The 57,671-nt window shown below is 47.8% G+C and carries 45 protein-coding genes and 1 other RNA gene (2 of these 46 cut by a window edge); 11 read left to right on the forward strand and 35 right to left on the reverse strand.

Annotated features, from left to right (window positions below; translation table 11 throughout):
• The 9 genes from gltB (VRK_RS11475) to VRK_RS11515 all read left to right on the forward strand — a co-directional run.
• Positions 1 to 237, forward strand: the 3' portion of a protein-coding gene (gene gltB / locus VRK_RS11475; protein ID WP_059121496.1) for a glutamate synthase large subunit. 4,296 nt of this gene lie to the left of the window's left edge; only the last 237 of its 4,533 coding nucleotides appear in the window; its start codon lies beyond the left edge, outside the window; its stop codon occupies positions 235 to 237.
• A complete protein-coding gene (locus tag VRK_RS11480; protein WP_059121497.1) occupies positions 237 to 1,706 on the forward strand; it encodes a glutamate synthase subunit beta in 1,470 nt (489 codons plus the stop codon). Before gltB (VRK_RS11475) ends, VRK_RS11480 begins: the two co-directional genes overlap by 1 nt.
• 344 nt (positions 1,707 to 2,050) lie before the next feature.
• Complete coding sequence (gene gltB / locus VRK_RS11485; protein WP_059121498.1) at positions 2,051 to 6,514, forward strand: glutamate synthase large subunit; 4,464 nt, start codon at positions 2,051 to 2,053, stop codon at positions 6,512 to 6,514.
• A gap of 20 nt (positions 6,515 to 6,534) precedes the next feature.
• Positions 6,535 to 7,947 (forward strand): FAD-dependent oxidoreductase, encoded by a 1,413-nt coding sequence (locus VRK_RS11490; RefSeq protein ID WP_059121499.1) that lies wholly within the window; start codon positions 6,535 to 6,537, stop codon positions 7,945 to 7,947.
• A 173-nt stretch (positions 7,948 to 8,120) separates the two neighbouring features.
• Entirely contained in the window at positions 8,121 to 8,822 is a 702-nt protein-coding gene (gene mtnN, locus VRK_RS11495) for a 5'-methylthioadenosine/S-adenosylhomocysteine nucleosidase (RefSeq protein WP_059121500.1), read from the forward strand.
• A gap of 20 nt (positions 8,823 to 8,842) precedes the next feature.
• Entirely contained in the window at positions 8,843 to 9,796 is a 954-nt protein-coding gene (locus VRK_RS11500) for a cobalamin biosynthesis family protein (RefSeq protein ID WP_059121501.1), read from the forward strand.
• 63 nt (positions 9,797 to 9,859) lie between these two features.
• On the forward strand, positions 9,860 to 10,732 hold the full coding sequence (btuF, locus tag VRK_RS11505; protein ID WP_059122747.1) for a vitamin B12 ABC transporter substrate-binding protein BtuF: 873 nt from the start codon (positions 9,860 to 9,862) through the stop codon (positions 10,730 to 10,732).
• Positions 10,733 to 10,838: 106 nt separating this feature from the next.
• Positions 10,839 to 11,450, forward strand: a complete 612-nt coding sequence (locus VRK_RS11510) for a TRIC cation channel family protein (protein ID WP_059121502.1) — start codon at positions 10,839 to 10,841, stop codon at positions 11,448 to 11,450.
• A 119-nt stretch (positions 11,451 to 11,569) separates the two neighbouring features.
• Positions 11,570 to 12,442, forward strand: a complete 873-nt coding sequence (locus VRK_RS11515; RefSeq protein ID WP_059121503.1) for a LysR family transcriptional regulator — start codon at positions 11,570 to 11,572, stop codon at positions 12,440 to 12,442.
• Here the strand turns inward: VRK_RS11515 and VRK_RS11520 are convergent.
• The 6 genes from VRK_RS11520 to secA form a co-directional block, all read right to left on the reverse strand.
• Positions 12,366 to 13,148, reverse strand: a complete 783-nt coding sequence (locus VRK_RS11520) for a TSUP family transporter (protein WP_059121504.1) — start codon at positions 13,146 to 13,148, stop codon at positions 12,366 to 12,368. The two genes, VRK_RS11515 and VRK_RS11520, sit on opposite strands and share 77 nt — an antisense overlap.
• Before the next feature lie 188 nt (positions 13,149 to 13,336).
• A complete protein-coding gene (gene carB, locus VRK_RS11525) occupies positions 13,337 to 16,564 on the reverse strand; it encodes a carbamoyl-phosphate synthase large subunit (protein WP_059121505.1) in 3,228 nt (1,075 codons plus the stop codon).
• 17 nt (positions 16,565 to 16,581) lie between these two features.
• Positions 16,582 to 17,721, reverse strand: a complete 1,140-nt coding sequence (gene carA, locus VRK_RS11530) for a glutamine-hydrolyzing carbamoyl-phosphate synthase small subunit (protein WP_059121506.1) — start codon at positions 17,719 to 17,721, stop codon at positions 16,582 to 16,584.
• Positions 17,722 to 18,204: 483 nt separating this feature from the next.
• Positions 18,205 to 19,014 (reverse strand): 4-hydroxy-tetrahydrodipicolinate reductase, encoded by an 810-nt coding sequence (gene dapB, locus VRK_RS11535; protein WP_059121507.1) that lies wholly within the window; start codon positions 19,012 to 19,014, stop codon positions 18,205 to 18,207.
• A gap of 154 nt (positions 19,015 to 19,168) precedes the next feature.
• A complete protein-coding gene (mutT, locus tag VRK_RS11540; RefSeq protein ID WP_059121508.1) occupies positions 19,169 to 19,570 on the reverse strand; it encodes an 8-oxo-dGTP diphosphatase MutT in 402 nt (133 codons plus the stop codon).
• Positions 19,571 to 19,667: 97 nt separating this feature from the next.
• On the reverse strand, positions 19,668 to 22,388 hold the full coding sequence (gene secA / locus VRK_RS11545; RefSeq protein ID WP_059121509.1) for a preprotein translocase subunit SecA: 2,721 nt from the start codon (positions 22,386 to 22,388) through the stop codon (positions 19,668 to 19,670).
• A gap of 322 nt (positions 22,389 to 22,710) precedes the next feature.
• On the opposite strand from secA, the gene VRK_RS11550 reads away from it, so the two are divergent.
• Positions 22,711 to 23,175, forward strand: a complete 465-nt coding sequence (locus tag VRK_RS11550) for a DUF721 domain-containing protein (RefSeq protein ID WP_059121510.1) — start codon at positions 22,711 to 22,713, stop codon at positions 23,173 to 23,175.
• An 85-nt stretch (positions 23,176 to 23,260) separates the two neighbouring features.
• Here VRK_RS11550 and lpxC read toward each other — a convergent pair whose 3' ends face one another.
• From lpxC to VRK_RS11630, 16 genes are all read right to left on the reverse strand, one after another.
• Positions 23,261 to 24,178: a UDP-3-O-acyl-N-acetylglucosamine deacetylase gene (gene lpxC / locus VRK_RS11555; RefSeq protein ID WP_059121511.1), complete on the reverse strand. Its 918-nt coding sequence runs from the start codon at positions 24,176 to 24,178 to the stop codon at positions 23,261 to 23,263.
• Positions 24,179 to 24,273: 95 nt separating this feature from the next.
• Entirely contained in the window at positions 24,274 to 25,497 is a 1,224-nt protein-coding gene (gene ftsZ / locus VRK_RS11560; protein WP_059121512.1) for a cell division protein FtsZ, read from the reverse strand.
• A 30-nt stretch (positions 25,498 to 25,527) separates the two neighbouring features.
• Entirely contained in the window at positions 25,528 to 26,790 is a 1,263-nt protein-coding gene (gene ftsA / locus VRK_RS11565; protein WP_059121513.1) for a cell division protein FtsA, read from the reverse strand.
• Complete coding sequence (locus VRK_RS11570; protein ID WP_059121514.1) at positions 26,771 to 27,565, reverse strand: cell division protein FtsQ/DivIB; 795 nt, start codon at positions 27,563 to 27,565, stop codon at positions 26,771 to 26,773. Before VRK_RS11570 ends, ftsA begins: the two co-directional genes overlap by 20 nt.
• Positions 27,566 to 27,748: 183 nt before the next feature.
• Positions 27,749 to 29,212, reverse strand: coding sequence for a UDP-N-acetylmuramate--L-alanine ligase (gene murC / locus VRK_RS11575; protein ID WP_059121515.1), 1,464 nt, complete (start codon positions 29,210 to 29,212; stop codon positions 27,749 to 27,751).
• Positions 29,213 to 29,223: 11 nt separating this feature from the next.
• Positions 29,224 to 30,288 (reverse strand): undecaprenyldiphospho-muramoylpentapeptide beta-N-acetylglucosaminyltransferase, encoded by a 1,065-nt coding sequence (gene murG / locus VRK_RS11580; RefSeq protein WP_059121516.1) that lies wholly within the window; start codon positions 30,286 to 30,288, stop codon positions 29,224 to 29,226.
• A complete protein-coding gene (ftsW, locus tag VRK_RS11585) occupies positions 30,275 to 31,444 on the reverse strand; it encodes a cell division protein FtsW (RefSeq protein ID WP_059121517.1) in 1,170 nt (389 codons plus the stop codon). Before ftsW ends, murG begins: the two co-directional genes overlap by 14 nt.
• A gap of 43 nt (positions 31,445 to 31,487) precedes the next feature.
• On the reverse strand, positions 31,488 to 32,807 hold the full coding sequence (gene murD / locus VRK_RS11590) for a UDP-N-acetylmuramoyl-L-alanine--D-glutamate ligase (RefSeq protein WP_059121518.1): 1,320 nt from the start codon (positions 32,805 to 32,807) through the stop codon (positions 31,488 to 31,490).
• Positions 32,808 to 32,928: 121 nt separating this feature from the next.
• Complete coding sequence (mraY, locus tag VRK_RS11595; protein WP_059121519.1) at positions 32,929 to 34,011, reverse strand: phospho-N-acetylmuramoyl-pentapeptide-transferase; 1,083 nt, start codon at positions 34,009 to 34,011, stop codon at positions 32,929 to 32,931.
• A complete protein-coding gene (murF, locus tag VRK_RS11600; RefSeq protein ID WP_059121520.1) occupies positions 34,008 to 35,369 on the reverse strand; it encodes a UDP-N-acetylmuramoyl-tripeptide--D-alanyl-D-alanine ligase in 1,362 nt (453 codons plus the stop codon). The genes mraY and murF overlap by 4 nt, the downstream gene beginning before the upstream one ends.
• Positions 35,366 to 36,859 (reverse strand): UDP-N-acetylmuramoyl-L-alanyl-D-glutamate--2,6-diaminopimelate ligase, encoded by a 1,494-nt coding sequence (gene murE, locus VRK_RS11605; RefSeq protein WP_059121521.1) that lies wholly within the window; start codon positions 36,857 to 36,859, stop codon positions 35,366 to 35,368. Before murE ends, murF begins: the two co-directional genes overlap by 4 nt.
• Before the next feature lie 9 nt (positions 36,860 to 36,868).
• Positions 36,869 to 38,590, reverse strand: coding sequence for a penicillin-binding transpeptidase domain-containing protein (locus tag VRK_RS11610; RefSeq protein WP_059121522.1), 1,722 nt, complete (start codon positions 38,588 to 38,590; stop codon positions 36,869 to 36,871).
• On the reverse strand, positions 38,587 to 38,919 hold the full coding sequence (ftsL, locus tag VRK_RS11615; RefSeq protein ID WP_059121523.1) for a cell division protein FtsL: 333 nt from the start codon (positions 38,917 to 38,919) through the stop codon (positions 38,587 to 38,589). The genes VRK_RS11610 and ftsL overlap by 4 nt, the downstream gene beginning before the upstream one ends.
• Complete coding sequence (gene rsmH, locus VRK_RS11620) at positions 38,916 to 39,872, reverse strand: 16S rRNA (cytosine(1402)-N(4))-methyltransferase RsmH (protein ID WP_059121524.1); 957 nt, start codon at positions 39,870 to 39,872, stop codon at positions 38,916 to 38,918. Before rsmH ends, ftsL begins: the two co-directional genes overlap by 4 nt.
• Positions 39,873 to 40,101: 229 nt before the next feature.
• Positions 40,102 to 40,493: RNase P RNA component class A (rnpB, locus tag VRK_RS11625), an RNA gene on the reverse strand.
• Between the two features lie 130 nt (positions 40,494 to 40,623).
• Entirely contained in the window at positions 40,624 to 41,994 is a 1,371-nt protein-coding gene (locus tag VRK_RS11630) for an MATE family efflux transporter (RefSeq protein ID WP_059121525.1), read from the reverse strand.
• Between the two features lie 168 nt (positions 41,995 to 42,162).
• On the opposite strand from VRK_RS11630, the gene VRK_RS11635 reads away from it, so the two are divergent.
• Positions 42,163 to 43,062: a LysR family transcriptional regulator gene (locus VRK_RS11635; protein WP_059121526.1), complete on the forward strand. Its 900-nt coding sequence runs from the start codon at positions 42,163 to 42,165 to the stop codon at positions 43,060 to 43,062.
• A gap of 103 nt (positions 43,063 to 43,165) precedes the next feature.
• Here VRK_RS11635 and VRK_RS11640 read toward each other — a convergent pair whose 3' ends face one another.
• The 13 genes from VRK_RS11640 to VRK_RS11700 all read right to left on the reverse strand — a co-directional run.
• On the reverse strand, positions 43,166 to 45,271 hold the full coding sequence (locus VRK_RS11640) for a methyl-accepting chemotaxis protein (RefSeq protein WP_059121527.1): 2,106 nt from the start codon (positions 45,269 to 45,271) through the stop codon (positions 43,166 to 43,168).
• A 312-nt stretch (positions 45,272 to 45,583) separates the two neighbouring features.
• The gene (locus VRK_RS11645; RefSeq protein WP_059121528.1) at positions 45,584 to 47,014 is read right to left on the reverse strand and encodes an aldehyde dehydrogenase family protein; all 1,431 of its coding nucleotides are present in this window, start codon (positions 47,012 to 47,014) and stop codon (positions 45,584 to 45,586) included.
• Between the two features lie 51 nt (positions 47,015 to 47,065).
• Positions 47,066 to 47,464, reverse strand: coding sequence for a carboxymuconolactone decarboxylase family protein (locus VRK_RS11650; RefSeq protein WP_059121529.1), 399 nt, complete (start codon positions 47,462 to 47,464; stop codon positions 47,066 to 47,068).
• Between the two features lie 15 nt (positions 47,465 to 47,479).
• The gene (locus VRK_RS11655) at positions 47,480 to 48,241 is read right to left on the reverse strand and encodes a 2-keto-4-pentenoate hydratase (protein ID WP_059121530.1); all 762 of its coding nucleotides are present in this window, start codon (positions 48,239 to 48,241) and stop codon (positions 47,480 to 47,482) included.
• 34 nt (positions 48,242 to 48,275) lie between these two features.
• Entirely contained in the window at positions 48,276 to 49,889 is a 1,614-nt protein-coding gene (locus VRK_RS11660; RefSeq protein WP_059121531.1) for a bifunctional 3-(3-hydroxy-phenyl)propionate/3-hydroxycinnamic acid hydroxylase, read from the reverse strand.
• Positions 49,890 to 49,901: 12 nt separating this feature from the next.
• On the reverse strand, positions 49,902 to 50,744 hold the full coding sequence (locus VRK_RS11665) for an alpha/beta fold hydrolase (RefSeq protein WP_197413095.1): 843 nt from the start codon (positions 50,742 to 50,744) through the stop codon (positions 49,902 to 49,904).
• Positions 50,745 to 50,771: 27 nt separating this feature from the next.
• Positions 50,772 to 51,374, reverse strand: coding sequence for an amino acid synthesis family protein (locus tag VRK_RS11670; protein ID WP_059121532.1), 603 nt, complete (start codon positions 51,372 to 51,374; stop codon positions 50,772 to 50,774).
• A 19-nt stretch (positions 51,375 to 51,393) separates the two neighbouring features.
• A complete protein-coding gene (locus VRK_RS11675; RefSeq protein WP_059121533.1) occupies positions 51,394 to 51,852 on the reverse strand; it encodes a VOC family protein in 459 nt (152 codons plus the stop codon).
• 53 nt (positions 51,853 to 51,905) lie between these two features.
• Positions 51,906 to 52,940, reverse strand: coding sequence for a VPS10 domain-containing protein (locus tag VRK_RS11680; RefSeq protein ID WP_059121534.1), 1,035 nt, complete (start codon positions 52,938 to 52,940; stop codon positions 51,906 to 51,908).
• A gap of 8 nt (positions 52,941 to 52,948) precedes the next feature.
• The gene (locus VRK_RS11685) at positions 52,949 to 53,743 is read right to left on the reverse strand and encodes an SDR family NAD(P)-dependent oxidoreductase (protein ID WP_059121535.1); all 795 of its coding nucleotides are present in this window, start codon (positions 53,741 to 53,743) and stop codon (positions 52,949 to 52,951) included.
• A gap of 13 nt (positions 53,744 to 53,756) precedes the next feature.
• Complete coding sequence (locus VRK_RS11690) at positions 53,757 to 55,250, reverse strand: aldehyde dehydrogenase family protein (RefSeq protein ID WP_059121536.1); 1,494 nt, start codon at positions 55,248 to 55,250, stop codon at positions 53,757 to 53,759.
• Positions 55,251 to 55,258: 8 nt separating this feature from the next.
• Entirely contained in the window at positions 55,259 to 56,800 is a 1,542-nt protein-coding gene (locus tag VRK_RS11695; RefSeq protein WP_059121537.1) for an acetolactate synthase large subunit, read from the reverse strand.
• A gap of 261 nt (positions 56,801 to 57,061) precedes the next feature.
• Positions 57,062 to 57,671, reverse strand: partial view of an aldehyde dehydrogenase family protein gene (locus VRK_RS11700; protein WP_059121538.1) — the 3' portion only. The gene runs 803 nt beyond the window's last position; only the last 610 of its 1,413 coding nucleotides appear in the window; its start codon lies off the right edge, out of view; the stop codon is at positions 57,062 to 57,064.

Here is a 57,671-nt window from a genome sequence, read left to right on the forward strand (position 1 = left end):
CTCAATCCGGAACTGGTTGACCTTGATCCACTGGATAGCAAGGACATCGACTTGCTGGAGACCATGCTCAATAACCATATCCGTTTCACTGGCAGTGAAGTGGCACAGCGATTTATGGACAACTTTGAGCAGAATCTGCAATCGCTGGTAAAAGTCATGCCGAGAGATTACAAAGCCGTCTTGCAAAAACGACAGGCTGCCCAACAAGTACCAACAACGGAAGCGGAGGCCGTGTAATGGGAAAACCAACTGGATTTTTAGAACATGGCCGGGAACTGCCCGCCAAAGTGGCACCGGAAGTCAGAATTCAGCACAACAAAGAGTTTGTGCTCAATGACGAATTCGGTGACAAAATCAATACGCAGGCTTCCCGTTGTATGGATTGTGGGGTGCCGTTCTGTCACAGTGGCTGCCCGATCGGCAATATCATTCCTGAATTTAACGATGCGGTGTACCGTAACAGTTGGCAAGAAGCATGGCAGATCCTCAGCTCGACCAATAACTTCCCGGAATTTACCGGTCGCGTCTGCCCTGCCCCCTGTGAAAGTGCCTGTGTACTGGGAATCAATCAGGATCCGATTACCATCTGTAATATTGAGAAAACGATTGTCGAAACCGCTTATCGCGAAGGGTACGCCCAGCCGAAAACCCCGCGTAGCCGCACCGGAAAAACCATCGCCATTATCGGCTCGGGTCCGTCAGGGTTATCCGCTGCCGAACAGCTCAATAGCGCCGGCCATACGGTGACAGTGTATGAGCGGGACGAAAAAGTCGGCGGACTGCTGCGCTTTGGTATCCCGGACTTTAAACTGGGGATGGATATCATTGACCGCAAAATTGAACTGATGCGTCAGGCCGGGATTAAGTTTGTTGTCGATGCCCATATCGGCGTCAACATCAATGCGCAGCAACTGCGTCAGGAATACGATGTGGTGCTCCTGACCGGCGGCTCGACCGTCCCTCGCGATCTGCCGATTCCGGGCCGGGAGTTGGATGGGGTTTACTTTGCCATGCAGTTTCTCGCTCAGAATAACCGTCGCGCCAACAATATGGATCTGAAAGGCGAAGCAATTCACGCCAAAGGGAAACATGTGGTGGTGATCGGTGGTGGTGATACCGGCTCCGACTGCGTGGGCACGTCAAACCGTCACGGGGCAGCAAGCATTACTCAGGTTGAGATCATGCCAATGCCACCGGAAAAACGCCCCGCCAATATGCCGTGGCCGCAATATCCGATGATTCTTCGTACCTCGACCTCTCATGAAGAAGGGTGTCAACGTCACTGGAATATTCTGACCAAAGCCTTTATCGGTAATGAACAAGGCCAAGTCACCGGTCTGAAGGTTGCTGACATTGTCTGGCAACCGGCCAAAGCCGGAGAACGTCCGACTTATGAGGAAGTGGCTGGCAGTGAACGGGTGATGCCGTGCGATATGGCATTTCTGGCCATGGGCTTTCTTCACCCGGAACCACATGGGGTGTTGGCTCAGTTGGATATTCAGCTCGACGAACGTGGCAATGTCGCGACAACCGATTACCAAACCAATCAGGCTGGCGTGTTCGCGGCCGGTGACATGCGCACCGGGCAATCACTGGTCGTCCGGTGTATCAATGAAGGTCGGGAATGTGCCCGCGCAATTGATACCTACCTGATGGGAGAGAGTAACCTCGAAGCCAGAGCCGACTCTCTGATGCGTTCGGCCTAAATCGTCTATATCGGCCTCTCTGTCTCCCCCACTCTGACAGAGAGGTCACCTCAATCAGCATCGCCTTCCCCCCGCCTATCAGACACATTTCCCTCTTAAATCTTAGACATATCAATCGCCTCATAATCGTTACTTATTCACCTGACCCATTTATTGCCGCTATTTTTTATGAATCACTTGATCTTTGGTTCCATAAAGGATAGCGTTTAAAGTCCGCATTAATTCGGGCGCCTAATTGAATGTATTTTTAACCCGATTTAATGCATAAAGATTCAAAAAAATAACAATAACATAGAATAGTTAGTCATTCACTGTCGAAGACAGAACGCAAAGGGAGACTTGCAATGGCTCTATATGATCCAAGTCTTGAGAGAGACAACTGTGGGTTTGGCCTGATCGCGCACATGGAAGGTCAGGCAAGTCACAAACTGGTTCGTACCGCAATTTCAGCACTGGACCGTATGACACATCGTGGCGGTATCGCTGCCGACGGAAAAACGGGGGATGGCTGTGGTTTACTTCTGCAAAAGCCAGATTCTTATCTCAGACACATTGCACAAGAGCAAAACTGGAAGCTGAGTAAACAATATGCCGTCGGGATGATTTTCCTGAGCCGCGATCCGGTCAAAGCCCAATCAGCCTGTGACATTATCAATCAAGAGCTTGCCCAAGAAACACTTTCGGTAAGCGGATGGCGTCATGTGCCAACCAACCCGGATGTACTCGGGCCTATCGCAGCCCAGTCATTACCGGACATTCAGCAAGTCTTTATTTCTGCGCCAGCCGGATGGGGACAGCAGGATATTGAACGACGCCTGTATATCGCCCGACGTCGTATCGAGAAAAAAATTACCGATGATGCTGATTTCTACATCTGCTCACTGTCTACTCAGGTCATCGTCTATAAAGGGCTGTGTATGCCCGCAGACTTACCCCGCTTCTATCTGGATTTAGCCGATCTGCGCATGGAGTCTGCCATTTGTTTATTCCACCAACGCTTCTCGACCAATACGCAACCCCGATGGCCGCTGGCTCAGCCTTTCCGCTATCTGGCCCATAATGGTGAAATCAATACCATTGAAGGAAACCGTCAGTGGGCGAGAGCGAGAGCGTATAAATTCGCTTCGCCTTTATTACCGGACCTCCAGTCAGCGGCTCCGTTTGTCAACGAAACCGGCTCGGACTCGTCAAGTCTGGATAATATGTTGGATCTGTTCCTCGCAGGCGGGATGGATCTGTTCAGGGCGATGCGGATGCTGGTGCCGCCGGCATGGCAAAACCATCCGGATATGGATCCGGAGTTGCGCGCGTTCTACGATTTTAACTCCAAACACATGGAACCATGGGATGGGCCTGCGGGGATAGTTCTGTCTGACGGACGTCACGCAGCCTGTAACCTTGATCGCAATGGACTGCGACCAGCCCGTTATGTCATCACCAAAGATAAACTCATTACGCTGGCCTCTGAAGTCGGTATCTGGGATTACGCTCCGGATGAGGTCGCGACCAAAGGCCGGGTTGGCCCCGGTGAATTGCTGGTGATTGATACCAAGACCGGCAAACTGTGGCAATCATCAGAGATCGATAACGAGCTGAAGAGTCGTCACCCCTATCAGGAATGGATGAAGCATAACGTCTATCGCCTCAAGCCATTTGCAGAACTGGGCGACGATCAAATTGGGCAACGTGATTTTGATAACACCCAATTGAAGATCTATCAGAAACAGTTTGCCATGACCAATGAAGAGATGGATCAGGTACTGCGGGTGTTAGGCGACATGGGACAGGAAGCCGTCGGCTCAATGGGTGACGACACCCCAATGGCCGTGCTTTCTTCTAAAGAGCGTCTGATCAGTGACTACTTCCGGCAAAAATTTGCGCAGGTCACCAACCCACCGATCGATCCATTACGTGAAAAACATGTGATGTCGCTGGCAACCAGTATCGGTCAGGAGATGAATGTCTTCTGCGAAACGGATGGCCATGCTCACCGTGTGACCTTTGATTCACCGGTGCTGCTTTATTCCGACATGCAGCAGATCTTAAGTCTGGATGACAAACACTATAAAAACACCATCTTAGACATCAATTACGATCCACAGGAAAAAGATCTCAAACAAGCGATTCTCGACCTGTGTGACGCTGCCGAACAGGCAGTACGTGACGGCACGGTTCTGATCATTTTATCGGATCGCGCTATCACCAAACAGAAACTACCGATCCCTGCCGCAATGGTTGTCGGAGCTGTTCAGACTCGTCTGGTTAATACGCAATTGCGTTGTGATGCCAACATTATTGTCGAAACGGCAACCGCCCGGGATCCACACCAGTTTGCGGTTCTGCTTGGCTTTGGTGCGACAGCGATTTACCCCTACCTCGCTTACGAAGCGCTCAGCAAAATGCTGGATGAAGGGGTGCTCGACAAAAGTTACCGGGAAGTCATGCAAAACTACCGTTACGGGATCGATAAAGGCCTGTACAAAATCATGTCGAAAATGGGGATCTCAACCGTTGCTTCTTATCGCTGTTCCCAGCTTTTCGAAGCGGTCGGACTCCACCGGGAGCTGGTTGATCTCTGCTTCCGCGGCGTAGCGACCCGGATTCAGGGCGCTAACTTCGAGGACTTCCAACAGGATCTGTTTAACCTGTCACGCAAAGCATGGGCGAAACGCAAATCCATTGACCATGGCGGATTGCTGAAATTTGTCCACGGCGGTGAATACCACGCGTATAACCCGGACGTAGTCAATCATCTGCAAGCTGCGGTTCGCTCCGGTGATACGCAGGACTACCAACAATTTGCCGCCCAAGTCAATCAACGCCCTGTGGCGATGTTGCGTGACTTGATGACACTGAAGAAATCAGATACACCACTGCCACTGGAGAAAATTGAACCGGTGACCGGCCTGTTTAAGCGGTTCGATTCAGCGGCGATGTCAATCGGCGCTCTCAGTCCGGAAGCACACGAAGCGCTGGCAACGGCGATGAACCGTTTAGGCGGCTATTCCAACTCCGGAGAAGGCGGTGAAGATCCGCGCCGTTTCGGCACTGAACGTAACTCACGTATCAAGCAGGTCGCATCCGGTCGTTTTGGGGTGACTCCTCATTATCTGACCAATGCCGATGTATTGCAGATCAAAGTCGCGCAAGGTGCGAAACCCGGTGAAGGCGGTCAGTTGCCCGGCCATAAAGTCACGGCCGAAATTGCCCGACTGCGTCATTCCGTCCAAGGGGTGACCCTGATTTCGCCACCACCGCACCACGACATTTACTCGATTGAAGATTTAGCACAATTGATCTTCGATCTGAAGCAAGTCAACCCCAACGCACTGGTTTCGGTCAAACTAGTTTCCGAACCGGGAGTCGGCACCATTGCAACGGGTGTTGCCAAAGCTTATGCCGACTTGATTACGATCTCCGGTTATGACGGCGGGACGGCAGCAAGCCCGATTACTTCGGTCAAATATGCCGGTAGCCCGTGGGAGCTGGGTCTGGCAGAAACCCAACAAGCACTCGTCGCCAATGGTCTGCGGCATAAAATCCGTCTTCAGGTCGATGGCGGTCTGAAAACCGGGTTGGATGTGATTAAAGGAGCAATTCTGGGCGCGGAAAGCTTTGGATTCGGCACAGCCCCAATGATTGCCATGGGATGTAAATTCCTGAGAATCTGTCACCTGAATAACTGTGCTACGGGTGTGGCGACTCAAGATGAAACCCTGCGTCGGGACTATTTCAAAGGATTACCGGAGATGGTCATCAACTACTTCACCGGATTGGCCAATGAAGTCCGCGGCTATCTGGCTGAATTAGGCGTTGAGAAATTAACCGATCTGATCGGACGTACCGACTTGCTGGAAGTGGTTGCAGGCATGACGGCCAAACAGACCAAACTGGATCTGTCAGGCATTTTGGAGTCACCGGTTTCCCCGGCGGGTCATCCACTCTTCTGCACGGAACCCAATAAGCCATTTGATAAGGCGGCTCTCAACCAGAAAATTGTTGAAGATGCACTCAGTGCAATCGAGAACCAGCAATCTTTGAATCTGTACTACGACATCATCAACACCGATCGCTCCATCGGGGCACGGTTATCCGGAGAAATTGCCAAACGCTACGGCAACCAAGGACTGGCTGCATCGCCCATCCGTATCTACTTCGAAGGGACTGCCGGGCAGTCATTCGGCGTCTGGAATGCCGGCGGTTTGGAGCTTCATCTGACCGGTGATGCAAACGACTATGTCGGTAAAGGTATGGCTGGCGGCAAAATTGTCATCAAGCCCCATTTGGGAACGGCTTTCAAATGTAATGAAGCCACCATCATCGGTAATACCTGTTTATACGGTGCAACGGGCGGAAAACTGTTCGCTGCCGGCAAAGCGGGAGAACGTTTCGGAGTACGTAACTCCGGGACCATTGCGGTGATTGAAGGGGCTGGTGATAACGCCTGTGAATACATGACTGGCGGTGTTGTGGCAATACTGGGGGCAACCGGAGTCAACTTCGGTGCCGGGATGACCGGTGGATTTGCCTATGTACTCGATGAGAACGATGACTTCCAAGGCCGTGTGAATAATGAATCCGTTGAGACGATTTCGCTGCAAGATCTCTACATTCATCAGGAACATTTACGTGGTTTAATTGCAGAGCATCTGGAGCAAACCGGCTCCGTTCACGCTGAATCGATCTTAGCTAATTTCGATGCGTGGATTCCGAAGTTCTATCTCATTAAACCACAAGCGGCTGATCTGCAAACACTGCTCGGGCATCAAAGCCGCAGTGCAGCAGAGCTTCGCGTTCAAGCACAATAATTGGAAGGAGCCAGATTATAATGAGCCAGAACGTTTATCAGTTCATTGATGTCAATCGTGTCGATCCGGCCAAAAAGCCGCTGAATATACGCAAAATCGAATTTGTTGAAATTTATGAACCCTTTACCCGTCAACAGGCAACCGCTCAGGCAGATCGCTGTCTCGACTGCGGCAACCCCTATTGTGAATGGAAATGTCCGGTCCATAACTACATCCCGCAATGGCTGAAACTGGCCAATGAAGGCCGAATTATCGAAGCGGCGGAACTCTCTCATCAAACCAACAGTCTGCCGGAAGTGTGTGGCCGGGTTTGCCCGCAAGACCGTCTGTGTGAAGGGTCTTGTACACTGAATGACGATTTCGGTGCAGTCACCATCGGGAATATTGAAAAATATATTAACGATAAAGCCTTTGAAATGGGCTGGAAACCCGACCTGTCTCAAGTCGAGTGGACAGACAAAAAAGTCGCAGTTATCGGTGCCGGCCCCGCAGGTTTGGCGGCCGCTGATGTGTTGGTCAGAAACGGGGTCAAAGCAGTGGTCTTTGATCGCTATCCCGAAATCGGCGGGCTGCTCACTTTCGGAATCCCTTCGTTCAAGCTGGAAAAAGAAGTGATGCAAAACCGACGACGCATTTTTACCGAAATGGGCGTTGAATTCCGATTGAACACCGAAGTCGGAAAAGATGTCGAGCTACAATCACTGATCGATGAATATGACGCTGTATTTCTTGGCGTCGGCACATATAAAAACATGCGTGCCGGGCTGGAAAATGAAGATGCCACCGGGGTGTATGATGCACTGCCGTTTTTGGTGTCCAATACCTATCGAGTGATGGCGTTGGAAGATTCACAACCCTTCATTGATATGGCCGGAAAAAACGTGGTCGTGTTAGGCGGAGGAGATACAGCAATGGACTGTGTCCGCACTTCAATCCGCCAACAAGCATCACATGTTATCTGTGCCTATCGACGCGATGAAGAGAACATGCCGGGCTCACGCCGAGAAGTCAAAAACGCCAGAGAAGAAGGTGTAGAGTTCATGTTTAACCTGCAACCGCTCGGTATTGAAGTGGATGACCGTGGTCAGGTCACCGGTGTGAAAGTAGTCAAAACCGCACTGGGTGAACCGGATGAAGCCGGTCGGCGTCGCCCGGAGCCGGTCCCGGGCAGTGAACATGTGCTTGCTGCCGATGCCGTCATTATGGCATTTGGCTTCCAGCCTCATGCCATGCCATGGCTGGAACCCTTTGGGGTCGAGCTGGATCAATGGGGGCGTCTCAAAGCACCGGATGACGGTCAGTACCCTTATCAGACCACCAACGCAAAAATCTTCGCCGGTGGCGATGCGGTACGCGGTTCCGATCTGGTTGTCACCGCCATTGACGAAGGCCGCAAAGCTGCCGGTGGCATTCTGGATTATTTGGACGTTTAAATAACCGAGCACATTGCGGGCCATTCAAACTGTGTGTTTTTCACCGGCAATCATCTCCCAGTACCTCGGTGCTGGGATTTTTTTGCGCCGGATTCCGCTGCGGATAACTAGTTGAATCCCAAAAAATCATGCTAAACTCAGCGCTAATCTGAATAAAGAAAAAGAGACTTGATATGAAAATTGGCATCATTGGCGCAATGGAGCAAGAAGTTGCGATTCTCAAATCGTCAATCCAGAATCTGCAACAAGAAAAAAAAGGTGGATGCACCTATTATTCTGGTCAAATCAACGGTTTGGATGTAGTACTTCTCCAATCAGGTATCGGTAAAGTTGCCGCGGCAGTCGGCACGGCCTTGCTGTTAGAACTCTACAAACCGGATGTCGTCATCAATACGGGTTCGGCCGGTGGTTTTGATCCATCACTAACGATGGGTGACGTTGTCATTTCAACTGAAGTCAGACACCACGATGCCGATGTGACTGCGTTTGGTTATGAAATCGGTCAAATGGCAGGCCAGCCCGCAGCTTTCCAGGCCGATGAAAAATTAATTCAACTGGCAGAAGATGCGCTCTCACAATTGGCAGACAAACATGCGGTACACGGTCTGATTTGTACCGGCGATACTTTTGTCTGTCAGCCGGAACGACAAGCATTGATCCGCCAAAACTTCCCACAAGCAATTGCCGTCGAGATGGAAGCCTCAGCAATTGCGCAGACTTGCCATCAGTTCAACACGCCGTTTGTGGTTGTCCGGGCAATTTCTGACGTAGCAGATAAAGAATCACCGATGTCGTTTGATGAGTTCTTACCCCTTGCTGCTGCGAGTTCTTCGGAGATGGTTCTGAAGATGCTAGAACGTCTTCGTCAGGCATAATCTGACCGTTTCCGACGCTCATGAATCATGTTCAAGAAATCCTGCAAACACACAGTGCGCTCTTCATCATGTGGGGAGCGCTGCTGATTCACCTTGTGCTGCCTTTGCCAAGAGCAGCTCACCCAGCCCTGTTGTGGCATAAGTTTGCAGAGATTCTGGCTGAGAAGGTGAATACGCAGGGAAGCTATGCACAGCGAACCCTGTCCGGCACATTAGCCACATTGATGATGCTGATTCCGGCACTGATGGTTTTGGTCGCACTGGAACCGCTGGTCTGGCAACCTGAACTCTATCACCTGTTATTATTAATTCTGGCCCTCGACTGGCGAGGATTAACCTCGTTGAGTAAACCATTGTTTCAGGCACTGGCGGTAGAAGATAAACCCCAAGCCCGCCAGCTACTCGCAGAGCGACTCAATCGTCAGACGGATACCCTGTCCGTGGTTGGTTTGGGTAAGGCGAGTGCTGAGTTACTGATTGTCGGTCAAGCCCGTCAGGTCATTACTATCCTGTTCTGGTATGGCTTACTGGGTGGCATCGGTGCCTTCATGTACCGTCTGATTGTTGAGCTAAGCCGGGTTTGGTCACCGTCTGTTCCAGACAACTATCCTTTTGGTCTGGCAGCGAGTCGCCTCAACGCCGGGTGTGAATGGATTCCGGCCCGACTCTTTGCGCTGTTACTGATGGCCGGGCAAAGCCTGTCATCAATCTGGCCCCAAACTCGCCAGCAAAGTTGTTCCTGGCCATCCCGAACCGTCGGCTGGCTCCTGTGTTCGGTCGGTCATAAACTCAATCTTTCGCTCGGTGGGCCGGCAATTTATGCGGGGAAAAAAAGTGTCCGGGCCAAACTCGGTGGCAGGGTGATTCCCTCGGCCTTACATCTGTTCCAGATTCAGCGGCTGCTCAATCAACGCACTTATGTTTGGATCGGTGTCGAAAGTCTGCTGATCTTCATCGCTGCACAACTGTTCTAAATCATAAATAGCCCGGATCATAAACGACTCATGCGTAAGCTGTCTCAATCACAAGGTTACCAAATGTTGATTCACCGACTTCATTTATTCGCATTGCTGCTTTTTATCCCGAGTTTCACAACAGCAGCGACCTCGGTTCAACGCATTATTACGCTGGCGCCTCACGCAACAGAACTCGCCTATGCTGCCGGTCTCGGCAATAAAATCATTGCCGTGAGTGATTACAGCGACTATCCGCCCGAAGTAAAAAACTTACCCAAAGTTGCCAACTATAAAGGGATTAAGATTGAAAAAATTCTCAGCCTCAAACCGGATTTGGTGATCATTTGGCCGGATGGCAATCCGCCCCGGGAATTACAGAAACTGAAACAGATGGGAGTTCGAACCTATCCCTCTCAAATTCATCGCTTAGCCGATATTGCCGATAACATCGAGGCGCTCAGCCAATATGCCGATGATCCTCAGATTGGCCGTAAAAATGCGCAACAATTTCGCCAGCAGTTGGCAGCCCTAAAACAGCGTTATCAACATGCCCGGAAGGTTCGTTTCTTCTACCAGCTCAGCGAGAAACCTATCATCACCATCGCTCAAAATCGCTGGCCCAGTGAAGTGTTTGAGTTTTGTGGCGGAGAAAATGTGTTTAGAAATAGCCCGGCACCCTACCCGCAAGTAAGCCGGGAGCAGGTATTACTGGCCCAGCCTGACGTCATTTTTAATTCCCGCCATGCGGTTGAGAATCTGCATATGTGGACAGACTGGCCTCGCATTCCAGCCGTTCGCTTGCATCAGGTCTGGACGCTCAATTCAGACTGGCTCAATCGTCCTACCCCCAGAACCATTCGAGCGATTGAAGAAATCTGTGATTACCTTGATGAGGCCCGAAAAAATAGCCAGACTTTATCAACTGAAAAGTCTGGCTATAAAACTATCGATTAACTCGGTTTTCCCGTACAATGCGCCCTGTTTTTCTCTATACCTAAAAATAATCGCTCTGTGCTCAAATAATTCTGTACTCAAATAATATTGTGGAACCCCTCAACGTATGTTTCTCTATCTGATTGATTTATTCGGAACAATTGTATTTGCCATTTCTGGTGTACTGTTAGCCGGCCGTTTGAAAATGGATCCATTCGGTGTCGTCGTCCTTGCCAGCGTGACCGCAATTGGCGGCGGGACCATGCGCGATATTGCTTTGGGAGCCACCCCGGTATTTTGGATTACCGATACCACCTATCTTTGGGTCATTCTTGCCACCAGCTTCCTGACAATGCTCATCGTCCGTCGTCCCAAACGCCTGTCGTGGTGGGTTCTGCCGGTCTGTGACGCTATCGGGTTGTCTGTCTTTGTTGGCATTGGCGTCGATAAATCACTGCTTTATCAGGACTCGTCGCTGATCGCCATTATTATGGGCGTTCTAACCGGATGTGGCGGCGGTATCATTCGCGATATTCTCGCCCGAGAAATACCGATGGTGCTGCGCAGCGAAGTGTATGCAACCGCCTGCATCATCGGTGGAATCTTCCATACCACGGCACTACAAATGGGCTACGACCACAAGACGGCATTCTTATCCGGGTTCCTCTCGACCCTAATCATTCGTCTTGGTGCAATTCGTTGGCATTTATCACTCCCGGTTTTTGCCATTAATCGCTAGTATCCTTGCCTCTGCCTGCCTCTGGACACATTTTTTTCCTCTCAAGCATTCCTTTATCGCAATCAGAGACAGCTTTCGCTAAAGTAAGCGAAAGCTCTCTTTGATTGATTCGGAAACCCATGTTGCTTGAAGGTATTGAAACGCTCTTGATTCTCAGCAAAGAAAAGACCATGAGTCGGACAGGAAGCGTGCTTTATATCAGTCAATCTGCCGTCAGCAAACGCATCGCCAATTTAGAAAATCGGCTGGGGAAAAAACTGGTTGTGCCCGACGGACGGCACATCAAACTCACGGCTGATGCTCGGGCACTGATTGAGCGAGTCGGTCCGAGCTTTCATGAACTGAGCGGATTAATATTCGAACATCAGGCTCTGGAAGATCACACCCTGATCCGCTTTGATTGTTCAGAAACACTGGTGGCAGGTTTACTCAGCCATGTGATGGGAGAATATTTCAGCCATGATCCCAGAATTACTATCACCACCAATCACACGCCCAGAATCGTTGAACATGTCCGGTCAGGCAAAGCCACTCTCGGGCTGTGTGCCGGTTATCTGCCCGGTAATCATGGCCTGCAAACCTTTCATCTCTACAATGAACCGGTTTTTATTGTCAGTCAGACGCCGTTACAGCAACTTCCGCCACAAATCATCACCAATGATCTGTCTAACAGCGCCAATACCTATCAGGCATCCGTGCTGGACCATCTCGCGATTACGCCCATCATGGAAATGGATTCATACACAGCTGCGGCACAACTTGCATTACAAGGCGTCGCTCCAGCTTTGATCCCACTTTCCATCGTACACACCTTGTCGATCGCTCCCCGTTACTGTTTCGGCTTTGAGGAACTTCAGCCGTTATTCCGGCCAATTCATCTCTGTTTGAGGGCAATGACTTTCCGTTCTCCGCGTATCAAATCACTGATAGCAGCCATTGTTGATGCTGTTCCCAAAGTAACTTCAGAGCCATGGATAAAGACATCAGAATAACCAGTGGCCGAATCCATTTCTGCCCCTGATTAATCACGATGCGAGCACCGACTCTCGCCCCGAGAAATTGTCCAACAGCCATCACCAATCCAAGTTTCCAGATTGGTAGTCCTGCCGCCAAGAAAAAAATCAGTGCGGCAATATTCGATGTAAAATTCAGCACTTTCGCGCGCGCTGTTGCTTCAATAATCGACAATCGACCAAGGACGACAAAACAAACGGCAAAGATTGCCCCGGTCCCCGGACCGAAGAAACCATCGTAGAATCCAATACTTGTTCCAACCAACAAAGCAAACAATCCGTCGGATAACGCCGCTTTTTTATCCGTCTCAGCCTTGGTTTGGGGAGCCAATAAAAAATACAGTGAAATCGCAATCAATAAGCCAGGAATCAGGCTGGTTAATAGATCAGCATCCAAAATCTGCACTAATTCAGCACCGATGGCTGCACCGATAAAGGTACAAACAATTGCCAGCCACATTTGCCGCAGAGAAACCAAACCATTACGGACAAAATAAAATGTAGAAGAAAAGCTACCGAATGAACTTTGCAGTTTATTAGTTGCAATCGCTTGTGCCGGTGAGATACCGGTTGCCATTAACACCGGCAGTGTAATCAAACCACCGCCACCGGCAATCGCATCAATACATCCAGCCAGTGACGCTGCCACAAAAAGCAACGCCAGTATATCGATTGAAATCTCCATATTATTCCTTAACCGATTAGATAGGGCTCAAAATTACCATTTAAAAATAAAGAGATATAGTGAAAACGCGGACAGTGTCCTATTCCATATATTCATCATTGAGTTTTATGCGCAGATAAATGTGTCGCGATCAAAAAACCCGGGAAGATCCCGGGTTTGATAATACACAACAACGGACGCGTTATTGACTAAGCATGTTGTCTGACTTGCTCATGCATTTCTTGTACAGAAATGACAGAAGCTTTCGGGTCAGCGGTATGCCCCATTGCAGTGGCAAATGCAGCGTTCAGGGTCGTTGCATAATTGACTTTCTCAGCCAACGCACCTCGGCGTAGAACTTTTGAATCTTCAATGGCCTGACGCCCGGAAGCCGTATTGATAATGTAGGTATATTCATTATTCTTGATCCGATCAAGAATATGAGGACGCCCTTCATGCACCTTGTTTACCAGACGAGGATTAATACCGGCTTCACCCAGAACTACTGCCGTGCCATGCGTTGCATCCAGTTGATAGCCTAATCGAACCAACTTTTCTGCCAAAGCAACCGCACGCTGCTTATCGCTTTCGCGAACAGAGATCAGCGCACGTCCGCCTTCAGGGTAGACACAACCACATGCCAACTCCGCTTTTGCAAACGCTTCAGCAAATGTGCGCCCGACACCCATCACTTCTCCGGTTGAACGCATCTCAGGACCAAGTAGTGGATCAACCCCCGGGAACTTATTAAATGGCAATACAACTTCTTTCACCGAGTAATACGGTGGAATGATTTCTTGAGTAAAGCCTTGTTGTTCCAGACTCTGTCCGGCCATCACCCGCGCAGCAATTTTTGCCAGCGGCGCTCCGGTTGCTTTAGAGACAAACGGTACCGTCCGCGCAGCGCGTGGGTTGACCTCAATCAGATAAACTTCGTTGTTCTTGACTGCGAACTGCGTATTCATCAATCCGCGGACACCCAGTTCAAATGCCAGTTTTTCAACCTGCTCACGCATGACATTCTGGATATCCTGACTCAGCGTATAAGCTGGCAGTGAACATGCAGAATCACCAGAGTGAACCCCAGCCTGTTCAATGTGCTCCATAATGCCACCGATGACGACACGTTCACCATCGCAAATCGCGTCAATATCGACCTCTACCGCATCATCAAGGAAATGATCCAGCAAGACCGGAGATTCATTGGAGACACTGACCGCTTCATTGAAATAACGACGTAAATCAGCTTCATCGTACACAATTTCCATCGCACGGCCACCGAGGACATAAGATGGACGCACAACCAATGGATAGCCTATTTCTTTGGCTTTATCTACGGCTTGCTCAAGTGCTGTGACGGTTGCGTTTTCCGGCTGTTTGAGACCTAAACGATCAACCGCTTGTTGGAAACGCTCGCGATCCTCGGCACGGTCAATAGCATCCGGGCTGGTTCCGATAATCGGCACACCGGCGGCTTCTAACGCACGAGCCAGTTTCAGCGGTGTCTGACCACCATACTGAACGATGACACCCGTAGGCTTCTCAACCCGGGCAATTGCTAAGACATCTTCCAGTGTCACCGGCTCAAAGTAGAGGCGATCGGAGGTATCGTAGTCTGTCGAAACCGTTTCAGGGTTACAGTTAACCATAATGGTTTCATACCCGTCTTCCCGTAATGCCAACGAGGCATGAACACAGCAGTAGTCAAACTCAATGCCTTGACCGATACGGTTCGGGCCACCACCCAGAACCATAATCTTCTTCCTGTCCGTCGGATAGGCTTCACACTCTTCATCATATGAGGAATACATATAGGCGGTTGAAGAAGCAAATTCCGCGGCACACGTATCGACACGCTTATAAACCGGATGGATGTCGAACTGATCGCGCAAGCGACGAATTTCATGTTCAGAAACACCAACCAATTTAGATAGACGTGCATCGGCGAAACCTTTGCGTTTCATGCGACGGAGCACATCTTGGGTCAATCCGGCAAAGCCATTGGTTTTAATCTCTGTTTCCAGCTGAATCAACTCTTCAATCTGAACAAGGAACCAGTGATCAATCCCTGTCAGGTTATAGATTGCGTCAACAGACATGCCGGCACGGAAAGCATCGCCGATGTACCAGATACGCTCAGCACCGGCTTCTTTCAGCTCATGACGAATCTTAGTCAGTGCTTCCGGAGAATCCAGATCAACCATTTCATCAAAGCCGTCAACACCAACTTCAAGACCACGTAGTGCTTTTTGTAGAGACTCTTGTTGGTTACGCCCAATCGCCATCACTTCACCGACCGACTTCATCTGAGTTGTGAGTTTGGTATTGGCACCGGCAAATTTTTCAAAGTTAAACCGAGGAATCTTGGTCACCACATAGTCGATCGTTGGTTCGAACGATGCCGGTGTTGCGCCCCCGGTAATATCATTGGTCAACTCGTCAAGCGTGAAACCAACCGCCAGCTTCGCTGCAATCTTAGCAATCGGGAAACCCGTCGCTTTCGATGCCAGTGCAGAAGAGCGAGAAACCCGCGGGTTCATTTCAATAATCACCATCCGGCCATCTTCCGGATTGATACCGAATTGCACATTCGATCCACCGGTTTCAACACCGATTTCACGTAATACCGCTAAAGAGGCGTTTCTCATCAGCTGGTATTCTTTATCTGTTAATGTCTGAGCCGGAGCAACCGTAATTGAATCCCCGGTGTGAATCCCCATTGGATCAAAGTTTTCAATTGAACAGACGATGATACAGTTGTCGTTCTTATCTCGAACCACTTCCATTTCATACTCTTTCCAGCCAATCAGCGACTCGTCAATCAGCAGCTCATTGGTTGGAGAAAGGTCTAATCCGCGGTGGCAGATTTCTTCAAACTCTTCTTTGTTATAAGCGATACCACCACCGGTTCCACCCATCGTAAACGACGGACGGATAATACATGGAAAGCCGACTTTCTCTAGGACTTGATAAGCTTCTTCCATGGTCTTTGCAGTATCCGCCCGGGGACATTCCAGACCAATTGATTTCATCGCAGCATCGAAACGAGAACGGTCTTCCGCTTTATCAATCGCATCGGCAGTTGCACCGATCATTTCAACACCGAACTCAGCCAGAACCCCTTGGCGATCCAGCTCAAGTGCACAGTTCAACGCTGTCTGACCACCCATCGTCGGCAGTACGGCATCAGGACGTTCTTTTTCAATAATTTTACGGACAACTTCCCACTGAATCGGCTCGATGTAAGTCGCATCTGCCATCTCAGGATCAGTCATAATCGTTGCCGGATTCGAGTTGACCAGAATAACCCGATAACCTTCTTCTCTCAGAGCCTTACATGCCTGAGCTCCGGAGTAATCAAACTCACAGGCTTGGCCGATTACAATCGGACCCGCACCTAAGATAAGAATACTTTGTATGTCACTACGTTTTGGCATCGTCTACTCGCTCCGAATTAAGCACGGTGTTGTTGGATAAGTTCAATAAAGTGATCAAATAGAGGCGCTGCATCATGTGGCCCGGGGCTCGCTTCGGGATGCCCCTGGAAACTAAACGCAGGTTTATCAGTACGATGAATGCCTTGAAGAGAACCGTCAAATAATGATTTATGGGTCGCTTTCAGCGTTGCCGGCAAACTGGCTTCATCTGCTGCAAAGCCGTGGTTTTGCGAGGTAATCATCACGACATTGCGCTCGAGATCTTTGACCGGATGGTTCGCACCATGGTGACCAAACTTCATTTTGATGGTTTTTGCACCCGAGGCAAGTGCGAGGATTTGATGTCCCAAACAGATACCAAAGACTGGAATCTCTTTTTCCAAAAAGGTTTTTGTCGCTTCAATGGCATATGTACAAGGTTCCGGATCCCCCGGTCCATTCGACAGGAAAATACCATCAGGATTCATTGCTAAAACCGTTTCTGCTGGTGTTTCTGCCGGTACAACGGTCAGACGACATCCGCGGTCAACCAACATCCGCAGAATGTTTCTCTTGGCACCAAAATCGTATGCAACGACATGATAAGGGAGCTCACTGTCATGTTTAGCCTGAGGGAATCCACTTGCCAAAGACCAAGATCCTTGCGTCCACTCATAAGCTTCTTTGGTCGTCACAACTTTTGCCAAATCCATGCCTTTCAGGCCCGGAAACTCTTTCGCTTTAGTTAAAGCAAGTGACTCATCCAAGTTATCACCCGCCATAATACAACCGCTTTGAGCGCCTTTCTCACGAAGGATCCGAGTCAGTTTTCGTGTGTCGATGTCCGCGATTCCAACGATATTTCGGCCCTTCAAATACTCAGATAGGCTCTGCTCACTTCTGAAGTTCGACGCAATCAATGGCAAATCACGAATGATCAGTCCTTGGGCATGAATGTCTGAGGATTCTTCATCTTCTGAGTTGGTGCCGGTATTGCCAATGTGGGGATAAGTCAGAGTAACGATTTGTTGAGAGTAGGAAGGATCAGTGAGGATTTCTTGGTACCCCGTCATCGAGGTATTAAAAACGATTTCACCAACGGAGACGCCATCTGCGCCAATGGACAGTCCGTGGAACACTGTCCCATCTTCTAGGACTAACAGTGCTGACTTGCTCAAGACAACCTCCAGAATAAAAATGCAAAAAATTTAGATTAAACTGCAAATTTGCCTTCCTTAATCACTATAGGTTAGAACCATAGTGTATTTCGGACAAATTAGACGCATTTTATAGATATGTGTGATTTGTGTCAATATTCAAAACTTATCAAATATGTTTTTTTACCGAGTTATATAAAAAAATAAAACGAACAGAGTAAAAAGACACATTAAATACGCATTATCAAACGACTAAAGGGAGACATAAGTCAAAAAAAGGAGAAATGTAGAAAAAAAACTCATAAAAAAATAAATGAACCAACGCAATCGATAACGGAAGCACCAAAAGATAACTTTTCTTGCCTTTAATACAAATAGAACACCATATCTTTTATTATATAAAATAAAAAATACACTCGCGTGGCTGATGATGGTGTAAAAGTAAAATTTATAATTTGAGCGAAAATCAAATGCGCCGGAGAGATCCAGCGCATAATTATGTATTTAAAGCTGATTAAGAGAAAGGACATCGGTCATAGTGTAAAAACCAGCGGGTTTGTCTGATAACCAAATCGCAGCTCTCACGGCACCATTGGCAAAAGTCATCCGGTCAGACGCTTTATGTGAAATCTCAACCCGCTCACCAAGATCAGCGAACATTGCGGTATGTTCACCCACAATATCTCCGGCACGAATCGTCGCGAAACCAATTTCTTCCCGACGTCTTTCACCCGTAATTCCTTCTCTGGCATAGACAGCCACATCTTTCAGTTCATTACCCATTGCATGAGCAATCGCTTCTCCCATACCTAAGGCTGTCCCGGACGGTGCATCCACTTTGTAGCGATGGTGAGCTTCGACAATTTCGATATCACAGTAACTCCCCATCACCTTGGCGGCTTTTTCCAGTAACTTGAATACCAAATTCACACCGACACTATAGTTGGGAGCCATGACAACCGGAATATCTTGTGCTGCCTGATGAATTTGTGCAATCTCGGACTCAGAAAATCCAGTGGTGCCAATCACAATGCTTTTGCCGTGCTTTTTACATAACGCGATATTTGCCAAGGTGCTCACGGGGGACGTGAAGTCAATAATGACATCAAATTGATCAATTGCATTTTCCAGATTATCAACCAATGAGACACCAAAATGTCCCTCACCACATAACTCTCCGATATCAACCCCTATCAGTGATGATTCAGGACGTTCAGAACCAACTCCCACAGTTGCGACATCATGATGATGCGTAGCTTTGACTAGGTTGCGGCCCATTCGACCAGCAGCACCTGCTATTGCAATTTTAACCATTGCGAACTTCTCCATTCTGCTCAGATACGAATCGAAAACTCCATCCGTATTTCATATATATCAATTTATTTGTCTAAACTACCAATATTCAGTCAATGTGGCTAGGCTTGTTCACGCTTCTGACGTAATATCGCTGCCTCGACGCCGACTCGGCTCAGCGGGAAAAATCACGAATAAGTTGTTCAACGATAGGTTCATTGGCTTCAGGAAATTGATAGTCGGCCAGTGCAGTAACAGAAACCCATCGCCCTTCCTGACCTTCTCTGCCATAAGGTGTGCCGGTAAAATCCGTTACCGAGATAAAATCGAACACCAGTGACTTGTCCGGATAATCATGAGTCAGATGTTGATAAGGATGTTGAACCGTGACCTCAATACCAATCTCTTCGTCTAACTCACGGTGAATCGCTGCTTCAATTGACTCTCCGCTTTCCACTTTACCGCCGGGAAACTCCCAAAATCCGCCTTTATGCAGATGAGCAGGTCGCTTGGTAATATAAACTTGTGATTGATCCTGATTGAAAATGATCGCAGCAACAATATGTGTTCTTTTCATACATTCCTCTGGTACAGCGTTGTCCATCAAGTCTAACGATAATTGCATGGCAAAAAAAGAGCCGCTTTCTCAGCGGCTCTCAAATCATATTGAATTTTTATGCAATGCGGCCATGGCATTGCTTATATTTTTTACCGCTGCCACATGGACAAGGCTCATTACGTCCGACTTTTTTCTCTTCACGAACCAGCGGCTGCTGCCCTTCTTGTGATTCGTCGCCTTGTAAAGTATCACTCGCAGCATGTTGTGCTTGCGCATAACGAGCAGCCTCTTCAACTTGAGCCTGACGACGTGCTTCCATCTCGTCAACTTCTTCAGGTTGTTGAACCCGAACTTTTGACAGAATGGTAATCACATCAGATTTCAGAGAATCGAGCAGACCTTCAAACAGTTCAAACGACTCGCGCTTATATTCCTGCTTAGGGTTCTTTTGTGCATATCCGCGTAAGTGTATCCCTTGTCGTAAATGATCCATCGCTGCCAGATGCTCTTTCCATAATGTATCCAGCGTTTGTAGCATGACGGATTTTTCGAAATTACGCAGCACTTCCGCGCCCACTAATGTTTCTTTCTCTTGGTAAACTTTAACGGCTTCTTGAATGATGCGCTCACGAAGGACTTCTTCATACAACTTATCATCTTCATCCAGCCATGACTGGATCGGCAAATTCAGATCAAAATCATGCTTCAGGCGATTGTGTAATCCCTGAATATCCCACATATCTTCCAGTGACTGAGGTGGAATATATTCGTCAATGACTGCGGTGAACACATCGAAGCGGTTCTGCTCGAGCATTTCCTGAATATCTTCCGCTTCCATCAACTCATCACGGAGTTCATAAACAACCTTACGCTGATCATTGGCAACATCATCATATTCCAGCAACTGCTTACGAATATCGAAGTTGCGTCCTTCGACCTTCCGTTGTGCTTTTTCAATCGAACGGGACAGCAGTTTACTTTCAATCGCTTCTCCTTCATCCATACCACTTTGAATCAGGCCAGCCATTCGATCTGAGGTAAAGATTCTCAGCAGAGCATCTTCCATGGAAAGATAGAAACGCGATGACCCCGGATCCCCTTGGCGACCGGAACGTCCTCTCAACTGGTTATCGATCCGACGAGATTCATGCCGCTCAGTACCGATAATATGCAAACCACCGGCTTGAAGTACCTGTTCATGTACTTTTCGCCATTCCGCTTTGATTTGATCAATCTGTTCCTGAGTCGGATTATCCAGAGCATCTACTTTTGACTGCCAGCTACCGCCTAATACGATATCTGTCCCACGACCAGCCATATTGGTTGCGATCGTAACAGAACCGGGCTTACCCGCTTCAGCAACAATTTCAGCTTCTTTTTCGTGAAACTTAGCATTCAATACATTGTGTTTTACTTTGGATTTTTTCAGTGCCTGAGACAGCAATTCAGATTTTTCAATCGAAATCGTCCCGACCAACACAGGTTGGCCTTTCTGCACACGCTCTTTGATATCCTCAATGATTGCGGCAAATTTCTCGGCTTCGGTCCGGTAAACAACGTCCGCCATATCATCACGGATCATCGGTTTATTGGTTGGAATAACCACAGTCTCCAAACCATAAATGGTCTGGAATTCGAATGCTTCGGTATCGGCAGTCCCAGTCATCCCCGACAGCTTTTCGTAAAGGCGGAAGTAGTTCTGGAAGGTAATCGAGGCTAATGTCTGGTTCTCATTTTGGATTTTCACCCCTTCTTTGGCTTCGACCGCTTGATGCAAACCATCAGACCAGCGACGACCGGGCATTGTCCGTCCGGTATGTTCATCGACAATAATCACTTCACCTTCGTTTGAAACGATGTAATCGACATCTTTCTCAAACAACACATGCGCTCGAAGCGCTGCATTCACGTGATGGAGCAGGCTGATATTCGCCGGAGAGTATAGTGTATCGCCTTCATTCATCAGGCCATTTTTAACCAATAGTTCCTCGACATATTCTTGCCCGGTTTCAGTCAGATAGACCTGTTTCACTTTCTCATCAACGGTGTAGTGCCCGTCACCACGGTATTCTTCCGAGTCTTCTTTCTCTTGCCTTTCCAGCGAAGGAATCAAGGTATTAATGCGGGTGTACAATTCAGAGCTGTCTTCAGCAGGACCGGAAATAATCAATGGCGTTCTGGCTTCATCGATAAGAATAGAGTCCACCTCATCGACGATTGCAAAAAAACGAGCTCGCTGAACACGGTCTTCTTTGCGAAACGCCATATTATCGCGCAAGTAATCGAAGCCGAATTCATTGTTTGTTCCATAAATAATATCGGCCAGATAAGCTTGTTGCTTCTCTTGAGGCATCATGCCGGGGACGTTGACACCAACGGTCATGCCCAAAAACTCAAACAGCGGTCGGTTGGTTTCAGCATCCCGTTTGGCGAGATAATCGTTCACAGTGACCACATGGACACCGTATCCCGGTAAAGCATTCAGGTAAGCAGACAACGTCGCAGTCAAGGTTTTCCCCTCACCAGTACGCATCTCAGCGATTTGTCCGCCATTGAGGACCATCCCACCAATCAGCTGAACATCAAAATGACGCATCCCGAACACGCGTTTAGATGCTTCACGAACCGTTGCGAACGCTTCAGGAAGGAGTTGATCGAGTGTTTCTCCCTGAGCCAAGCGCTCCCGAAATTCAATCGTTTTCGCTTTTAAGTCTTCATCAGAGAACGCTTCATAAGTAGGTTCATAATTATTGATTTCTTTAACAATTTTTCTCAGGTGTCGCAATGTTCTGTCATTGCGGCTACCAATAACCTTAGTCAGTAGCTTAGTTATCATTTTTATCCGAATCTCTCTATGCTTAGATCATTTGAGATCTATTCTTGTTCCATCAGTCTCTACCAGTCATCAACTAAGTGTACTGAGATAAATCATGTCTATCCGATGATATTGAGGCTTATCGATGGTTTTTCAAGGTAATCCTTTTTAAGAAGAACATAGTGTAAGGAATTTTTAGTCTGATCACCAATATCACCAACGATTTGTTTGATTGCAATACTTAAAATGATTCACCAAGCGAAGAAAGAAACACAGGACACGGCATTGACGAGTGATTTGAGATAGAATAGAACGGCAAGAGTGATACAAACTGGATCCCATGATGAGAAACCACCGCCCGACTGCGACGAATGAGTTAATCAGCCATTCAAAGCTGAAAGAGATTCAGAAACATGCTGAGTCAATTAATCGTCTCAGTCAGATTATTTTGCCGCTGCTTCCGAAGGGATCTCAGCCTTATGTGCGCGTGGCAAATCTTCGCCGCAGCCATTTAGTGCTGGAAGTGGCCAGTGCGGCAATCAAGATGAAAGTGGACTATGAGCGCTTACAAATTCTGAGTTATTTACGCAGCCAGGGATTTGCTCACCTGATCAGTCTCGAAGTGGTGATCAATCCGTCAATTTATCGAATCGGTTCATCTTCAAATGAAGATAAAACGCCTAAAAATCCACGAATAATTTCTTCTCAAACAGCTGATCTACTCAAATGCATCGCAGATCATGCTTCACCGAAAGTGAAAAAAAGACTGGAAAATATCGCCGATCTTGCCAACAAGAAAAACGAGTAAGTCTTCGGCTCACTCATATAAACAACAGCCGAATGTAAAAAAACCAGACATGAAGTCTGGTTTTTTATACGAAAAATATAGTCGATTAAGCGAGTACAGAACTCGGATCGGCAAAAGCAACAGGAGAACCGACCTCTTCACCAAACGTTGCCCATTCCCATGCTTCTTGGTCTGCTAGAAGTGCGCGTAATAACTGATTGTTCAGACCGTGTCCTGATTTGTAAGCTCTAAATTCACCAACAATAGAATGACCACACATGTATAGATCACCGATGGCATCCAAAACTTTATGCGTGACAAACTCATTCGCAAAACGCAGACCGTCTTCATTCAGAATACGATAATCATCCAGAACGATTGCACAATCAAAACTACCACCCAAACAAAGATTCTGTGACTGCAGGTATTCGATATCACGCATGAAACCGAATGTTCTCGCTCGGGAAATATCCCGAACAAACGATTGAGACGAAAAATCAAACAATAATCGCTGTTCATCGGATTCAATTGCTGGATGGTTAAAGTCAATTTCAAAATCCATCCGAAAACCTTGGTAAGGGACTAATTCTGCCCACTTATCACCATCGTCAAAACGAACAGGCTTCTTCACTCGAATGAATCGTTTCGGCGCATTCTGAACTTCAATACCCGCTTGCTGTAAGAGAAATACAAATGGGCTGGCACTGCCGTCCATAATCGGAATTTCCGGTGCATCGACTTCAACCACAGCATTATCGATCCCCATTCCTGCAAGAGCAGCATTTAAGTGCTCTACGGTAGAAATTCGGATGCCTTCGTCATTCACAAGCGCTGTACACAACATGGTGTCACGCACATTTTCTGGATTTGCCGGGAAATCAACAGGTGGTGTCACGTCGGTACGGCGATAAATAATACCGGTATTTGCAGCGGCAGGGCGAAGAGTTAACGTGACTTTTCGACCAGAGTGAAGCCCCACTCCAGTTGTTTTCACTATCTCTTTCAACGTACGTTGTCTGATCATCTACTTGCCTCAATGTCAGTGCTACAAAACACGGCCAATCTACTTATTGGCCGCAAATAATATCACAATCGTGAGCGGAGTCAAATTATGATAAATCAATCAGCCTGACGACGTAAAAAAGCTGGAATATCGAGATAACCACTTTCTTTCTCTTTTGGAGCAGTACTCTGACCAGCGCCTTGAGAATTTGCCGATGAAGGCTGAGATTTTGACTCAACATTTCCCTGCAACTTCGATGCCACTTTCTCTTCAGTTTTCGCAGCAACATGAGGAACGCCGCCTTGCTGTGATGAAGTGGCTGGTTGCTGAGTACCGACAGAGTTTGCTTTGCCACCGGCAACAAGCGTAATATCCGGTTTTTTCTCATTGCCGATGCCTGTTGCAACAACGGTGACACGAATTTCATCAGCCATATCCGGGTCAAGCGAGGTACCAATAACAACAGTTGCGTTATCCGAAGCAAATGCTTTCACCGTATTACCAACCGTTTCGAACTCATCCAGACGCATATCAAGACCAGCGGTAATGTTAACCAATACGCCACGTGCGCCTGCGAGGTCGATATCTTCCAGCAGCGGACTAGAAATAGCCATTTCAGCGGCTTCTTCTGCCCGGTCTTCACCTTTTGCGACACCACTGCCCATCATTGCATGTCCCATTTCAGACATGACTGTTCTCACGTCTGCAAAGTCCACGTTGATCATGCCGGGGCGGGTAATCAATTCAGCAATCCCCTGAACTGCATTCTTCAATACGTCGTTCGCACTGGCAAAGGCTTCAAGTAACGTGATACCGCGTCCCAATACCTTAAGCAGCTTCTCATTCGGAATCGTAATCAAAGAGTCAACATGTTTTGATAACTCTTCAATGCCTTGTTCTGCAAAGGCGAGCCGTTTCTTTCCTTCAAAGCTAAAAGGCTTGGTGACCACAGCAACCGTTAACACACCCAGTTCTTTTGCTACTTCAGCAATCACTGGCGCTGCTCCAGTACCGGTTCCACCACCCATACCAGCTGCGATAAACACCATATCGGCACCCATTAGGGATTCTTTAATTTTTTCTTTATCTTCAAGAGCAGCATCACGTCCTACTTGAGGATTTGCACCAGCACCTAACCCTTTGGTGATATCGCCACCAATTTGAATCACAGTACTTACACTCGTCTTACGAAGTGCCTGTGCATCTGTGTTAACACTGATGAATTCCACGCCTTCGATGGATTCACGCACCATGTGTTCTACAGCGTTACCGCCGCCGCCACCAACTCCAACGACTTTAATTACAGCATCGTCAGACATTTCCATCATCGGTTCAAACATGTGTTATCTCCGTTTTTCCTGCAACTCAGGTTAAAACTCTTTCTGTATCCAATTACGCAAACGACCAAATAGTCCGGACATCGATTGGCGTTTAGGTTCGCTATATTCTGTCTCGTCGCTAATTTGACTATCCCTTGCATAATGGAGTAAACCAACCGCCGTAGAATGATACGGCTCTTTTACGTAGTCCGTGAGTCCACTCACTTCGAGTGGTTTTCCAACACGAACCTGATTGCGGAAAACACGTTCCGCACATTCAACCAGTCCTTCAATCTGAGCAGCACCACCCGTCAGGACGATCCCCGCAGCTAAATGATGTTTGATCCCTTCGGATCGTAACTTTTCCTGCACAGTATCGATAGTCTGGTGAACCAGTCCCATTAATTCAGTGTAGCGAGGCTCTATCACTTCCGACAAGGTTTGACGCTGCAAACTACGGGAAGGACGTCCCCCGACACTGGGTACATTGACCGTGTCATCTTTACTGACTAACTCACTCAATGCACATCCATATTTTACTTTTATCTCTTCAGCATCGCTGACTGGCGTCCCGAATGCAAATGCAATATCACTAGTCACAGCATTGCCGGCATACGAAAAAACTTCCGTATGACGCAGTGCACCGCCAGTCCAAATTGCAATATCCATCGTTCCGGCACCGATATCGACCACACAGACACCGAGTTCTCGTTCATCTTCAGTGATCACAGCGTTGCTGGCAGCAAGTCCTGAATAGACCAGTTGTTCAACTTTTAACCCGCAACGCTCCACAGCCTTAATGATATTTCTAGCCATATCATTATGACAGGAAATAAGGTGTACACTGACTTCCATGCGCACACCTGATAAACCAAGCGGATTTTTAATGCCTTCTTGGTAATCAATTGTAAATTCTTGGGGAATAACATGCAGGATTCGCTGCTCATCGCCAATCTTAATTGATTTCGCTGTATGAATGGCTCGATCCATATCTTCCTGAGAAACTTCTTCCTCAGAAATTGTCCCCATTCCCTTTTCAATCCGACTCGCAATATGTTTACCAGAGATTGATAAAAAAACATTGCGAATTTGACACTCAGCCATCAGTTCAGCTTGATCGATCGCTCGCTGAACAGACTTTACAACCGATTCCAAATCATTGACACCACCCTTATCCATTCCTCTGGATGGGCTTGTTCCTGCACCGATGATATTAATCTGCCCATCAGGCAATATTTCTCCGACTAAAGCAGAAACAGTTGCCGTGCCAACATCGAGACCTACAATTATGTTGTCATCGGTCATTTTTGTCATCCGTTGTATTCTCTTGCTCTAACTCTTGTTCCGAAAACCACCCGACAGCAGCTCCGGTATCATATCTGAGGTCAATATAGCTTATTTTTTCAGCTTTTTGACCAAAATAACGATAAAGTGCAACGAACCTCATGATTCGCTCCTTGATGGATTCTTTCCCCAGTTCAAGGCGAATACCGTTATCCAGTATTATCTGCCAGGCTCTGCGTTCATTCAGCAATAGAGAGGAAATATTCAATCCTAACTTTTGAAACTCAGGATTATATTTTCGCCACATATCAAGTACTTCAACCGACGAATTTTCCGGACCATATAATTTGACATGTTCCCCTTGCACAAGCCCTAAATCGCCATAAAACACAACACCATGTTCGTCTAAAAGAGACTGGCCGTTCCATATTGCCTGAACTTGATGTTCAGTCAGAAACACTTTAATCGTATCAGGCCATTGCTTACGAATCGACGCATGTTCAACCCATGGGATCATTTGAACACTACGTTGTAACTGATCCACATCCTGAGACATAAATGTTCCAACGTGATCCAACGTGGCAAACGCCTGCTGGACATCATGTGCCGTGACATACTTCAAGTGTCCCTGCAAAATAATTCGGGACAACGGTAATCGGTCTTCATCCCACATCCAACTTAACGCAGAATAAAGTAACAATCCGATGAAGAAAGTCACTGAGAACAGAAAAATTCCACCCCAGACTCGTTCTCTGAGCCATGGTGATAGTGACAGCTGATGGCTTCTCATTAATATTTGCTTCATTCAAATTCACCGTCAGCCATCAATTGACTTTGTACATCCTGCTTTCGAATTACAATTGCGGCAAAAACATTCACTATAACTTTCGGATTATACTGAGCTCACTAAAAGTATCAAATAAAGAAAAACAGAAATTTAGCTCTGATGCCAACTTCCCCATCTTTGCAACAGATAAATACTAGTTTTTTATCCTACTTGTTGCATCTTTTCGATATTCAACTGCAATGATGCTAATTGTCTCGCTACTTTGCCAATATCGCCAGCGCCTTGCGTCAACACTAAGTCACCATCTTGTAATACATTGGCGAGAACACTCGGTAATATCTGAGTATCCGGAACAAAAATTGGGTCTATTTTGCCACGGCTTCGAATCGTCCGGCATAATGAACGCCCATCAGCTCCGGCAATCGGTTTTTCTCCTGCCGGATAAACATCCAGCATAATCAACACATCAACCTGCTCAAGTACATTGGCAAAATCATCGTACAAGTCTCGAGTGCGACTATAACGATGCGGTTGAAAAATCATCACTAAACGTTTTTCTGCCCAACCACTTCTGGCTGCCTGAATCGTCACATCAACTTCTGTCGGATGATGACCATAGTCATCAACCAGCATGACCTCTCCTCGTCCGGAATCAAATACACCTAAGTGATCAAAGCGGCGACCGGTTCCCTGAGTATTTTTCATCGCTTTCAAAATCGCTTCATCACTAATGTCATCCTCAGTCGCGACAGCAATCGCAGCGGCTGCATTCATCGCATTATGTCGGCCGGGAATATTTAAAGTAATCGATAAATCAGGGCGCTCTTTACGAACCACGGTAAATTGGCCTTGTTGGCCGTACTGCTGATAATTTTCGATACGGACATCGGCATCCGATGAGAAGCCATATGTGACCACATGGCGACTCAATTGAGGAATAAGTTCTCGGACCACAGGATCATCAATGCAGAGGATCGCCTGTCCATAAAAAGGCAAATTATGTAAAAACTCGATAAACGTCCGTTTCAGAGTTTCAAAATCTCCTTGATAGGTATCCATATGATCTGCTTCGATATTGGTCACAATACTGACCATCGGCTGCAGGTGTAAGAAAGAGGCATCACTTTCATCGGCTTCCGCGATTAAAATACGACTACTCCCCAACCTTGCATTGGTCCCTGCACTTTTGACTAATCCGCCATTGACAAACGTCGGATCTAGCCCGGCTTCGGAATAGATTTGTGTGACTAAAGCAGTCGTCGTCGTTTTTCCATGTGTCCCCGCGACAGCAATCCCATGACGGAACCGCATCAGTTCAGCCAACATTTCTGCCCGACGCACAATCGGCACCCGTCTCTCTCTGGCTTCAACAAGTTCAGGGTTGTTCATATCAATTGCAGTGGAAACAACAACAACACTCGCTTGTGCAACATTTGCCGCCTGATGCCCAATATGAATGGTCGCACCTTTCACTTTTAAATTATCGGTGATCGCATTTGCCGCGATATCAGATCCGGTGATCTGATAGCCTTCATTCAATAGAACTTCAGCAATACCACTCATTCCGGCACCGCCAATCCCGACAAAGTGAATGCATTTAACCCGACGCATTTCAGGAACGATTGTTCTTAGCTGGGATAGATCGGGCGTATATGTCATGGTCATGAAACTTTCCATTATTCAGTTAAAGAGATGATCGCATTCGCAACGATCTTATCGGCATCAGGCTGCGCGACTTCTCTGGCCTTGACGGCCATATCGAGTAATCGACTTCGGTCAAGTTGAGCAATGGCATCAGCCATTATCTGCGCGCTGAGTCGGGGTTGCTCGATCATGAGCGCAGCCCCTGCGGCAACCAAATGATCGGCATTCAGAGCTTGTTGACGATCTTTATGCATGAAAGGAACAAAAATGGCCCCCACACCGACAGCGGCTATTTCGGAAACGGTTAGCGCCCCGGATCGACAGATCAGCAAATCAGCCCATGCATAAGCTTCTGCCACATCATCGATAAACTCTGTGACATGAACAGACTCGATCTGTTGCTGGCGATATTGTTCCTCAACGGACGATTGATTTCCCTTACCGGCCTGATGACGAATTTCAAATGTGTCATGCGGTAATAATGCCATCGCTTCAGGCATGGTTTGGTTCAAAATACGAGCGCCTTGACTCCCGCCCATCACCAAGATACGAACGGGACCATTGCGACCGTTCATTCTCTGCATCGGTTCCGCCAGTCGGGCAACGTCAGCCCGCACCGGATTACCGACAACATCTGCATCCGGGAATGCTCCGGGAAAGGCCTGAAAAACACGTCGGGCAATGCGAGCAAGCCAACGATTGGTTAAACCGGCAACCGCATTTTGTTCATGCAATACAACGGGGATCCCCAACAGCCATGCAGCAACGCCTCCGGGACCGCTGACATAGCCGCCCATGCCTAACACCACATCCGGTTGCCACTGTTTGATATAAGTTCTGGCCTGAAAAATTGCATTGATAATTTGAAACGGCGCTTTTAATAAACGCAAAATTCCCTGTCCCCGCAATCCTTTGACTTGGATAAAATCAATGTCAATCCGGTGCTTAGGAACCAATTCAGCTTCCATTCTGTCGGCTGTTCCCAACCAACGGATTTCCCATCCTTGAGCTTGTAATGCTTTGGCAACGGCAAGCCCGGGGAAAACGTGTCCGCCTGTACCACCCGCCATTACCATTAAACGTTTATTCTTGATCATCTGCGTTCTTTACAACTTCTTTTTCCATATCCGCGAGCCGGCATTCAAAATCAATTCTCAATAAGATTGAAACTGCGACAGACATTACAATTAAGCTCGAACCACCATAACTAATCAGTGGCAGCGTTAACCCCTTGGTCGGAACAATCCCGGCAGCGGCACCAACATTGACCAATGTCTGAAAGGCAAACCAAATACCAATACCGAAAGCAAGATATCCGCCAAACTGTTGTTCATGTTCAAATGCCTTTTTACCAATGAATACCGCCTTCATCACTAGCCACATCAGTAACAGTAAGACCAGAACAACCCCGACGAATCCAAGTTCCTCGGCTAAGACGGCAAAGACAAAATCGGTATGCGCCTCAGGTAAATACTCCAGCTTTTGAATCGAATTTCCGAGTCCCTGACCAAACCAACCACCACGCCCGAAAGCCATCAGTGATTGTGTCAATTGATAACCACTGCCGAAAGGGTCTTCCCAGGGGTCGAGAAACGATGTCACCCGGCGAATCCGATACGGTTCAGCAATGATCAGTCCAATCACTGAAAGCACTCCGGCGACCATCAACGCAATAAACTGTGACAACTTTGCTCCGGCAATAAACAGCATGCCGAATAAAGTTACCAACATCACGATAACGGTTCCCAAGTCAGGCTGCAGTAGCAGTAAAATAGCCAGACATGAAAACACCATAATCGGTTTCATGAACCCGCCAAAAAAGGTTTGCCTGACTTCATCATGTTTTCTGACCAAATAGCCAGACATAAAAATAAATAACGTCAGTTTTGCAACCTCTGCAGGCTGTAAGTTAAACAGCCCCAAAGGAATCCAACGAGAGGCACCATTCACCGACTTCCCGGTAATCAGTACTATCACCAACAGCACAAATGAGATCGCTAATAGCAATGAACTGTACTGGAACCAACGATGTAAGGGGACTTGCAAAACCACAGCAGACACAACTAATGCCAACGCTAAAAAAGTCGCCTGCCGAAACATAAAATGGAACGGTTGATCGGTCAGCCGCGAGCTCACGGGAAATGATGCCGAAGTCACCATCACCAAACCGATTAACACCAGTCCCAGTGCAATCCATACCAATTGCCGATCAAACAATACCTGAGGACTCGGGGTCTTCAGCCATCGGATCATTCTGGCGGTTGCTTTCGATACGAGTGACACAAATAACCCTACATTATGCGTATTGGTGCGCTAAGTCGGCAAAAGCATCGCCTCTTGCCATAAAATTCTTAAACTGATCAAAGCTGGCGCAGGCAGGTGAAAGCATCACGATATCTCCTGGTAACAACTGAGGTGCAATATCGGCAATCACATCAGCCATCGTATCGTACAGTTTTGCTGCCGGGTGCAACTGCATAAACTGCTGACCATCACGCCCAAAACAACAGAGCCGCACATTCAGTGAATTCAGAACCGGAGCCAACGGTGAAAAATCTGCTCCTTTACCGACACCACCGACTAACAAATACAACGTCCCTTTTAAAGCCAAACCCGATAACGCTGCCAGTGTACTGGCAACATTCGTTGCCTTAGAATCATTGACCCACTGAATCCCACGATTATCTTCAACAACTTGGCACCGATGTGTCAATCCAGTGTAAGATTTGAGGACATCAAGCCCTTTTTCATAGCAAATCCCTGAGTGTTGCAACAGTGCCAATACAGTTAAAACATTAGCTAAGTTATGTCGTCCGACTAACTTGAGTTGCTCACAGGCGATCACCGGACGTCCGTTCGCTATCAGATATTCACAATCATCAATAGATTGAAGAGAAAAATCGGCCGCTTGCGAAATAGAAAAAGTAACAACCTCACCGGAGAAAGCCTCAGGATATGTCTCTGGGTCATCGCGATTGACGATAGCAGCTTCGGTATGAGTAAAAATACGCAGTTTTGCTTGACGATATCCATCAATGTCCCGATAGCGATCCATATGGTCTTCAGACAAATTCAAAAACGCCGCAGCTTTCAGTTTTAGATCATTCGTTGTCTCTAGTTGAAAACTAGACAACTCCAGAACATACAAATCAACAGACTCATCAATCAAATCCAGTGCCGGAACACCGATATTACCACCTACAGCCACCCGAAGACCGGCCGCAGCGGCCATTTTTCCGGTTAAATCAGTGACGGTACTCTTGCCATTGGAGCCGGTAATAGCGATGACAGGTTTGTCGATATGCCAGGCAAATAACTCAATATCACCGACAACGGGAGTGCCAGTCTGGATGACATGTTGAACTTCTGGCGTCGCTAACGCGATGCCGGGATTAATGACGACTAAATCAGCGGCCGCTAACCATTCACTGCACCAGCCGCCTTGATGACATTCAATCCCCGTCGGTAACTCACTCAATCCCGGTGGATTGTCTCGGGTATCGATAACTTTGACAGCAATATTCGGATGATATCTACCAAGATATTTCACGACCGAAAGGCCCGTGATCCCCAACCCAACGACAACGATATTCTTTACATCTTGCCAATCATTCATCTTTTACCACGCCATTCCAAGTCGATGCTTCAACTATCACACAAAGATAGATAACATCGTAACCCCAAAACCACCATAATCCAGCACCATTCAAAGCACAGCAACAGGATGGAACAAAGCATCAACGGACTTTCAGTGTTGCCAAGCCAATCAGAACCAGCACAATTGAAATAATCCAGAAACGCACGATTACACGAGGCTCGGGCCACCCTTTCAACTCATAGTGATGATGGATGGGTGCCATTCTGAAAATACGTTGTCCACGTAATTTATAAGACCCGACCTGTAGAATCACCGAGAGCGTTTCCATCACAAATACCCCGCCCATGATCACCAGAACAAATTCTTGTCGAACAAGCACAGCAATAGTTCCCAGAGCCCCCCCTAAAGCGAGTGATCCAACATCTCCCATAAAGACCTGTGCAGGATAAGTATTGAACCATAGAAACCCAAGCCCGGCGCCGACGATAGCGGTGCAGACGACGGAAAGTTCGGAAGCATAAGCGATATAAGGAATATGGAGATAATTGGCAAAATTCACATTTCCCGTAGCCCAGGAAATAACCCCAAAACCGGCAGCGACTAAAACGGTCGGCATAATCGCCAGTCCATCCAGTCCATCGGTCAGATTGACCGCGTTACTGGTTCCGACAATGACGAAGTAAGTCAGAACGATGTAAAACATCCCCAATTGTGGCATGACATCTTTAAAGAAAGGCACCACAAGTTCCGTCGCGCTGGTATCTTTGCCATGAATATACAAAGCAAATGCGACACATAAAGCAATCAGAGACTGCCAAAAATACTTCCATCGCGCGATGAGGCCATCCGTATTTTTGTGCACAACTTTACGATAATCATCAACAAAGCCAACAGCCCCATAACCGAGCAGCACCACCATCACAGCCCAGACGTAAGGGTTGGACAAATCCGTCCACAATAACACCGTAATAAAGATCGACGCGAGAATCATCACCCCGCCCATGGTCGGTGTCCCGCGCTTGCTGAAGTGAGACTCAGGTCCGTCATTACGAACAACTTGCCCGATTTGTAGCAATTGAAGTTGTTTAATGAGTCGAGGTCCCATCCAGAGGGAAAGTGCCAATGCGGTCAAAATACTGAGAATGGCTCTGAATGACAGATATTCAAACAGACGAAAGAAAGAAAAATATGGCTGTAATAATTCTGCAAGCCAAATAATCATGCGTATTTCTCCTTGAGAGCAGCAACTATCTTACCCATACCGGCACTATGCGCGCCTTTAACGAGTAAAACATGCTCTTGATTTTGATTATTATCGAGTTGCCGCTCGATATACTCCATCATGTGTTGGTGTGAAGAGAAATGAACGCCTTGACACACCTCACTGATAACTTTGGCATCTTCGCCATATGTCAGCACATAATCAAACCCACAGGGTGCTGCATGTTCACCGACTTGACGATGAAGTGCAAGACTTTCATCACCAAGCTCAGCCATATTCCCTAAAATAAGCCATCGCACCGCAGAGAATGTTGCCAGCAGATCAATGGCTGATTTTACAGCCGGTACACTGGCATTATAGCTATCATCAATCAGACGAATTTGGGGCGTCAGCATCGACACATCCACGCGCCCCTGCACATTTTTCGCCTTTTCTAATCCAGTTTTTATTTCATCTAACGTTGCGCCGACAGCCGTTGCCAATGCAGCCGCAGCCAAGGCATTGGCAATATTATGTTCACCGATAATATTCAATTGAACATTTCGCTGACCTTGAGGTGACATCAGTGTAAAGCTTGGTCGCGCAGACGCATCCAGATGAACTGACTGCGCATAAAAATCAGCAGACGCATGTTGTCGTGAAAAAGTCACCACGCGCTTATCAGCGAGGATTTTTTCCCACACAGCATTCCCCTGACTATCAAGGTTAATGACCGCTGTCGCTCCGGGATTCAGTCCTTCAAAGATTTCGCCTTTGGCAACCTTGACGCCTTCCAAAGACCCAAAGCCTTCTAAGTGAGAAGCGGCAACATTATTGACCAATGCCGCATCCGGTCTGACTAATCGAGTCGTATAAGCGATTTCACCGACATGATTCGCGCCCAGCTCAATAATAGCAAAATCATCTTCAGGGCAAGATCGGAGTAAGGTTAAAGGTACACCAATTTCATTATTGAAATTCCCTTGTGTATAAAGCACTCGACCTTTTTGGGATAAAATCTCCGCAACCATTTCTTTCACGGTCGTCTTACCGCAACTTCCCGTGATTGCGACGGTTTTCGTCCGGCACTGCTGATGAACCCACGCAGCAACTTTCCCTAAAGCTTGGCGAGTATCGCGCACCACAATCTGAGGGACATTGACTTTCAACGCCCGATTCACCAGTAACGCCTGCGCACCTTGCTCGATCGCGTGATCCGCAAAATCATGCGCATCAAACCGTTCACCGGCCAAGGCAATAAACAACGCTCCCTTGTCGATATGACGGGTATCCGTTGAAATTGCCTGAATATCAAGATCTTCGCCAATCAGTTCTGCTTCAAGAACATTTACCAATTGTGATAGTGAAACCTGAATCATGCCGTTAACTCCAACAGTCTTATTGCCGTCTCTCGATCAGAATAGTGATGAACCCCTTCGGCCGTCACCTGATAATCTTCATGCCCTTTTCCTGCCAGCAAGATAATATCATTCTCATCGGCATGAGCGAGTGCATATTCAGCCGCTTTTTGTCGTTGATGCTCAATATATACATCCGCCGGAGACTGTAAGCCTTGCAACATATCCTCAATAATCAGCTGCGCCGCTTCACTGCGTGGATTGTCATCGGTCAGTACAACATGATCAGCCAACCGCTCTGCAATTGCAGCCATCAGCGGACGCTTGCCCCGATCCCGATCACCACCACAACCAAAGATAGCCCATAGCTTGCCATGACAATGAACTCTCAGTGCAGACAGTGCTTTTTCCAGCGCATCAGGGGTATGTGCATAATCAACGACTATTTTTGCTCGTCCCGCCGTTTGGAATAACTCCATACGACCCACAACAGGAGATAAATGCCCGGCAGTTACGACTAAATCATCTTTATCAAATCCAAGAGCCAGCATGGTCGTAAAGGCCAGTAACACGTTACTGGCGTTGAATGCTCCGATTAAAGGCACCGAAAAACTGCCGCTTCCCCATGAACCATCAAACGAGAGGTGAATACCATCTTCACTGTAGCGGATATCCGTTGCCCAAACGCCAAGCCGGGTTTGTGGACGTCTAGACAAAGAGACCCCGATCGCTCCATCCAGCTCATCACACCATGAACGACCAACCGGGTCATCGACGTTTATCACTGCGCGTTGGCAGTGATGCGTACAAAATAGTAACTGCTTCGCTTGCGCATAAGTCTCCATATCACCATGATAATCAAGGTGATCGCGACTCAAGTTCGAGAACACGCCCACATCAAAGTGCAATGCTTTGACTCGCCCTTGAACCAGACCGTGGGATGACACTTCCATCGCAGTATAGTTCGCCCCTTGATTCACCAAAGCGGATAATGTTGCCTGAATGTCAATCGCGCTACCGGTTGTATTGCCGACTGGCTGTAACTGTTCAAGAAAACCATTCCCTGTCGTGCCCATCACGGCACACTGATTTCCCAATACATTTAACCACTGGGCAATCAATTGAGAAATCGTTGTTTTGCCATTCGTTCCGGTGATCCCCACCAACGGGTGATGTTGACTCGGATGATGATACAACCGACCGGCCAATTCGGAGAGATGAGCATTCAGTTCATCCAAATAGATGATCGGCACTGAAGCGTGAGATTCGATGGTGCCGTGTTGTTTGTGTGAATCAGACTGGGCAATAATCAGGTTGGCTCCTGCAGTGACAGCCGCATCAATAAACCCCCGCCCATCAATTTGATGGCCGATGACGGCAACAAAAGTATCTCCGGGATGAACCTGCCGACTATCGAGTACCAACCGGCGAATCGGGATATCAGCATATGTGGTTGCTTCTAATTGAAGCCAGGGAGAAATCAATTCCGCAATCGATATACTTTCACACATACATATTCCTTATTTACTCCGGGGCTGATTATCATCGGGAGCAATATTCATAATCTGGAGTGCCCCTTTCATTATTTCTGCAAAAACAGGTGCGGCAACCGAGCCGCCGTAATATTCGTCTCCCTGAGGCTCATTGACAACCACCACTAAAGCTAAACGGGGATCACTGACCGGTGCAATTCCAGCAGTAATATTGACATATTCATCACTATACCCCCCTTTTGTTGCTTTCCGTGATGTACCCGTCTTTGCTGCAATCCGATATCCGGGAATCGCAGCCTTAGTTGCCGTTCCTCCGGGCTGAGTCACCGTTTCCATATATCCCAGCACTAACTTTGCGACATCATGGTCAATCACTTTTTTGGACAGGTTCTGCTGGTTGTTTTCAATAATATGTAACGGTTGATAAACGCCATAATTCCCCAGCGTGGCATAAGCGTGAGCCAGTTGAATCGGTGTGACAGAGATGCCATAACCGAATGCTAAGGTCGCAATCTCAAATTTGGACCACCGCGTCCGGTTTGGAAAAATCCCCGTCGATTCCCCCACGATATTCAATCCGGATAATTCCCCGAGTCCGACTGAGCCATATAATCCCAGTAACGCCTGAATCGGCATCCGTAAAGCCAGTTTTGCGACCCCAATATTGCTCGATTTCTGGAGAATTTTTTGTAAGTTGGCTTTTCCGACCCGCGACACATCCCGAACACGACTACCACCAATTCGGAAAACGCCGTTCTCGGTATCAATCACCGTATCTTGATTGGCAACGCCATTTTCAATCGCAGCAATCTCCGTGAACGGTTTAATGGTTGAGCCCGGTTCCATTGCATCGGTCAACACCCGGTTTCTCATCCGAAAAGTTTGTAGATCCGAACGATTATTCGGGTTATATGATGGCGCGTTGACCATGGCCAGAATGGCACCACTTTTGACATCCACAATAATTGCTGATGCCGATGTTGCCCGGTGATCCGCCTTCGCTTGTTTCACCGCTCGATAAGCAATGGCCTGAATTCTTTGATCAATGGTGAGTTGTAACGGTTTCCCTTCCTGCTTGGCTTCCAGGGCAATATTCTCAACCACCCGGCCATAGCGGTCTTTCCGAATCACCTGCTTGCCGGCTTCGCCACTGAGCCAGTTGTCATAACTTTTTTCGACCCCTTCTAATCCGTGACCATCAATCCCGGTGACCCCAATCAAGTGGGCACTCACTTCACCGGATGGATAATAGCGCCGGGATTCCGACTTCAGGCCGACACCTTTTAACTTCAACTCACGGATGTATTTTGCCATCGGTGGATTCACCTGACGCTGCAAGTAGATAAAACGACGACTTTTATTTTCAGAAATTTTATCAATCAAGGCTTGCCGATCGAGTCCCAGTACATCAGCTAAAGCGTACCATCGGTTCCGATCATCCAATTCATGATATTTAAAAATAGTGGCGGGGTCGGCCCATACGGCATCAACAGGGACGCTCACAGCCAACGGCTCTCCGTTCCGGTCAGATATGATCCCCCGTGCTGATGGGATTGTTTTTGCGCGGATTGAACGCAAATCTCCCTGATACACCAAATTATCAGGCTCAATGACCTGAATATAGGCGGTACGCCCAATCAGAATGCCAAAGGCGGAGAAAACAAAGAATAAAATAATATAGAAGCGCCAGCGGATGAATACATGGCTTTGAGAAGGCTGCTTTTTTGGAGAGGGCTCTATCTTTTTCATTTCAGAGGAACTACCACTTCCTTGTCTGCATCGGGACGAATCATATTCAGATCTTTCTGAGCCAGATCCTGAACTCGGCTGTTATCTGAAAGCGCAGTTTCTTCCAGTAACAGGTTACGCCATTCACTATCTAAGTGCTCTCGTTCAACCATCTCATGTTCTCTCGCTGTGATAGCCATTCGAGCTTGATGTGTGGTAAATACGATTCCCATCGCGGTAGCGAACATAATAAAAAGCAAAAACAGCGCTAACCGACCCACGGTGAATAGATCGGTCAAAATCAATCGAACCAGATTCGGACTGGATTGGCTGTTTTTGGTCTGTGTCATGCTAGTTTTTCCGCAATCCGGAGTACCGAACTTCTGGAGCGGGTATTCTGTGCGACTTCTTGTTCAGAAGGTTTAATCGCCTTACCAATCGTTTTCAGACGAGCACTGCCCAATGCCTGTATCTGAGCATCGGTCAAAGGAAGCCCCTGAGGAACCTCCGGCCCTTTGCTCTCTCTACGCATAAAGTGCTTCACCATGCGGTCTTCCAACGAATGAAAGCTAATCACGGATAAACGACCCTGTGGTGCAAGAATCGACAGCGCCCCTTTTAACGCCAGATCGATTTCATCCAGTTCACTGTTGATATAAATTCGAAACGCCTGAAAAGCACGAGTGGCCGGATGTTTCTTCTCTTTATAATTTTTCGGCACGACATCGGCAATCAGTTGTGCCAATTGCCGGGTCCGTAATAACGGCTCATTTTCGTCATCGTTACGATAATTGACAATCGCTTTGGCAATTCTGCGAGCATAACGATCTTCACCAAACTCACGAATGACCCAAGTAATATCATCTAAATCCGCATCCTTCAGCCACTGAGAAACCGGAATGCCGGATGTCGGATCCATTCGCATATCGAGCGGACCGTCTTTTAAAAAGCTGAATCCGCGATCAGCATCATCCAACTGAGGCGAAGAGACGCCTAAATCAAACAGAACACCATCCACTTTACCGCTCAAACCATATTCTTCGGCATAGTCAGCAATGGCGGAAAAAGGGCCATGAATGATCGTAAAACGGGGATCATCAATCTGTCGGGCGGCTTCAATCGCCTGAGGGTCACGATCGATACTATAAAGTTTTCCGTGGGGGCCAAGTTTGGATAAAATCGTGCGCGAATGCCCACCCCGGCCAAATGTGCCGTCGATATAGATACCGTCCGGTTTGATATCCAGTCCGCGGACCGACTCATCCAACAGGACGGAAATATGTTGAAATGCTGTTTGCGTCATGTGTTCTCTCGTAAACCTATGCAGGCAACCCATCCCATATGCAATAAACGCAAGGATTCGAATACGTTCAACCTGCCCAGGACATATGGTAGTAGAATGCCAGAAACACTGCTACTACCTTCCTGAATACCAGACGTGATATTGCGCCAAGTTTAAACGATCTGGGACAGATAACGTCAATATAAAGCAAAAAACCCATCATGACTGAATATCATGATGGGTCAAGAATAGCCGGAGTTAACCTATAAGCCGGGTTCTGTTCCGTTTTGCAACGGTAGTAGCCATTCCTCTAGGCCAGCAATCGCTCACTGGCTCAAGCAACCTACCCGCTCCCAGACGCGAGCCACGCCATATGAGAGCCTATTTGGTCTTGCTCCGGGTGGAGTTTACCTTGCTACGAACTGTTGCCAGTCGCACGGTGCGCTCTTACCGCACCCTTTCACCCTTACCTGACCACAAGGGTCATCGGCGGTCTTCTCTCTGCTGCACTTGTCGTAGGCTTTCGCCCCCCAGGCGTTACCTGGCACCCTGCTCTATGGAGCCCGGACTTTCCTCCCCTTTATCAGTCTCCCCGGTAAAACCAAGGGACATCAATAAAGCAGCGACTACCCAGTCAACTCCGAGCGCGAATTGTATAGATAAAGAGGAATGCTGTCTACCGGTGAAAAAGCGACTGGTTGTTTTTCCATCCGCGGCCAAAGCAATTCAAGCACATCAATCCAGATATTTCGTCCCCACTTCTCGCTGACATTTAGAGATGAGACAAGCACCGATTGGACGAAGTGGTTTGCCAATTTCTCAAGCCTTTTAAGTTCATCAGTAACATCGGTAAGACAATCGCGGTGAAGACGATGTTCGATAAAGGCACCGCCAACCACACGCCCTCAATGCCAAAGAACTTTGGTAAGATAAACAAGAATGGTAGTTGCACTACCATGTTCCCGACGGAGACAAACAAGGCTTGACCACTTTTCCCCACCGCCACAAAGTAAATAGATGCCATAAATAAAAAGCCATCTAAAAACAGCGCCATCAAATGCAAGCGAATACCGACTTTGGTGGCCTCAATCAAAGGGCTATTAGCATTAGCAAAAAAGCGGGTGAAAAATTCCGGGAAAAGGTTCAGCACAATCACCACGACGATACCGGAGCCGACAGTCACAGAAAACGCCAACTTCACGGTTTGGATAATGCGTTGATACTGCTTCGCCCCCAAATAATAACTCACCGGCGGTTGCAAGCCACTGACCAGACCTTCAGCAAAAAAGTAATAACAACTGGCTAAATAACCGACGATGGCAAACGCCGCTAATTGGGTCGTATCCCCATAGGCCATAAAGAATCGATTGTGCAGGGCGATGATAAAACTCATGTAGATAAACATCACCAAGTTCGACGCTCCAAGCTGCATGATCCTTTTGGCGATGCTGCCATCAAACTGATTAAGCGATAAGACGGTTTTTGCTTTAGACGAGATAAAATACCGTAGGCACAAAACGCATGTCGCAAACTGAGCGATCAAGGTTGCCACCGCCGCCCCTTTTAATCCCATGCCCAACGTCCCTAAAAAGATATAGTCCAAGACAATGTTCAGTAATGCCCCGACTACAATAAAGATGGTAGCCATATTCGGGCTATCGTCATTGCGCACTAGCATCGGCATCGCGCTGGCACCAATGGAAATCAAAGCCCCATACGACATGATTTCAACATACTGCCAACTCATCATCAACGTGTTGCCCGTCGCCCCTTGCAGATGCAAGCCACTTTTCCCCAAGGGAATAAAAACCAGAGAGGCGAATAAGCCAATTCCTACGACTAAAAACAAGGCCGTCATCAACGTCGATTGGATTGCCGGGAGGTTCTTCTCGCCACGATATTGGGACAACACACTGCCACCGCCCATTCCGATGAGAAGCCCAAAGCCCATGATCAGACCCAATAATGGAATCGCCATATTGATTCCGGCCAATCCTTCACTTCCGACATAACGTCCGACAAAGAAGCCATCGATGATCTGATACAAACCACTCACCAGCATGGCGACGATAGAAGGAATCGCAAAACGCCAAAAGGCCTGTGCGACCGATTGGGGTAGCTGAGTTGGTGTCACGGTTGGCATTTTACCTCTCCCATTGCATAAAAGTGGAAGAATAATATGACAAATTAAGATATAAAAAAGTTAGTTACTATCCGCTTATAGGATAGGTGATAAACTCAGCAAGCAAGCTTGGGAAACAGACTTAAATTGAATATAAGTAAACTGAAAGTGAGTGCACTGGAGGCATGAATGAACTGGACCCTTGATCAACTACTCGCGTTTGTAACGGCCGCTGAATTGGGATCGTTTTCGGCTGCGGGAAGAAAGCTGAATAAGGCGCAATCTCGCATTAGCAATGCCATTGCCAATTTAGAACTTGATCTAGGCTTTGAGTTGTTTGATCGCCGCTCTAAGTTCCCGGAGCTAACCCCATTAGGCAAAGAAATGCTGCCCGAAGCCCAAGCGGTTCTGAACCAATGTTTACGCCTAGAATCAAGGGCCTTAACGGCCGCGGGTCAGGAGCCGATTTCATTACGTATTGCCATAGACGAGGCGCTTCCCTTAGAAACCATCCATACCATTTTTCCCCAACTCAGCGATACCTTTCCCAACACCCATTTGGTCATCACCAATGGTTCCCGAGATGATATCGCGGTTGCCATAGCCCATCATAATGCCGATATTGGCCTCATGATCAGTAACAATGAATTACCCGCTAAATTACAATTACACACACTTGGCTATTTAAAAAAGGTGCTCATTGTTGGTAAACAGCACCCTCTGGCCAATGAAGGCATACTAAGCCTGGCACAATTACAGCAGTATCGACAATTTGTCTTATGTAATCGCTCCGGGGAAAATAGGGAACACGCCTTCAGCCCGGATCATTGGGATATCGACAGTTATTATTTAATTTGTGAGTTGGTAACACAGAATCAAGGATGGGCGATTGTGCCTGAGCACATTGCCAGCGCCCAGTGGTTTACGCAACAAATCAAAATCGCTAAAAGCGACGTGTTATCGGATCGCTTTATTGAGGTAGGCATTGTCACGTTGATCCAAAGCCCTCGCTCTAAGCTAACTGACTGGATTATTGATCAAATGCGCCAATTAATGGCAACCCCCTCGAATAAAAGGATGGCACAATGATGCTCTGATAAATAAATCTCTTATCAATGAATCCCTTACAATGAAAAAGCGTGGCATTTTGATGAAAAATACCACGCTTACGGAAGCCATCATGAATGGCCGATTACTTCACTTTTAGCAAAGAAAGAATAGCGGTTAATTCAGCTACGGCTTTAGAGCTACTGCTATTACTGCTTTCAAGCTCACTGACAATATCTTTGAGCTTCGCAGACGAATCATTGATACCAATCAAATGCCGATTAATGTCCTCCGCCACATTCGATTGCTGCTCTGCTGCAGACGCCACTTGGATCGTATTATCCGAAATTCCTGCCACTCTTTCGTTCACCACGCCTAATTTATCGGCATTTTCAACAGAAGAGGCAACCGTTTGCTGGGCTTTTTCCTGGCTCTTTACAATCAACGCCACAGCCGATTGAACATCCTGTTGCAAGCCTTTGATCAGCCCATCGACTTCTTCTGTCGATTCCTGAGTCCGTGCCGCCAAATTGCGCACTTCATCAGCCACCACAGCAAAACCTCGGCCTTGATCTCCGGCCCGAGCGGCTTCAATTGCTGCATTTAATGCCAATAGATTCGTTTGCTCTGCAATGGCTCGAATGGTATCCAAAATACTGTAAATAGAATCACTGCGTTGGGACACTTGCGCAATTTGATTGCTGGCATTGTTTAACTGATCTGCAAGACCTTCTACCATCTGTCGATTCGATTGAACCAGCTCAAATGACTCGGTGAGGTACTGGCTTATTTCCGTTGCGGCTTGACCATTATGCCGCGCCAAATTTGCCACTTCGGTTGCCGAACTTGACATTTCTGTGACAGCGGAGACCACAGAATGTATCTGTTCCGCCTGCATTACAGTGGACTGATGTGCTATCGCTGTCGCCTTGGTAAACTCATCATTCGTCGTGGCAACCACATCTCTCTGTTGGATAAGGCGAATAATCATGTCCTGTAACTTACCCGTGAACTGATTAAAACCTTTTGCCAATAACATCAATTCTAAATGTTTTTGTGTCTCTAAACGCTGAGTTAAATCGCCATCTTCCGAGGCCAGTTTTTCCATGCGTAAAGCAATATCTCGGAGCGGTGATGTCACCGTATTGACAACCCAAAAGACCAGCATAAGCCCAACCACTAAAAGCACCGCAGACAAACCCACGAACAAGGTGATTGAACGCTGTGTTTTATCACCAAGTTGACCGGACATTTTGGTCACGGGTGCCAATAATACAGAGGTTGGAACGGAGACATAAATTTTCCAGACATTAGGTGCCGCATTGATAGTCATGCTGTCGCTGTATACCCATTGTTTAGCGCCTTTGGTCAGCCCTGATTTTTGATTCGCAAGGGTTAGTCCCATTTTGTTAATGTGTTTACCAATCGCATCAGGCAGTTCACTGGATCCCACGACCAAACCTTTTTCACTGACAATGGTGATCTTACCGTCGCCACCAAATAAGTTACTGCTGATTTGATCCAGCTTTTTTTGAATTGCAGACAAATTGATATCGGCACCAACCATGCCGACAAACTTTCCGTCTGCCATCACAGGTGACGAATACGTGGTCATCAATACTTTTTGACCACTTGTCAGTTCAAATAAATAAGGATCTGACAGACACGCTTTTTTCGTGTCCATAGGACATAAATACCATTCGGATACTCGAACGCCATTTTCATCCTTATCCTGAACATATTTAAGGTCGGGCTGTCCCGCACTATAAATATAATCACCGTTATCACCTGTTAACCAATAGGTGTCTAATGTTCCCACAGAAGATGTATGATCCCCGGTTCCCATCGACTGTTGGTCTTTTCCATCGTAACCATTCGGTTCAAATTGCGCATACAGCGCATTCATATTCGGTGAGCTTTTGAGTAAAGATAAGGTCATATCTTTTACTTTTTGACGAGTAAGAGGGATACCGCCATTGCCCACTGCCGTATCCGTTAAGACTTTAGAAAAGCTTGAAACGACCGCTGCAGTATCTCCAAGGTAATCCGATACTTGGGCATGTACTTCACTGGCCGCAGACTCTAATAAAAGGCCCGCTTGATCTTCCTGATATACTTTTAATTCATTGGCAGAAAAGTCACTCAAAGAACGAATCGAGTGAGCTGATAAATAAATAAGTATGCCAACAAGACAAGCAAAGAAGACGCCGGTTATAACCACCAATTTTATTCTGATACTGAATTTAGACATTAAGACACCTCAGGTCATACTGATTATACTTTCCAACCTCCATGTAAATAAGAAAACATACTCTCAGATTGAAGTAGCATCCCAAACAGCATAGGTCGAAAAACAGGATGTGTTCTTACACAGATTAGTATCTTTTTATATAAATCACTCTGTAAATTTTTTGTGATAGAACACTTCAATTTCTACCGAGAAAAGCGACTCACTGGCGGAGAAAGCGATCAATGATGATCGCTTCATACCACCCACTGCGTTTCTATCGGTAAGACTATTTCGACAGTCTTTCAAGCTGTTTTTAGTATAAAGGTATAAACATCACGGAATATTACGCAGAACCATCAGCTTCATTTCCGTCATGTCTTCGATGGCAAAGCGAACTCCTTCACGACCCAAGCCACTGTCTTTTACACCACCATAGGGCATATGATCCACACGCCACGAAGGCACATCGCCAATCACTACGCCGCCCACGTCAAGTACATCCCACGCTTTATAGGCTTTATAAATGTCTTTGGTAAAGATGCCGGCTTGTAAGCCAAACACCGAGTCGTTGACCTCAGCCAATGCCGTATCAAAATCACTGAACGACGATAAAATTGCCACCGGGCCGAATACCTCTTGGCAAGATACCGACATAGAAGGGTCAACATTTTCCATCAGCGTGGCCTCCAACATCGCACCGTTGCGCTGACCACCTGCCAGAACTTTCGCGCCGCCGGCGACAGCTTCTTCGATCCAAGTATGCAAACGCAGTGCTTCTTTTTCGCTGATCATCGGACCGATAAAGGTATTTTCATCCAATGGATCCCCAGAGACCAACGCACTAACGGCTTTAGTGAGACGCTGCTTAACGTCATCATAAATAGCTTCATGCACGATAATGCGCTGAACACTGATGCAGCTTTGTCCTGATTGATAATAAGCACCAAACACAATACGTTGCACCGCATCGTCCAAGTTTGTGCCTTCATCAACGATACAAGCAGCGTTGCCCCCCAACTCCAGCACGACTGGTTTCTTACCGGCTTTGGCTTTCAACGCCCAACCCACATCCGGAGAACCGGTAAAACTGAGCAGTTTCAAACGCTCGTCCGTGGTGAATAAATCCGCCCCTTCACGATGACAGGGAAGAATCGAAAAAGCGCCTTTTGGCAGGTCGGTTTCCGCTAGAATTTCGCCCACAATCAGTGCACTCACGGGCGTTAAGCTGGCTGGCTTGAGCACGAAAGGACAACCCGCCGCAATGGCTGGGGCAATTTTATGGGCGGCCAGATTCAATGGAAAATTGAACGGTGAAATAAATGAACATGGACCAATCGGAACGCGCTTCCACATCCCTTGATAATCCGCAGCACGCGCAGAAATATCCATCGGCATCACTTCGCCATAAATACGCGTGGCTTCTTCCGCCGCAATCTGAAAAGTATCAATCAGTCGCGTCACTTCGCCACGCGAATCTTTAATCGGTTTACCCGCTTCAATACAAAGTGCATAAGCCAGCTCTTCAGAACGTTCTTTAAAGCGCGTAATGCAATGCTGCAAGATGGCTTGGCGTTGATACGCCGGCATGGCTTTCATTGCATCTTTTGCCGCATCTGCGGCAGCAATGGCTTTATCAATATCAGCCGCACTGGCCATCGCCACCTTAGTTGCAACCTCATGAGAATACTTATTGTGAACCGACAAATCCGTGTTGGCATAAACAGCTTCACTCGCCAGATAAAATGGATAACTGGATTTCAGCATGATCTTGATCTCTTTTTTATATGTTTAATCACAAGGAGGAAAGTCACCCTATCAGGCAAGCTCTGGTGCATCTAAATCCAGTCCCATTTCTTTTAATACGGTACCTGCCGTGCGAAAGGCATCAATCGACGCCGGTACACCGCAGTAAATCGCCACTTGCAATAAAACTTCACGAATCTCTGCAACGGTAACACCATTATTCACCGCGCCTCGCACATGTAAGGCCAACTCATGGGGGCGATTCAGGGCCGAGATCATCGCCAAATTAATCAGACTACGCTCTCGCTTTGTTAAGCCTTCCCGTTGCCAAACATCGCCCCAGCAATATTCCGTGACCAACTGCTGAAGCGGGCGTGTAAAGTGAGTAGCATGATTGATCGAGTTATCAACATATTCCGCGCCTAAAACCGCCTTACGTGTGGCAAGGCCTTTATCAAATTTATCCGTCATAGCATTACCTATAAGTTACTTGTATTGAAGCACGACCGTCTGATCGAGCAAATAAAGACGGTAGGTCTGTCCCGCAACCATATCAACAGGCTTGGTCAGAGAGCCACTCAGAAACTGCTGCCCGGCTTTGACTTCGCCAAAAATAGTCAAGATGCCTCGGATCATGCTCACGACAGACCCCAACGGCCCACCCAAAACATTTACGGCAGCGCCGACTTCGCTGGTCGTGTCCGTTTCCAGCAAACATGGACAACCTGACTGTTCAAGCACCTGAGCATCAAACGGAACCATCGTCCCCACCTGATAAAAACCTGCTGCGGCGTTGTCGGACACAAAATGGCTAATATCGAACTTCCAGCCTTTGAAACGACAATCAGCAACCTCAATCGCCGGTGCCATCCATTCAATACTAGACAATATTTCGTCGTCAGAAACATGGCTCCCAGATAGATTTTTTCCTAACACAAAGAGAATTTCCGCTTCGATTTTAGGGGCGATGACTTGATCCGGCGTCAATTCTCCAGACAGTATGTTGTTGGCAAACAGAGGTGCATAAATCGGCTCTCGTAAGGAAAAACGGTCTAAGGCTGGCTGGCTGGACAACGCCACTTTCCAGCCGATCAGCTCGTTACCCGTTTGTTGGTTCAGGTTAATCAGCGCTTTTTGTACTTGGTAGCCAAAGGTTATATCTTGCTGTGAGAGCGAGTCCATCAAAGGGACAGCAACACATTCGCGTCGCGCGTCCAGCAAGGCCTTCGCAACATTCTCTTCTAACAAGGGAGTCTCTCCTACTTCGCTCTTACTGTATGCGCTATTTGGCAGTGAGTTTGCCGCGCAACTCATCTAACACTTCGTTGAGACGTCTTGGTGAGGTTAGGGCCGCGACAAAACGATCTGGGCGAATCACCACGATTTTATCCCGTGCCTGACTAAACCAATCGGCCAAGCTGTTCTCTAAATCCTCAACGCAACAACAGCCAGATGCGGTCAAACGCTCGTCATGACTTAACCCGCTGCGCGAGGGATTGACTTGCACATATTGGGTCTGCATCTCATGCCAGAACGCTTTATTTTCATCCGACATAAAATCAGTCGGATTCACGCGATAACCTACAATGGAAAACCAATCGCCTAATACGGTATCCAACTTCTCTTTATTACCTTCCGCCGTTTCGACATTTGGCTGAATAAAGAGTTTTCCGACCAAGCTGTCTTCATAGATTTCCTCACTTTCGTGATACACAATCCCCTTGGTAATGTGAGCCTTGGGTTTGAATTTGAACTCCACCAAGTGCTCACGCAGGCTATCAACCGAGTCGGTTGCTTTGAACATCCAGTCACGAATGCCGGCCATAATCGGATTGGTCATGCCTAATACCGCCCCCATGTTGTCTGCCAAGCCAACCAGATCCGTTGCGTGACCACGACGTTCGTCATCATAGGTTTGCAAGATCCCGGGGGAAGCCAACCCTTTCACTACCGCCGCGACTTTCCAGCCGATATTGACCACATCGCGAATCCCCGAGTTCAGCCCCTGACCGGCCCAGGGGGGCGTGATGTGTGCGGCATCACCACACAATAAAACCCGACCTTTGACAAAGGTATCTGCCACACGAGAGTTATGGGTATAAGCACGAATACGCACGATATCCAAATCATCCACTTTGTCGCCGATGTGGCGACGAATCAGGCCGCGAATCACCGCTTCCTGGCAAATGTCTTCTTCTTTCTCGTGCGGAAACAGCATGAATTCCCAGCGGCGATGTTGATAAGGCAGATAGATACATACGAAAGGTCTCACCGGATCGCCATGTAAAGCAGTAAAAGGCGCATCCAGTGTGTCGTTGGCGGCATCAACCACCACCCATTTTGCCGGGTGAGTCAGCCCCGTAAAGCCAACGTTTAATTGCTTCCGAATCTCTGAACGCCCCCCATCGGCAGCAATCACATAACCGGCTTCCAGACAGTATTCTTCACCGGATGGGTCAGTGACGTTCAACACCACTTTATCGTTGTCGTCTTGGATGCCGGTCATTGAATGCCCCAAGCGTAAATCCACCGAATCGAAACGCTGCAAGCCATCCCGCAGAGTTACTTCCAATAACTGCTGCATAAACATATTACGCATCGGCCAGCCATACTGGGCAGCTTTCGGTTTCACTTCGGCAAAGCACACACCACGGGCATTGTAATAGCGCAGCGGTACATTACTGATCATATCTTTGACGGCCGTGTCGGCTAACCCAACACCTTGTAAAACACGCAAAGCTTCATCATCCATCCCCACCGCTCTCGGGTAGGGCAGAATCTCTTCTGAGGCCTCAAGCAAAACCGTATTGATGTTATACAGCCCCATATAATTGGCTAAAGTCACGCCATTTGGCCCACCGCCAACAATCACAACATCTGCTTTTTGTGTTTTCATCCCTCAAGACCTCTAATCTGTAAGAACCGTTTGCACGAAACGCGCCACCGCCTCATTAAATTTTTCCGGTTGATCGTCGTGAACATAGTGACTGGCATGATCGATTTGAACCGCCTGAATCCAGTCACTCGATGCCACAATCTCCGCCACGGTTTGACTGGATAAAAAGTCCGAATGACCACCTTTAATCAAGAGGGTCGGACAGGCAATCGCCCGAAACGCAGGCCATAAATCAATCGGTTCAATGGTTAAGCGCGCTTCGGCAATGCCTTGTTGATCGTGTTTCCACGTCACTTTTCCGTCTGTTTCTCGGAATGAGTGAGTCAAACGTGCTTGCAAGGCTTGCTCGGTTAAGTTCGGTCGCGAACTTGCCCAAAAATCTTGCGCGGCTTGCCAAGAATCAAAACTTAACGGTGTATTACTCATTTCCCGACGAATGCGTTCCGCGCCTTCACCCTGTTTGGAGGAACCGGGACCAATGTCTTCGATCACCATCGCCATCACTCGTTCCGGATATAAGCGCGCAAACTCGACCACGTTTTGACCACCTAATGAATGACCAATCAAGACAAAACGCTGTAGCCCCAGATGATCGACAAAACGAGTTAAGTCTTGTACGTAAGTTTGTGCGTGATAATCCTTGGCCGGCCCCCAGTCGCTGTCACCGCGCCCCCGTTGATCCAAGGCGAAACAGGTAAACCCGTCCCCCAGCGCATCAACCAGGTCTTGCCAGGTTTGCGCAAAACCGCGTAACCCATGCAGCATCACCACAGGTATCTTGCCATTGCCCCATTTGAGGTAATGCAGGTTCAGTCCGTCACTGGTAAAAAAATGGCTACTACTGGACATTGTCATGCTGAATCCCTCCATCAAAAATGACCGCTAAACGAGGCCATCTTCTCCTTTGACATCCTGCGCTGCTAAGCCACCTAAACGCGCATGCAAGCGACCACGAGTCGCGAATGACCAAATGATCAAAATCTCATCGTTACGAGGCGCATCATTAAAAGACACCGCAATCGAGTCATAATGAGAGCGTACATAAAGGGCATCTTTGTGGGCTAACGGCACATCAATAATGGCACCGGGGGCACCTACTTTACCGGTAGAAGGGACCCAAGACTTACCCCCACCCACAGCGACACGCACCGGATCCGCCGCAGGATTGGTCAAAAACGCATTACCATGTTCGTATTCACCAAAAGCACCGACTAAGACAGCTTTACCGTAGCTCACGATCTCGTTATCGCCGGCGATATCTTGAATACGACGACCAAACTCTTTCCCCAACTCGGGTGAGTTTTCCACCAACACGGACAAGTCTTCAGCGTAGGTATTCGCCAATGGATTATGAATTGCCGCTGCAATGACGTATTTTCTAACGGGCTCACCGTCGGCCAATTGGCCTGTCTCATTGGCCAGTGTTTCTTCGTAATGGTAGAACCATTTACGAATATGGTATGAGCAAAAATTTGCTTCTTTCATGATTTGAATCCTTAGTCAATCAGTCAAAAATAGGTTCAAGTTTGATCGGACGACTTGGTGCATGAGCATGCTTGAAACGGGATTTACCAAGTTCGTTATCGTGTTCGGTTTCTAAGAAAAACTCTAAGCGATTGCCATCCGGGTCTTCAAAATACAGCCCAATCCCCACTTCATGATCCGTGGTTTTGACAATCGGAACCTTTTTCGTCAATAACATGCCATACAGCCGACGCAAGGTGGTTAAATCGCCATCAATCTCCATCCCATAATGCTGAAGACCGATGATGCCTTTGCTCGCTCCTTCCGGCGCTTTAATCAAAGCAATATCATGGTGCTTATCACCAAAACTCATCATCACCCACTCGTCACCATTACGAGCATTTTTCTCCATAGACAACACATCTGCGTACCAATCTGCGGAGGCAGCGGGGTCGGATACAAATAAAGAGATATGAGTACGATTGATTTTCACCTTCATCTTCATCACCTATTTTTATGTGATCACACACCACTATGTGCTGCGATCACTGACTATTTTTTGATTACAGAGGCATGAGCGGCCTCAATAACAGCTTCTGCGGGTGTCCAGAGTACATCGGATATTTCACTGAACTCACGCCATTCTTTTTTCCAAGACAAGCCCGCTTTCTCACTGGTAAACAAATGTCCGTATTTTGTCCCGGCAACCACTTGAGCCGGGTTGGCAGGGTTGACATGAATTCCCCACACACACGAATTAGGTTGCTGTGGCAACGGCAATAATTGCCATGTTGCAGCGGCATCGTGAGAAATATAAATTTGGCTGGTCGTACCGGGTGTACCATCTGACACACTTAAATAAATGGTACTTTCCGAACCCATTGGCACCGCAGTGGAGCGTGCGTAATACAAACCAAAGGCTTCCTTCGCAATCACACCTTCCCATGTTTCTCCATCGTCAAAGCTGCGATATACGGCATTGACACAGACGGCAACCACCACCTTTTTACCATGATTGGGCAGGACTTGAATGGTATGAATATCGGAGTTGAAGTCCCATAGCAAACGATCATCAATCCGTTCCCATGAATCACCACCATCATCACTCCTAAACAAGCCACCTTCCTCTAAACCAAACCAAACCTTATTCGAATCGGTCGGATCAAAGGCAAAAGCCAATAAACGCGGTTTACTCACCCCTGCGCAAAACTCAGGAATCTCAACCGGTGCACGGTCCCAGGTTTCACCTGCATCTTTGGTACGCCACAGCACTGCACGGGACGGTGCGCCCGTCCCCACAAAAATACGCTTTGAATCATTCGGATCGACTGCGACTTTCCATACGGTTTCGCCATTAAAAGGGGAATCAATCCGTGTCCATTTGGTGCCCGCATCTTTACTGACACACAGGCCGGTATCCGTCCCGATGTATAAGGTACTTGGATTCTCCGGATCGACATCCAGAGAACGGGTGACCGCATCAAATTCAATGTCCTGACCTAAACCAAGACGATGCCATGTTTGACCATTATCCGCACTTTTCACCACTCCTTGGCCAACTGTTGATACTAAAATTGTGCCACTCATACTGCCTCCTAAAGGAAAATACCGCGTGTTAACCCACCATCAATACCAATCGATTCGCCAGTGACCGCACCCGCTTTGGGTGAGGCTAAAAAGCCGATCAAATAGGCGATTTCAACCGGCGCTAAGGTACGACGAATCGGCGTAACATCGATGTAACCCTGTTCCACTTCTTGTGGGGTTTTGTTTTGGAGCTTCCCTTCACGCTCATACAGCTCTTGGATGTGCGGGGTATCCACCACACCGGGATGAATGATGTTGCAGGTAATGCCGTGTGGCCCCAGTTGATCCGACAAATTTTTAGTCATGTGGACAATGGCAAGGTTACGCATCCCCGACATGACTTTACTGCTACGACCGGTCAAGCCACCAATATTGATAATGCGACCAAAACCTTGTTCCTTCATATAAGGGGTGACGGCTTTTGCACAGCGGAAATAACCAATTACTTTGGTATCTAAATCGCCCAGCAATTCATGATCATTGGCAAACTCAATAGCGTTACGCACCACACCAGAAGGGGCTGCTGCACCATTGACCAAAATATCCACCCGGCCAAATTCTTTAACCGCCACTGCGACCATGGTTTCGACGGAATCCATATCAGTGGTATCACACACCACAGGCAAGACACGCCGGCCGGTTGCTGCGGAAATCTCAGCTGCGGTTTTTTCCAGCACTGACATAGTGCGCGAACAGATCACCACATCACAGCCTTCTTCTGCCAGAAATCTGGCAACGTCTTTGCCAATACCCATACCACCACCGGTTACAATGGCGACTTTATCTTTGATTTCTAAATCCATAATCTACTCTCTGTTAACCTAAATTGACGAAAACGCTCTTGGTTTCGGTATAGGCATCAATGACATTTTTGCCCATTTCACGCCCCCATCCTGATTGCTTGTAGCCACCAAATGGCGAAGCAGGATCCACCACATTCCAGCAGTTAATCCATACGGATCCTGCTTTTATGCGACTGGCAATGGTGTGCGCCTGAGTCAAATCATTGGTCCACAGACCGGCCGCCAAGCCAAAGGGGGTATCATTGGCACGGTGTACCAATTCATCCACATCGGACCAACTCATGACTGTCACCACAGGGCCGAAAATTTCTTCATGGGCGATACGAGCCTGTTCTTGTTTATCCAAAAACACCGTGGGTGACATAAAGTAGCCATCACCCAACTCGCTGGGTTTATGACCACCGCAAATCAGCTCCGCCCCTTCGGACACGGCACTGTCTACGTAACCTTTAACGACATTGAACTGGGCAGCGGACACCAAAGGTCCCATGGTGGTGCGTTCATTCAACCCCGGCCCCAACACGTGAGCAGCCGCGTGTTTACGTAATTCTTCAAGCGTTTGATCGAGCACACTGTCATGAACATAGAGGCGTGAGGCAGCGGTACAGACTTGGCCCTGGTTATAAAAAATACCGTCGGCTGCGCCCTTCGCCGCTTTGATAATGTCGGCATCAGGCAGAATGATATTGGGCGACTTACCACCCAATTCGAGAGAGACTTTTTTCATGTTACTGACCGCACTTTGCGCAATCAGACGCCCGACACCGGTCGAGCCGGTAAAGGCAATTTTATCCACGCCCGGATGAGCCGCCAGTGGTGCACCGGCACCATCTCCAAAACCGGTTAACACGTTCACCACACCACGAGGAATACCGGCTTTTTCGATCAGATACGCCAAACGTAATGCAGACAGCGGTGTTTGTTCTGCCGGTTTTAAAACCGACGTACAACCGGTCGCCAGCGCCGGACCTAACTTCCAGGCACACATGGAGAGCGGGAAGTTCCAAGGTACGATCAAGGCACAAACCCCCACCGGCTCTTTGACGGTGTAGTTAAGCATGCGTTCGCCGGTACGAGGCGACACAGGAATGGTGCTGCCTTCAATCTTGGAGGGCCAACCTGCAAAGTAACGAATGATGCTCGCGGTAATAACCACTTCACCATTTTTCGCATTGCTATAAGGTTTGCCGTTTTCCAGCGAAATAATTTGCCCAAGATTTTCCGCATCTTCTTCGATTAAATCGGCTAAGCGCAGCATCAGCTTGGTGCGTTGAGCGGGTGATACACACTGCCACTCACCTTCTAATGCTTGGCGCGCAGCTTGAACTGCGTGATCGACATCGGCCGCGGTCGCTTTGGCGACACTGGCGATGTTGTGCGTTGTTGCAGGATCTTCGACGTTAAAATATTCACCTGCCGCAGGCTCAACCCACTCCCCGCCAATAAACAAACGCTTTTGTTCGGCAAGAAAGCCTTGTACTTCCGGAAACAGTGCCATGGTAGTCATGATCAACCTCACAAAGACATTTCGATTAAGCGTGGCGCTTTTGCATCACACGCCGCTTTAAATTCACGCATTAGTTCCGCGTTATTGGTGACGCAGACCGAGTCCACACCATATGCCTTCGACAAGGCTTGCCAATCTACGCGAGGCCTGTCCAACTCAGTTAACGCCAAGGAATTTTGGCCAAACTCAGTGACGCCATAACGGCGCAATTCATTTTGTAGAATGCTGTATTTATGATTAGCGGCGATCAGAATCACCACGGGTAGATTCTCGCGAGCGATACTCCACAAGGTTTGAATGGTGTACTGGGCACTGCCATCCGATTGCAAACACACCACAGTATTGCCCGGTTCAGCTAATGCGGCACCGAAACCGGCGGGAATCCCTTGTCCAATCGCACCGCCGGTATTGGTTAACACGCGATGGCGCGATGCCAAAGCCGATTCGGTGAAAAACGGGTAACCACAGGTGCCGCCTTCAACGGACACAATACAGTTGTCAGGTAAGATGCTGGAGACGATTTTGCCAATCGATTGCGGGGTCAAAGCTTCGTTGGCCGCAGGCAACTCAATCGTGCCGACCAGATCTTTATGAGCAGGGGCATTGAGCAACTCGGCGAGCGCTTCCAGCGCACCTGATACATCGTCGCCCACATCCGCCAAAGTCACTAAGCGGTCGGTTTCTGCCAAGCGAGATGGCATCCCTTCGTAACCAAAATAGGCAATCGGCTCGACCACGCCGGCGCAAACCACTTCGTCGTATTGCTCTAACTCAGCAATGGCTTTTTCCGGGAAGTAAGGCAAACGATCAAGATCCGGCAAACCACCACCACGATGAGAAATACGCGGGAAGGTCTCGGCAAACATTTTGATGCCGGGCAACTGACCAATACGACCCGCGGCGGTTAAGCCTTTTTCATCCAAACCGTTATCACCGACAATGAAAACTAAACGCTTGCCCGCTTTAATACGCTCTGCCACAGCTTCTACATTGTCGGCTTTAAAATGACGTTTTGGCGGCAAGATCGACATCTTAGGCATATCCCCGGATAACGCTTTGGCCTGTAAATCCATCGGTAAAACAAGAGTTGAAATCGCGCCGCAAGGCTGCCAGGCAGCACGCATGGCCGCGCCAAAATCTTCCACCATACGATCAACGGATTTAGAGGTGCGGAAAAATGCAGAAACCGGACGCGCCAGAGATTCAATGTCACTCGCCAACGGTGGATCATAATTGACATGCCAGGAGGCGTGATCACCCACCAGATTAACAATCGGACTGTTGGCACGACGCGCATTGTGCAAATTGGCGATACCATTCGCAAAACCGGGGCCTAAATGGGTCAGTGTCAATGCCGGACGACCCGAAACTCGGCCATAGCCGTCCGCAGCACCAGTACACACGCCTTCGAACATACTGAGAACAGGGCGAAATTTTGGCTCGCTGTCCATCGCTGCCACAAACGGCATCTCTGTAGTTCCCGGATTTGCGAAACAGTACTCAACGCCTGATTCCACTGCCGCTTTAACAATTGCTTCTGCACCATTCATAGGACAACCTCTTTATTTAACTTATTCTCACATTATGCGAAACAACCAATACATGTCAACGAATAAAATGATTTTTATTACATCGATATGGCCAAATATAAGATTTTTGTGATGATTTTCGTCTTTTTATTAACTATTTTTTCATTATTCTCAAAATACGAAAAAATATGAAGATAAAAAAACAGCGTGAGCAGATAAACCGCTGACGCTGTCAACATGGGAAGGATTTTCCAGAGCAGAAATGTCTAAAACAGAAAACTATTATTTATTAATATGCACAACCTGCAGAGAGGTGAACTCCAGTAACCCTTCCTCACCAAACTCCACACCGAAACCCGACATTTTACAGCCACCCATTGGGATATTCGGCTGAATTTTAGCGTGGGTGTTGACGAACGTCGTACCACACTCCAGACGAGATGCGATGGCTGTCGCCTCAGCAGTATCAGGGCCCCAAACCGAGCCATCCAGACCCACATCCACGCCATTGGCCATTTCCACCGCATCGTTAACATCCGCGAACTTGACAATAGGCAGCGCCGGGCCAAACTGCTCTTCTTGAACCAGCAGAGCGTCGTTAGAAATATCGGCAACCAGCGTCGGAGGATAGAAGTAACCAACACCGTCAAGTGGCTGACCGCCCGTTAATATGGTCGCCCCGCCTTTACGGGCATCTTCCACATAATCCACAACAATTTGCAGTTGGTCTTTATTTTGTACTGGACCAAAGTTCACGCCCTCATCCATACCGTTACCAATCACTTGCTCATTGGCAATCGCAACCAGAGCGGCACACATATCATCATAGACAGACTCATGTACGTAAAGACGTTTGATCGCCCCACAGGTTTGTCCCATGTTTAAGAAAGCA

The sequence above is a fragment of the Vibrio sp. MEBiC08052 genome (assembly GCF_001506075.1).
In the GTDB taxonomy this organism is placed as follows: domain Bacteria; phylum Pseudomonadota; class Gammaproteobacteria; order Enterobacterales; family Vibrionaceae; genus Vibrio.

Coding starts and splice junctions, on each gene's coding strand:
- VRK_RS11695 (WP_059121537.1), bottom strand. CDS start 56,800: ATGAATGGTGCAGAAGCAATTGTTAAAGCGGCAGTGGAATCAGGCGTT.
- VRK_RS11645 (WP_059121528.1), bottom strand. CDS start 47,014: ATGCTGAAATCCAGTTATCCATTTTATCTGGCGAGTGAAGCTGTTTAT.
- mraY (WP_059121519.1), bottom strand. CDS start 34,011: ATGATTATTTGGCTTGCAGAATTATTACAGCCATATTTTTCTTTCTTT.
- VRK_RS11640 (WP_059121527.1), bottom strand. CDS start 45,271: ATGTCTAAATTCAGTATCAGAATAAAATTGGTGGTTATAACCGGCGTC.
- VRK_RS11500 (WP_059121501.1), top strand. CDS start 8,843: ATGAATCATGTTCAAGAAATCCTGCAAACACACAGTGCGCTCTTCATC.
- VRK_RS11630 (WP_059121525.1), bottom strand. CDS start 41,994: ATGCCAACCGTGACACCAACTCAGCTACCCCAATCGGTCGCACAGGCC.
- VRK_RS11680 (WP_059121534.1), bottom strand. CDS start 52,940: ATGAGTGGCACAATTTTAGTATCAACAGTTGGCCAAGGAGTGGTGAAA.
- VRK_RS11670 (WP_059121532.1), bottom strand. CDS start 51,374: ATGAAAGAAGCAAATTTTTGCTCATACCATATTCGTAAATGGTTCTAC.
- murE (WP_059121521.1), bottom strand. CDS start 36,859: ATGTGTGAAAGTATATCGATTGCGGAATTGATTTCTCCCTGGCTTCAA.
- dapB (WP_059121507.1), bottom strand. CDS start 19,014: ATGGTTAAAATTGCAATAGCAGGTGCTGCTGGTCGAATGGGCCGCAAC.
- rsmH (WP_059121524.1), bottom strand. CDS start 39,872: ATGACGCAAACAGCATTTCAACATATTTCCGTCCTGTTGGATGAGTCG.
- VRK_RS11510 (WP_059121502.1), top strand. CDS start 10,839: ATGTTTCTCTATCTGATTGATTTATTCGGAACAATTGTATTTGCCATT.
- VRK_RS11610 (WP_059121522.1), bottom strand. CDS start 38,590: ATGAAAAAGATAGAGCCCTCTCCAAAAAAGCAGCCTTCTCAAAGCCAT.
- VRK_RS11660 (WP_059121531.1), bottom strand. CDS start 49,889: ATGAAAACACAAAAAGCAGATGTTGTGATTGTTGGCGGTGGGCCAAAT.
- murF (WP_059121520.1), bottom strand. CDS start 35,369: ATGATTCAGGTTTCACTATCACAATTGGTAAATGTTCTTGAAGCAGAA.
- btuF (WP_059122747.1), top strand. CDS start 9,860: ATGTTGATTCACCGACTTCATTTATTCGCATTGCTGCTTTTTATCCCG.
- VRK_RS11675 (WP_059121533.1), bottom strand. CDS start 51,852: ATGAAGGTGAAAATCAATCGTACTCATATCTCTTTATTTGTATCCGAC.
- VRK_RS11650 (WP_059121529.1), bottom strand. CDS start 47,464: ATGACGGATAAATTTGATAAAGGCCTTGCCACACGTAAGGCGGTTTTA.
- mutT (WP_059121508.1), bottom strand. CDS start 19,570: ATGAAAAGAACACATATTGTTGCTGCGATCATTTTCAATCAGGATCAA.
- VRK_RS11480 (WP_059121497.1), top strand. CDS start 237: ATGGGAAAACCAACTGGATTTTTAGAACATGGCCGGGAACTGCCCGCC.
- VRK_RS11515 (WP_059121503.1), top strand. CDS start 11,570: ATGTTGCTTGAAGGTATTGAAACGCTCTTGATTCTCAGCAAAGAAAAG.
- ftsW (WP_059121517.1), bottom strand. CDS start 31,444: ATGATCCGATGGCTGAAGACCCCGAGTCCTCAGGTATTGTTTGATCGG.
- ftsL (WP_059121523.1), bottom strand. CDS start 38,919: ATGACACAGACCAAAAACAGCCAATCCAGTCCGAATCTGGTTCGATTG.
- mtnN (WP_059121500.1), top strand. CDS start 8,121: ATGAAAATTGGCATCATTGGCGCAATGGAGCAAGAAGTTGCGATTCTC.
- murC (WP_059121515.1), bottom strand. CDS start 29,212: ATGACCATGACATATACGCCCGATCTATCCCAGCTAAGAACAATCGTT.
- VRK_RS11490 (WP_059121499.1), top strand. CDS start 6,535: ATGAGCCAGAACGTTTATCAGTTCATTGATGTCAATCGTGTCGATCCG.
- VRK_RS11635 (WP_059121526.1), top strand. CDS start 42,163: ATGAACTGGACCCTTGATCAACTACTCGCGTTTGTAACGGCCGCTGAA.
- VRK_RS11570 (WP_059121514.1), bottom strand. CDS start 27,565: ATGAAGCAAATATTAATGAGAAGCCATCAGCTGTCACTATCACCATGG.
- ftsZ (WP_059121512.1), bottom strand. CDS start 25,497: ATGTTTGAACCGATGATGGAAATGTCTGACGATGCTGTAATTAAAGTC.
- carB (WP_059121505.1), bottom strand. CDS start 16,564: ATGCCAAAACGTAGTGACATACAAAGTATTCTTATCTTAGGTGCGGGT.
- murD (WP_059121518.1), bottom strand. CDS start 32,807: ATGAATGATTGGCAAGATGTAAAGAATATCGTTGTCGTTGGGTTGGGG.
- ftsA (WP_059121513.1), bottom strand. CDS start 26,790: ATGACAAAAATGACCGATGACAACATAATTGTAGGTCTCGATGTTGGC.
- lpxC (WP_059121511.1), bottom strand. CDS start 24,178: ATGATCAGACAACGTACGTTGAAAGAGATAGTGAAAACAACTGGAGTG.
- gltB (WP_059121498.1), top strand. CDS start 2,051: ATGGCTCTATATGATCCAAGTCTTGAGAGAGACAACTGTGGGTTTGGC.
- VRK_RS11665 (WP_197413095.1), bottom strand. CDS start 50,744: ATGACAATGTCCAGTAGTAGCCATTTTTTTACCAGTGACGGACTGAAC.
- secA (WP_059121509.1), bottom strand. CDS start 22,388: ATGATAACTAAGCTACTGACTAAGGTTATTGGTAGCCGCAATGACAGA.
- murG (WP_059121516.1), bottom strand. CDS start 30,288: ATGATCAAGAATAAACGTTTAATGGTAATGGCGGGTGGTACAGGCGGA.
- VRK_RS11550 (WP_059121510.1), top strand. CDS start 22,711: ATGAGAAACCACCGCCCGACTGCGACGAATGAGTTAATCAGCCATTCA.
- VRK_RS11690 (WP_059121536.1), bottom strand. CDS start 55,250: ATGACTACCATGGCACTGTTTCCGGAAGTACAAGGCTTTCTTGCCGAA.
- VRK_RS11685 (WP_059121535.1), bottom strand. CDS start 53,743: ATGGATTTAGAAATCAAAGATAAAGTCGCCATTGTAACCGGTGGTGGT.
- VRK_RS11520 (WP_059121504.1), bottom strand. CDS start 13,148: ATGGAGATTTCAATCGATATACTGGCGTTGCTTTTTGTGGCAGCGTCA.